Source organism: Flavobacterium sp. W21_SRS_FM3, from assembly GCF_052113625.1.
GTDB lineage: Bacteria > Bacteroidota > Bacteroidia > Flavobacteriales > Flavobacteriaceae > Flavobacterium.
Genome location: NZ_JBGQOD010000008.1, coordinates 57,672 through 115,342, shown reverse-complemented (window position 1 = coordinate 115,342; position 57,671 = coordinate 57,672). Strand labels below are relative to the sequence as shown.

Here is a 57,671-nt window from a genome sequence, read left to right as displayed (position 1 = left end):
CAGTCTATACCTACTTCAAGAAGTTCCTTAGCAGCTTGTTCTACTAATCTTAGCGTAGAACCATAAGAAACTAAAGTAATATCTGAACCTTCTTTTATTGTTTCTATTACTCCAATTGGTGTTTTAAATTCACCATAATTTGTAGGAGCTTTTTCTTTCAAACGGTAACCATTTAAACATTCTATTACTAATGCTGGCTCATCACATTCTAACAATGTATTGTAAAATCCTGCTGCTTTAGTCATGTTTCTAGGAACTAAAACGTGAATTCCTCTAATTGCATTAATGATCATTCCCATAGGAGATCCTGAATGCCAGATTCCTTCTAAACGATGTCCACGGGTACGAATAATTAAAGGCGCTTTTTGTTTTCCTACAGTTCTATATTGTAAAGTGGCCAAATCATCACTCATGATCTGGATAGCATATAATAAGTAGTCTAAATACTGAATTTCGGCAATTGGTCGTAATCCTCTTAGAGCCATTCCAATACCTTGACCAATAATTGTTGCTTCACGTATTCCAACATCAGCCACACGAAGTTCGCCATATTTCTCCTGCATTCCTTCTAAACCTTGATTGACATCACCAATGTTTCCAGAATCTTCACCAAAAATGAGTGCTTCAGGATATTTTGTAAAAATAGCATCAAAATTGTCACGCAAGATCATTCTACCATCAGTATCTTCAATAACATCGTCAGGATATGTTGGTAAAACTTCCGCAACAGAATAGACATTCAACTTAGAATCTGAATGTAAATTACTGCTAAAGCGGGGTTGCGTTTTATTGATATACTCCGTAATCCAAGTTGACAATTCCGTTTGTCCACTTTGATTAAGTAGCAGTCGCAACGATTTACGTGCCGCTATAAGTAATTCTTTTTTTAATGGATCTTTAGTACCTTTTAGTTGAGAAGAAAGTTTTAAAATCCCTTCTTGATTAGAACTATTAGCAGCTAGTTGTTCTAATAATGCGATCAATTCTTTTTGTTCTTCTACTATTGGATTGATAAAAGCAGACCAAGCCGCTTTTTTACCTTCTAATACTTCTTTTTTAGCATTAGCATCAATCTCTGCTAATTCTTCTGGAGAAGCTATATTGATAGCAATCATCCAAAGACGCATTTGTCTAATACAGTCAAAATCTCTTTCCCAAGATAAACGATCAGCATCTTTATACCTTTCATGAGAACCTGAAGTAGAGTGACCTTGCGGCTGTGTTAATTCATTAACATGAACTAAAACAGGAACGTGTTTCTCACGAGCTATAGTTGCTGCTTTTTCATAAGTAGCAATTAGATCCGTATAATCCCAACCCTTCACTCTCAATATTTCATATCCTTTGGCATTTTCATCCCTTTGGTATCCTTTTAATATTTCTGAAATATTTTCTTTGGTTGTTTGGTGTTTTGCATGTACAGAAATTCCGTATTCATCATCCCACACACTTATAACTAACGGTACTTGTAATACACCAGCAGCATTAACTGTTTCAAAAAACAAACCTTCTGATGTACTTGCATTTCCAATAGTTCCCCATGCAATTTCGTTTCCATCAACAGAGAAGTTAGCTTTGTTTTTAATTCCACTTACTTTTCTATATATTTTAGATGCTTGTGCCAGTCCTAGCAATCTTGGCATTTGCCCAGCAGTAGGAGAAATATCTGCACTTGAATTTTTTTGTTTAGTTAAGTCTTTCCATGAACCATCTTCATTTAAACTATGAGTAGCAAAGTGCCCACCCATTTGTCTTCCTGCTGACATAGGATCCTTTTCAATATTAGTATTACCATATAGTCCAGCAAAAAACTGTTCTATAGTCAATTGGCCTATAGCCATCATAAAAGTTTGATCACGATAGTATCCTGAACGGAAGTCTCCATTTTTAAAAAATTTAGCCATTGCCAACTGAGGCACTTCTTTACCATCGCCAAAAATTCCAAATTTTGCTTTTCCAGTCAAGACTTCTCTTCGTCCTAATAAACTACATTCTCTACTAATCATAGCAGTCTTGTAATCGTTCATGACTTCAGTTTTGAAATCTTCGAATGTCAAGGTAGTATTCGTTTTTTCTTTTATCATAATTAAAAAGTATAACTTTGAGCTGCAAATTTACTTAAAAAGTCGGTATTTTCATAATTGATTAAAAGAAATATAATTTAATTATTAACAGAATATTTCCAGTATAAATATTAATTTTTTAATTATATGTAATTAAAAGCACAATTCACTGAGTATAATTTAATTTAACTCAACATAAAACAGCTATTTAAAACCATTTTCGGTTAAATAAATTGATTAATATTTTAGGAGATAATGTGATTATAAATCTAATTTTCTCATTGTATTTATTTTGTCCTATTTCCCAACCATTAGATGAGTAAACAGGAAGGTACATTTCAAAATAATCAGGAACTAAATTTAAACGAATACCACTATCAAATAGAAACTGCTCCTTGAGGCGTTTATTTTTAACAAAACCAGCATCACCATAGATCTCAATCCAGTTAAAAACGTTGTAACTACCATTGATAGTTGTGATCCATTGATTAGCATAAGGAGTACTAAGTTTAGATTTAAATCCGCCTTCTGAGATAATCAATTGTTGGCTAAAGAAACCACTGCTTTCTGATCGTCCATAATAATTGTAATCAAATAAATAATCAGTGGGACGGTCTAAGGCAAAACTGAAAAAGTCCGAATCTGAATTATTGTACAAAAAGCTACCGGCATATAGGCGCAAACTTATTTGATGATTGTTTTCAAATAACTTTCTGAATTCCACTTCTGCAGCTATTTTTCCAAATTTTCCTGCCAGTTGTACATCAGACATAAAACTCAGGTGATTGGTCACCTCTGTCTTAGTATTGAAATATTTGGCATTAAAAACTGAATAATTTTCGGTCGAATTGTCCATAACAAGCGCACTCTTTTCTCTATTCACAAGTACTTGCCTTAATAGAATAAGTTGCTTGCGATTATCTCTAAAATCATTTTCACGTATACGTAATTGAACCGTAGGATTCAATCGTAAGTAAGCGGCATCAGGAGCATAATGAAAATAGGAACTACTAAATGAGTATCTAGCGTTGTATAAATTACTATTTCTATAATTTTGATTCACTACAAAAGATGCCGAGCCCGAAAATGTTTTCGCATTTGTTGAGTAGGCCGGATTAATGTCAAAGATAAACGGCTTTTCTAAAATGGTTTTATTATGTAACCTCAATCCAGGAGATAAGCCATCGTATAAGTTGTAAGTGAGTGTAGGAACATACAATACTTGATTGTAATAGGGATCTTCAAGATCCTTCATAAAAACAAACTTTATGGGACGGTTGTTAGGGAAAAAACTTTTAAGTGATTTCCAGTTGTTTCTTAAATTGTATTCTGGGACTTCATTTTTATAGTTTAGTACCAACTTATCAGCTTCTTTTCTTTCGACAGAAAAAATAGTGTCCGTTGTTTTAGGTTCTAGCCATTTTTTAAAAACAATTTGTCCTTTAGTGATGCCATATACAGGGACTGGTACGATTGCTCCTGTCTTATTTTTTATGGTAAAACTAACACTGTCTTTTGTTTTAGTAACAGCACCAAATTTATAGTCTACTAAATCTCTCGAATTAATGATGGTATTGAAAAACCAATCGATGTCTTTATCTGTTTTTGATTGTAAAATTTTCTTAAAATCTTCTCGACTGACTTGTTTTTTCTTATTTTCTACGTAAAAATCCTGAATACTATTAGTAACAATTTGTTCTCCCAAGAAATTATCTAAAAATCGCAAACTCAAACCCGCTCTGTATTTACTGGCGATTTGCTCATTGAACTTAATCAATGAATTTTTAGGATTGCCTAAGGATTGATCTAAATTTTTACGCGCCATCAACATATAAAAGTAGCTGTACTGCTCATTAAAATCTAAATTTGTCAAATTATAGCTTTTCAATAGTTTAAAACTAGAGGTGGTTCCCAGCATCTTACTGTTGGGATGGTTTTGCTCTATATATTTCATCATAGCAAACACTTGTATACCGTCATAAATCCAACTGTCTTTCCTATTATCTAATTGCAAACTTGTTTTTAAGTACGCATTCAAATAAGTTTTAAGAAATTTGATTTCATAAGTGAATTCGTCCGTAAATGGACTTATGAAAGAAGGAAGCTGGTTCAGTCCATAAAATGGATTACGTTCATAATCATTTTGAGAAACAATGATTTTACTGTTAGGAAATTGTCCTACAAGCTCGTTTACAAATTGCACTATGCATTCAATAGCTAAAGCTTGCTGCATGACACTAACTTTATCTTCTTTCAAATTGGTCAATACTTCTAAAGAGCCATTTTTAAAGCGAAAGAAGCTCGATTTAGGTTCAATATAGAGGCTAAAATTTGTTCTGTTTTTGCCGGATAGTGAATAGGTAGTGAAGGTGTCATTTACTGATGCAATCGTACTTTCTAAATCAGTTGTCAGTTCATTCCCTTTGGGTAATTTTAATTCGATATCATAACTAGAGGCTCCATTAACAATATCATCTAAATTTTCATTATTATAGGTTACAAAATCATGGTTTTCATATCGTGCAGGGCTAAGAAAGCAGTTTTTTAAACTCATGCCTCCTGCAGCATCGTAGCCGTATTTTGTAAATTTTTCACTTGGTATTTTTACCGTGTAATTAATATGTAAAACAGTGCTTTGTTGCGGCGCTAGTTTTTCTCTTAATCTGATAAAAACCAAGTCAGGGTTATTTTCTTTTCGCTCCCAGGTTAGGAAAAATTTGCTGTCATTAATGATACTTAAAACGTTCGTTTTTCCTCTTTCTTCTTCTTTAGCTAAGTGAAAACCTCGGTAAAATTCATCCGAAAATCTTTTGGCTAAAGGACTGGTGACGTCAGAGAAAGCGTTATTCCAATCGTTCAGTACAATCACAGCTAAGGAGTCGTTGGAATCATTAAAGAAGCGCAGTTCTTGTTGAATGTTCAGTGTTTTTTCCTCAGTATTGACCTCAACAAACATTTTAGAATGATGTTGTGCATACTGTTTTATTGGGGCGAATAAAACAACAATACAAATCGTGATTTTAAAAATTTGGTTCAATTAGCGCTCTTGTTATAATAGTAGCCTAATATACATTTATTTAGACAAATAATTTAAAAAAAAGGCCAAAAAAAAAGCTGTTTTTACAAACAGCTTTATTATTAAAAATTGGGTTTCAAATTGTATTTCTTGTAGAAATTATCTAATACATCGACAACCTCATCTTCAGTGTCTACAATCTTGATTAACTTTAGATCATCAGGACTTACTGTTTCAAAACGCTCAATTAATACTGATTTTACCCAATCCATCAAACCACTCCAGAAACTTGTACCTACTAATATGATTGGGAATTTAGCAATCTTTTTTGTTTGAATCAAAGTCATCGCTTCAAAAAGTTCATCCATAGTTCCAAAACCTCCTGGCATAACTACGAAACCTTGTGAATATTTTACAAACATTACTTTCCTTACAAAGAAGTAATCAAAATTCAAGTTTTTATCACCATCGATATAAGGGTTAAAATGTTGCTCAAAAGGCAATACAATATTTAATCCTACAGATGTTCCACCGCCTAGGTGAGCTCCTTTATTTCCGGCTTCCATAATTCCGGGACCACCACCAGTGATCACACCATAACCAGCTTTACTAATTTTATAAGCAATTTTTTCAGCTAGTTTGTACGACTCATGATCTGGTTTAGTTCTCGCAGATCCAAAAATTGATACACATGGACCAATACGTCCCATAGCTTCATATCCATTTACAAATTCAGCCATAATTTTGAAAATAGCCCAACTATCATTGGTTCTAATTTCATTCCAAGTCTTTTGTTTTAATCGATCTTGGATTATTTTATCCTCATCATTGTCAAAATCTTCTAATCTCATTTTTGTTTCTTTTTAACTATTATTTTTGGAGCTTTTTCCTGCTGTTCGCTCTATCTTTTACTTGTAGAAAAGGACAAGTAAAAGGATGCCGCTACCATCAGGGCTATTCATCCAGAATACTAAAGTAATTCTTTTTTCAAAAAGGCTACGGTGTTCTAATTCTTATTTTGAATCTTTTTATAAAAGAGGAGTAGTGTTGTGGTTCTTGGTGTTGATTAACAGTGTTTTATTGGTTTGTGATGAAATTTGTTTGGTTATGTACTTTATTAGTAAACCTATTAACTGGCTTTGGCTTACGATCTGCCTATTTTACCAGTGAAAAGCAATATCAATCCACTTCCAAAAAACAGACCTGAAATAAAATCAATAGCATCATGGTCAAACATAAACTGAATTATTATACCAATTAAAAATAGTGCTAACCCTGTAATTCTTACTTTGTTCATTTCCTATAATTTTAAATTGTTCTTAAGTAATGACCGTTATAATTAGCCATATATTTTTTTCAGATTTTAAGTTCTTAATAAAACCGACTAGCTATTGAATAAATCAGTAAAGGTTATAAGATGAAATTTTATTTGTTGAGCTAAAAACAATTTCAAAGTACCTCACTATTAACTTTTATAAATATGTAAATAAATGATTTAGTAAAAGCCAAGTATATAAGACGTAGACTACGCTAACTCCTTTTTTAAAAATTTAGCAGTGTAACTCTTTTTACTTTTGATAATTTCTTCTGGAGTTCCTTTAGCTACTAATTGTCCACCACCTTTACCACCTTCAGGTCCTATGTCGATAATATAATCGGCTAGTTTGATAACATCCATATTGTGTTCGATAATCAATACCGTATTTCCTTTGTCAACTAACTTATTAATTACATTCATTAATACTCTGATATCTTCAAAATGCAGTCCAGTAGTGGGTTCATCCAAGATATAAAAAGTATTTCCAGTGTCTTTTTTTGATAATTCTCCTGCTAGTTTGATACGTTGTGCTTCACCTCCAGAAAGCGTAGTGCTTTGCTGACCAAGTGTAATATAACCTAAACCTACATCCTGAATCGTCTTTACTTTGCGGTAAATTTTCGGAATCATTTCAAAAAAGGGAACCGCTTCATCTACCGTCATATTCAATACATCTGAAATGGATTTTCCTTTAAAACGAATCTCTAGTGTTTCTCTATTAAAACGTTTCCCCTGACAGGTTTCACATTCTACATAAACATCGGGTAAAAAATTCATTTCAATTGTGCGTACTCCTGAACCTTGGCAGGTTTCGCAGCGTCCTCCTTTTACGTTAAAACTAAAACGACCCGCTTTGTAACCGCGAATCATACTTTCGGACGTTTTGGTAAACAAAGCTCTTATTTCTGTAAAAACCTCTGTATAAGTTGCTGGATTAGAACGTGGTGTTCTTCCTATCGGACTCTGGTCGATGTCAATAACTTTATCGATATGTTCCAGTCCTTCAATTTTTTTATAAGGTTGTGGTTTTTTAATACCGTTGAAATAATACGCATTCAAAATAGGGTAGAGGGTCTCGTTAATCAATGTAGATTTTCCACTTCCTGAAACTCCAGTGACGCAAATCATCTTTCCTAGAGGCAGTTCAATAGAAACGTTTTTCAAGTTGTTTCCGGTTGCGCCTGTTAGTTTTAAGAATTTTCCATTTCCTTCACGACGCTTTTTCGGAATATCAAATTTCATTTTTCCGTTTAAATATTGCGCGGTAATGGTATTCGACTTTAGCGTTTCTGCTGGGGTTCCTATGCTAATGATTTCGCCACCAAATTTCCCTGCTTTCGGACCGATATCAATTACATAATCAGCTTGCTCAATCATGTCTTTGTCGTGTTCAACCACAATAACTGAGTTCCCTATATCACGCAATTGTTCCAAGGAATGGATTAGTTTTTCATTGTCTCTCTGGTGTAATCCAATACTTGGTTCATCTAGAATATACAGTACACCAACCAGTTGGGAGCCAATCTGAGTAGCCAGACGAATACGCTGTGCCTCACCTCCAGAAAGTGATTTTGAACTTCGGCTTAAAGCCAAATAATCGAGACCAACGTTCATTAAAAAGTGCAATCTATCTTTGATTTCTTTGACCACTTCGGTGGCGATACGCTTCTGCTTGTCTGATAAATGGTTATGTAAGTCGTTAAACCAAGCCGTCAAATCAGAAATATCCATATCACATAACTCAGCAATATTTTTATCATTTACTTTAAAAAATAAAGCTTCTTTTTTCAGTCTAGAGCCTTCACAAACTGGACATTTGATTTCGTCCATGAATTCTTTTGCCCAACGTTTGATTGTGGTAGAACCACTTTCATCGTGTTGGTTTTTTATAAATTGAGAGATTCCCTCAAAGTCTATTTTATAATCTCTAGCAACGCCTAGGTTGGCTGAATTTATAGTGAATTTTTCCTTTCCGCCATTTAAAATCATTTCCATTGCTTCCGCTGGAATTTTCTCAATAGGATCAGTAATTTTAAAATCAAATTTCTCTCCGATGATTTCTAATTGCTTAAAAATCCATGAAGACTTGTATTCGCCTAAAGGCGCAAAACCACCTGCTTTTATAGACAATTTAGGATTCGGAATAATCTTTTTGACATTGATTTCGTTTACTGTCCCTAAACCGTTACAGTGGTCACAAGCTCCTTTTGGAGAGTTAAACGAAAATAAATTAGGTTCCGGATTCTGATATGAAATTCCAGAGGTAGGACACATCAAGTTTCTACTAAAATAACGCACTTCATTAGAATCTTGGTCCAGCACCATCAACACATTCTCACCATGATGCATGGCGGTATTGATGCTTTCAGACAAGCGTTTTTGATTATCAGCAGTGTCTTCAACAAGCATTCTATCGATAACAATCTCGATGTCGTGAGTTTTGTAACGATCCAGTTTCATACCCGATGTGATTTCGCGTACTTCACCATTAATGCGAACTTTCAAGAAACCTTGCTTTGCAATTTGTTGAAACAACTCTCCATAATGCCCTTTTCTAGCTCTAATAACTGGAGCAAGAATATTGATGCGTTTATTGCTAAAATCTTGGGTTATCAGGTCCTTAATTTGCTCATCAGAGTAGCTCACCATTTTCTCACCAGTGTTGTAACTGTATGCGTCGGCGCCACGAGCATAAAGCAAACGCAAGAAATCATAAATCTCAGTAATTGTTCCCACAGTGGAGCGCGGACTCTTACTAGTCGTTTTTTGTTCAATGGCAATCACTGGCGAAAGTCCATCAATTTTATCCACATCTGGACGCTCCAAGCCCCCAAGAAATTGCCTCGCATAAGCCGAAAAAGTTTCAACATAACGGCGTTGTCCCTCGGCATAAATAGTGTCGAATGCTAATGATGATTTCCCAGAGCCCGAAAGCCCTGTAATCACAACTAATTTTTCTCTAGGAATGGATATATCTATATTTTTAAGGTTGTGTACACGTGCACCTTGAACCTCTATTGTATTGTCTTTGTCTAACATAATTTTGCAAAAAAGCAAAGTTAATCTTTTGATTTATTCTTTCCATAGAACACTTTAGAACTTTATGTTAAAATCAATAGTTTATAAATTACTTTAATATGCTTTTAAAGCAGAAACCGAACTATTTAGAATAAAGTTTCCTCCCGCTTTTCGTTTCAATCATATAAGGCAAAACACTTGCCTTATATGGATTTTTACTGCAATCGGGGCTATTTATAACACTTTGATCTTTTAATTACGACTGAGGTTTGCGCAAAAAAAAACGCTAACAAAGTAGGTAGCGTTTAGTTTATTGTATCAGAATATGAAAATCTATTCTATGGTCATGGATTTCAATTTAGTTCTATACGCTTCAAGAGCAACCGATTTAGAAATAAATCCAAAATACTTTTCGTCTTTTATAACCGGTAGAAAAGCAACTTTAGATCGTTCAAACTTATTCATAACTGTCTCCATACTATTAAACGGATAAATTACCTCAGTGGGTTCAGCCATAATATCTTTCACCATGGTGTATTTTACACGATAGGTGTTAAAAATTATTTCTCTAATGTTATTAAAATGGACGATTCCTAATAGATGTTTGTCTTTATCCACAACTGCAAAGATTACTTGGTTAGAATGTGAAATTAAATCCACTAGTTTTTCTAGGTTTTCGTCTGGTGATAAGGTTAGATAATCTGTTTGAATAATAGAGTTGGTGTCTAATGTAGAAAGTACATTTGTATCTTTATTACTGGTAAAGGCATGTCCTTTTTGAGCCAAATCTTTTACATCCATAGAATGTTTTTCAAAACGTTTTGAAATGGCAAAACTAATTGAGGCCACAATCATCAATGGTAACATTAAGCTGTAACCACCTGTAATCTCAGCTATCAAGAAAATAGCTGTTAATGGAGCGTGGAATAAACCACTTAAAATCCCAGCCATTCCCACCATCGTAAAATTACTAACCGGTAAATGAGTCAATCCTGTAAGATTAATTAATTTCGAAAAAACAAAACCTACATACGAACCTACAAATAGGGAAGGGGCAAAATTTCCTCCATTTCCTCCAGCTCCAAGTGTAATTCCTGTTGCAAAAACTTTAAGCATCATCGTTAATCCTACAAAAGCGATTAATACCCAGTTATTGTCACTAAAACTACTAAATAAAGTATTCTCTAAAATTTTTCCAGGGTCATTGTCAGACAGTACTTTAATACTTTCATAACCTTCCCCAAAAAGCGTAGGAAAAATAAAAATAAGCACTGCCAGTAAAGAAGCTCCTAATAACGCTTTTTTATAAGGGTTTAGTTTTAAGTGGTGGAAGAAATGCTCAGTTCGTTGAAAATTTCGAGTATAGTAAATAGATAGAAACCCCGTTATAACTCCTAATAAAATGTAAAACGGAATCTTGTGGTAGTCAAAAACTTGTTGTTGTTTGAAATTTAATAATATCGTTTCATCTAACGTAATTACAGAAACTAACGCTCCAGTTGCGGCAGCAATCATAATCGGTGTAAATGCAGATATACTCACATCGACTAAAAGAAACTCAATAGCAAACAATACTCCGGCTATTGGCGCATTAAAGGCGGCAGCGATTCCTGCAGCAACTCCACACCCTATTAAGAGAGTTCTGTCCTTGTAACTTAATTTATATTTTTGAGCATAATTAGAACCAAACGCTGCTCCAGTAACCACAATAGGGCTCTCTAAACCAGCTGAACCTCCTAAACCTACGGTAAGGGAACTGGTGAAAATTTGGGCATACATTTGTTTTTTGGGGATAATACTGGCTTTTTTTGCAACAGCATATAAAATCTGAGAAGTTCCCTTTTCTATCGACCCTCCTAGAAACCGTTTAACGACAATAACCGTTAGGATTAGACCTGCAATAGGTAAAATACTGTTTATAAAACTTAATTTTAAAATTCCGTTGATGTAAGTAGCAAAAGAGAAAACCCAGTGCGCAAAAGTTTTTAAAACGATTACTGCAAACGCTGAAGTGATACCGACTAAAATACTGGATAAGAAAATAAATTGCTTTTCTGTAAGTATGGATTGAGACCACGCAATTATACTTTCTAGTTTAGAAATATATTTTTTAAACATTTATTTTTTTTTGAAAGTGCTAAATTACTATTATTTTATGCACTACATAAATTTTTAAGGGCTTCTTTTCGGCTTATAAGCTTTAAGTTATTAACCACCGTGCATTGTTCGACTACTTTTGGTTTGGTTGTTGTTAGCTAGTAGCTTTATTCACTTAAATTGTGACTATAAATTGACAACACTTAGTATCATTTTATTTTTTCTTCGAAAACAAAAATGTATTGACAGCAATCGCACTATATATTAAAATCCTACCGCTTTATCATCTCCTCTAAAATCAGCACCGCCCTCTAATTTTTTATTTGGTAGTACTAATATCGCATCTACTTTACCAATTACTGGTGTGGTTTTTTCATTGATGAGGTAACCTTTTGCTTTTAAATCGTCAAAAGTAGTAGGGCTAAAAGCTTTAGGTTCAAAAGTAATCAAGTCAGGCAACCACTGATGGTGAAAACGTGGTGCATTTACTGCTTCTTGCATGTTTAAATTGTATTCGTAAACATTTAAAATAGTTTGTAATACTGAGGTAATTATGGTTGAACCACCTGGGGATCCTACTACCATAAATAATTTTCCTTTTTTCTCTACAATTGTAGGTGTCATCGAACTAAGCATTCTTTTACCAGGAGCGATACTATTAGCTTCATTGCCTACTAAACCAAACATATTAGGAACACCAGGTTTTGCACTAAAATCGTCCATTTCATTGTTCAAAAAGAATCCCAGTTCATCACAATAGAATTTTGAACCGTAACCTGCATTTAACGTAGTTGTAGCTGAAACTGCGTTTCCAAATGGATCAACTATCGAATAATGAGTAGTTTCCATACTTTCATTGTAACTAATATTACCTTGTTTAACGTCTGATGATAATGTGGCTTTATCCCAATTAAAGTTGGCCATTCGGTCTTTTAAGTAAATAGGATTCAGTAAACTTTTTAAAGGAATTTTTACAAAATCTGGATCGCCTAGAAAATAACTTCTGTCAGCGTAGGCTCTTCGTTCGGCTTCAACAATTAATTGAATCGCTTTTGAGGAATTGTGTCCCATTGCAGCCAGATTAAAAGGTTCAATCATATTGAATATTTGTGCTAAACATATGCCACCACTACTTGGTGGAGCCATCGAAATAATATTCAAATCTTTGTATTGGAAAGTTAAAGGCGTACGCCATTTAGCTTCATAGCCTGCTAAATCTTCCATGCTTATAATAGCACCTTTACTTTGAAGGTATTGAACTAAAATTCTTGCTGATTCTCCTTTATAAAATTCGTCACGACCATTCTTTGCAATTCGCTTCAATGTAGCTGCCAGTGCTGGGTATTTGATCGTATCTTTTTCTTTATATACAGCAGATAACACACTGTTTTCTCCATTGATCTTGATGAGCTCAGCACGATAATCATTTAATCTTTCTTGCTGTTTATGAGTAACTACCACACCTTTTTCTGCTAGTTCTATCACTGGTTTAAGGATTTCCGCTATAGGTAATGAACCTAATTTTTTATGGACTGCAAAAACACCTGCGACAGTTCCAGGCACTCCTATCGCCAATGCAGTTTTAGTACTTTTCCCCGGAATCACATCGCCTTGTTCATCTAGGTACATATCCTTTGTTGCTGCTAATGGAGCTTTTTCTCGGTAGTCTAAAGTTCCTATTTCCCCATTTGATTTTCTGTAAACCATGAAACCGCCACCTCCTAAGTTACCTGCATAAGGATAGGCTACAGCCAATGCTAATTCTGTTGCGACCATGGCATCAAAGGCATTTCCCCCTTTTTTCATGATATCAACACCTATTTTAGAAGCTTCTCCACGGGCAGAAACTACCATTGCTTGGTTTACAGTCAGTCCTTTAGCTTGAACACTGCTGTTATGCGTTTTGCATCCAAGTACAATTGCACATGCCAGAATAATTATTTTTTTCATTACCGAGAGTATTTACTATTTTATTAAAATTAAAAGCGTGCTGTATCTAGTAGCCTACAGCCGTATTATCTCCTCTTTTGTCAGCCCCACCTTCTAATTGTCCGTTGGGAAGTTTTAGTATGGCATCTACTTGGCCTATTATTTCTTTGTTTTTTTCATTAATGATATAACCTTTATTTTTCAGATTATTTAATAGTTCTTTATTAAATGCATGGGGTTCGATAGTGATTTCGTCAGGCAACCATTGATGATGAAATCTAGGGGCATCAACGGCCTCTTGCATAGGCATCCTAAATTCATACACATTTAAAATCGTTTGTAAGACAGAGGTGATAATCGTGGAACCACCCGGAGTTCCCACTACCATAAATAGTTTTCCGTTTCTTTCGACTATCGTAGGAGTCATAGAACTTAACATTCTTTTTTCCGGAGCAATGCTGTTTGCTTCGGTTCCAGTAAGACCGTAGAGATTAGGAATTCCAGGTTTAGCACTAAAGTCATCCATTTGATTGTTTAAAAAGAAACCCAACTCATCACAATAAATTTTAGAACCATAATTATCGTTTAAGGTTGTAGTAACAGAAACTGCATTGCCTTCGGCGTCCACAATAGAGTAGTGGGTAGTTTGCTTGCTTTCATGACCTGAAATTTCACCTTCCGCAATAGCAGATGATTTTGTGGCTTTATCAAAAGAAAAATTGCTCATTCTGTTTTTTAGATAGACAGAGTCAACCAATTCTTTTACAGGGAGTATTACAAAGTCAGGATCACCTAAAAAGAAATTCCGATCTGCATAGGCTCTTCTTTCAGCTTCAGTAATAAGCTGAATTGCTTTTTCACTATTGTGCCCCATTGTTGACAGATCAAAAGGCTCTATCATTTTCATAATTTGGTTCAAACAAATACCACCACTACTAGGAGGAGACATTGATGTTATCTTTAAGTCTTTGTATTTAAAAGTAATGGGGTTCCGCCATTTTGCATGGTATTTATTCAAATCTTCCATTGTCATATTCCCGCCTTTTTTAGTAAGAAATGCAACCAGCTTTTTAGCCGTTTCTCCTTTATAAAATTCGTCACTCCCATTAACAGCAATTCTTTTTAGCGTTTCCGCCAAAGCTGGGTATTTAATTGTATCTCCAGTTGTATATTTTTTAGAAAATAAACTGTTCTGACCATTTGTTTTTAAAAAGGCGCTTCGATAATCAGCTAAGCTTTTTGACTGATGTTCAGTTACTACGACTCCTCTCTCTGCCAAAGCGATTACCGGAGCAAGTATGTCAGCTATAGCTAAGGAACCATATTTTTTATGTACTTCAAATATTCCTGCAATAGTACCGGGAATTCCAATTGCAAATGCCGTCGCAGTACTTTTACCAGGTATAACATTTCCTTCGTTATCCAAATACATATTTTTGGTAGCGGCCAAAGGCGCTTTTTCGCGATAATCAATTGCACCTGTTTCCCCGTTTGCTTTTCTAAAAACCATAAACCCACCACCACCTATATTTCCCGCTTGTGGATAGGCTACAGCTAGTGCTAACTCAGTTGCAACCATTGCGTCAAAGGCATTCCCGCCTTTTTTTAAAATGGCCACACCTATTGAAGATGCTTCTTCCCTTGCAGAAACTACCATAGCCTTATCAGTAACTAATCCTGTTGGAGTTATTATCTTTTCATTTGATTTACAACCAAGCATGGCAATAAATAGTAAGGGAATGATTTTCTTCATGGTTTGGTTTTTTGTTACAAATAGTAGTTTAGATAGTTAGACTGTAATCAATTGTATTTTTTCTTGAGCATGCTCTCTAAGTTCCTCAAAGAATAAAGTAAATTCCTTTTCAAACTCTATATAAAATTCTTCAAGTTCCTCAGTAGCAAAACGCATGTTGGATTTGTTTTTTGTCCTACTATCCATTTGAGTTAAAATCTGTTTGATTCCTTCTATACGTTGGTAACTTAAAAGCCAATTTTGCTTTATCATATAAGGCATGAGCCCCACTGTTCTCTCCGTTAGTAATGTGGTATGTGTATGTAGTGACTGGTAAAATCGTTCAATGTATTCTCCCAAGTCCTCAGAAGAATAAGTACTCCAATTTTTAGCTAAATAATGATCATAAAAAACATCGACAATCACTCCAGCATAATGATGGTACCGTGCATGTAGTTTTTTTGTGCTTTGTCTAAATATAGGATGGGCATCTGTAAACGTATCGATTGCGCGATGCAGTACTATCCCTTTTTGGATATCGGTGGGAAAGGATTCAAAATGTTTCCCCCGAATGCCATCGGCCATAAAATTGCCTATTTTTATTAAGTCATTATCTCCAGATAGATATATGTGTGCTAAAAAGTTCATTCGCCTAAATTATGAATTCTAAATGACTTTTTTAAAATGGCAATTATTATATTTGTCGAAATTATACAAGATAAATCAAAACTTAAATAAAGAAGAATGACTTTAATAAAATCAATATCTGGAATTCGTGGAACTATAGGTGGTAAGGTAGGAGATAATCTTACTCCGGTAGATGCTGTAAAATTTGCTTCGGCTTATGGAACTTGGTTGAAAAATAGTGTGAAGTCTGGTACAATTGATCAAAAATTAAAAGTTGTTGTGGGTCGCGATGCACGTATATCAGGACCTATGATTCATAACTTAGTAGTGAATACACTTGTAGGTTTAGGTATCGACGTGATTAACTTAGGCTTGTCTACGACTCCTACAGTAGAAATTGCTGTACCCTTAGAAAAAGCAGATGGCGGAATTATTCTTACTGCTTCTCACAACCCAAAACAGTGGAATGCACTTAAATTGTTAAATGATAAAGGGGAATTCTTAAACGGTATTGAAGGAGAAAAAATACTGGTCATTGCAGAAGATGAAGCCTTTGACTTCTCTGACGTTGATAGTTTAGGCGAAATTACAGAGAATGACGCTTATATGGATATACACATTGACGAGGTGCTGAATCTGCCATTAGTGGATATTGAAGCAGTAAAAGCGGCAAAATTTAAAGTAGTAGTAGACGGAGTGAATTCTTCGGGTGGAATTATTATTCCGAAGTTATTAGAATTGATGGGCGTAGAAGTCGTGAAATTATACTGTGAACCAAACGGTCATTTTCCACACAATCCAGAACCATTAAAAGAACACCTTACTGATATTTCTGAACTAGTAGTGAAGGAAGGCGCTGATTTAGGAGTAGTTGTTGACCCTGATGTTGACCGCTTGGCGTTTATTTGTGAAGATGGAGAAATGTTTGGTGAAGAGTACACGCTGGTGGCTTGTGCTGATTATGTTCTAAGTAAAACTCCGGGAAACACGGTATCTAATATGTCATCGTCTCGAGCATTGCGCGATGTGACCAACAAGCATAAGGGAAGCTATGAAGCTTCTGCAGTAGGAGAAGTGAATGTAGTTGATTTAATGAAGAAAAATAAGGCGATCATTGGTGGAGAAGGAAATGGCGGAATCATTTATCCTGAGTCGCATTATGGTCGTGACAGTTTAGTGGGTGTAGCTTTGTTTTTAACGCATTTGGCTAACAAAAAAATGACAGTTTCAGCATTGCGCGCTTCGTATCCTGAATATTACATGAGTAAAAACAAAATTGAATTAACTCCTCAAATCGATGTTGATGCAATTCTTGTAGCCATGACTGATAAATATAAAAATGAAGATATCACTACAATTGATGGTGTGAAAATTGATTTTGCTACCGAATGGGTACACCTTAGAAAATCAAATACAGAACCGATTATTCGTATTTATACTGAGGCACCTTCGCAACAGCAAGCAGATACCTTAGCGTTGAGAATTATTGATGAAATTAAAGCAGTAGCTGGAATTTAATTCTCTATTTCCTACATAAAACAGTAACCCCTTTCTACAAGATTATAGAAAGGGGTTTGTTTTTTTAAAAATCTCCGTGATTTATTTTAAAAACGAACTCTAAAACTGATGTTAGGAGTCATCCCTAGTGATTTATTATCTACTTTAATCGTTTTATTTGTGTCATTAGGGTCCACTTTATAATAACGATTAATCACATTATCTTCGTTAGTAGTGTTAATTACGCCCGCCCGTAATGTTGCTTTAAAAGTACTATCAAATTTAAAATCATAGCTTAAGGAAGCATCTAATCGCATAAAATCCTCCAAGTTTTTACTGTTTGGGGCATCATAATTAACTAAAGTACTATTGCCGTTTTGGACAGTTTCATTGCCTTCAACTGGAATGGTGTAAGGCTGGCCACTGCGCCAAATACCCCCAATGGATACTTTTACATTGTCAATAATATCGTAATTAAATCCAACAGAAGCAGAGTGTCTAATGTCAACATTATTAGGAAATATGGAAGGCGTAAAACTGTCAAACTCGTAGTTATTAATACTAAAAGTATAACTTATCCATGTACTGTATTTTCCAGATGTTTTATTAGCCAAGAATTCAATTCCTTTAGCTGTATAATTTCCATGAGCATTGGTGAATTGAAAGTTATTATAAAAGCCTTGATTTGACGCTGTAATACCCTCGACAATTTTGTAAAAAGTTGTTGCATCAACAGAGAGTTTGTCTTTTTTGTATTCGATTCCAAATGAAGCTTGTTGACTCTTAGCAATAGGAATGTCATCATTGTTTACTAAAACCCAGCGTCTTTTTTCAACTCCTAAAAAATCATCTTCAAAATCGATTATTTGGGTAGTCGTTTGATTTTTAAATTCTCCTTCGAGCTTTAAAGCAATAACGTTTGAAATTTGCTGGCGAATATTTATGCGGGGTTCCAACAGTACTTTATCGAATTTCTGAAAATAGTTCACACGCATCCCAAGTCTAAAATAGGTTTTATGATGATTGTATTCTCCTTCTGCAAAAATAGCATGATTGCGTAGCACATCTTTCTTTGTACTAGAATATCTTGGATTACTTACTGTGGTCTGGTTGAGCATACCGGTTTCCGTAAATTGGTATCCGCCTAAAAGATCAAAAGTGGAGCTAACTTTATAATGAGAATTGAATTTTAATCCCGTTTCTAAAACTTCATTGGCTTCGGTTAATCGTTGATCTGTCTCAAAACGATAATCAGAAGCGTCAATATTGTATTTAGATAAGTAGCTGTTGACATCAGTTTCAAATCGATTGCTCCATTTTGCTTTCCAACTTCCTCCATATCCGTTATTCTTTTGCGAAAGCGAACTCACTTTTGATTCTGAATTGCTTCCACTAGAACTGTATTCAGCATAATCTAAAGCATTATTGATACCAATCATGGTGGCTCTAAATTGATGTTTATCATTTAAATCAAAAAGCAATTTGGCAGTGTAATCATAAAAGTAAAAATCAGAACTAGTATTTATAGCTTGACGATTACTGTTAATCTCTGTGTCTTGGAAACTGCGACTAAAATAGTTACTAAAAGTAGGTGTGTCAATCAAGTCTGTAATAGAGCGACGTCCAGAAATATCTAATTCTAAATTCTTAGCCAGTGGAATTTCTAGATTAACATCGGCACTAATTAAATTAATGCCTGCACCGCCAGTGAGCGCATTACTAACATCATTATTTGTACTCATATTTATAGTGCTGGAAACTCCATCGCTGTAAGCAGCACTCGTTCCGTTTTTACTAACTATTACTTTAGTGGTTAAATTAGGATTGTATGCCGAAATTAATCCAAAGAAATGTCCTGAATGGTACATCTTTATATTATCCCAAAGCATTAAATTTTGATCATTTGTTCCCCCACGAACATTAATGTTGGCAATACTTTCATTAGTGCTTTCTATGCCAGGTAAAGCTTGAATGGATTGTAAAACATCAGGGTCAATTAAACCAGGCAGAATACCAAATTTCTTTGTGTTTAAAACGGTACTACCATCCAAATATTTTTGTAAACCTGTCGTTAAATAAGTAGTGATTAAAACCTGATTTAGTTCTTCATTACTAGCATTTAAAATAATCTTTTTACAATTATTATCTGCTGAAAAAAGCTCATTTGCTGTGAATTGTTTATCCTCAAAACCTAAATAAGAAATATTGATAGTCGCATTTAGGGGAACATTTTCGATTCTAAAAGTACCGTTGCTAGAAGTAATGGTCCCAATGGAATTGCTTAAAATGCGAACACTTGCTCCAGTGAGTTTTTGCATCGAATTTTCACTTACTACGGTTCCACAAACTGTAAAAGTTTTATTCAGTACTGAAACAGTTACGTACCGATTGTCTAATGTTTTAAAATTCAGTAGTACTTTTGAATTCAAATAATCAAGTGTTTGTGATAGACTTAATGTTTTCTTAGGTGGTTCAATTTTTAGCGTAGAGACATCTTCTACCGCATAAGAAAACTTTACATTAAACTCTTTTTCAATGGTAGTTATGATTTGGGTTAGGGGCAATTTAGTTGTTTGGCTGTAGCCAAAGTAACTCCAACATAAAAAAAAGGAAATCAAATATCTATTTATCACCATAGTTGTAGAATGTTATGTTTTTTCCATCAATTCTATAACTTAATTGTAGTGGAATAGTTACTGATTCTAAAGCTATTGATTGATTCTTATGGGTAAAACTTCCGGTAAATAATTTAGTAGTATCTACATTTTCTGTCTTGATTTTTATATCATAATAGAGTTGCAGTTCCGCAATTACCTGCTTTAAAGGAACACGATCAAAATAGGATTCATGCTGTAACCAAGAGGGTCCGTCTGTATTAAATTCCTCTATTTTTTCCACTTTATTATTGACAACTCTAAATGTATTTCCTGGAGGTAACTTTACCGTTTTATTATTATAGCTTACACTTACTAAGCCTTCATAACAACTTACTTCATAATAGTTGTCACGTTGTTTAACATTAAAATGAGTACCTAAAACTTGTACTAATCCATCAGTAGTTTTTACAGCAAATGTCTGTCCCTTTTTAACTTGAAAGTAGGCTTCACCTTCTAGTTTTACATCCCTGTTTTTACTCCATTTTTTCTTGTTAAAAGTTATCTTTGAACCTGCATTTAATAAAACTTCTGACTGATCAGGAAGATTAAAGTTTTTGGTTTGTGCTATTTGAGTCTCAAAAGTGGTGATGCTATTGTAAAATAAAAAATATGCTGAGGTGAGAACGACAGCAATTGCAGCAGCCACTTTAAAAAAGCTTTTAAAATTTAAAGGAATAACTTTGGTTTCCTTCTTTGTTAAATTTCGTCTTTTAAAAGCGTTTAGCGCCTCTTGCGCATTCACTTCTGGAGCTTGCATGTGTGAGGCATAATGTGCAATTTTTTCTATTGTTTCAAAACCTTCAGATTTTTTTAAATCCTCAATCTCTTGAATAGAAAGCTCGCCATTGAGCCATTTTATTATTTCTCTTTCGTCTTTCATCTTTTATGCATTATAGTAGTAAGACAACTGCATCCTAAATTACCCTACTCGCTATCAATTATTTATAAGTTTTCTATTTGCGCTTTTAAAACTTTTAAGGCCGCAGACATTCTTTTTTCTACTGCTTTTTGTGAAATATCAAGCAATTCTGCTATTTCACGGTATTTTTTACCATCGATGCGATTCAATAAAAACACCTCACGCTGTGCCTCACTTAGAGATGCTATGGCATTTTGAAGTTTATTTTTAAATTCCTCTTCTTCTAACAAGTACTCCGGACTTTGGTTTGTCGTATCGTGATTAGGAGTTTCTTTGGCATAAGCCATCACTACCTTTTTATGCTTGATTGTATTTAGAAATAAATTATTTACTGTAGTAAGCAAGTAGGTTTTTACTTTAGTAAATTCAATTTGGGAGCAATGTTCCCAAATTTTAGCAAATGCATCCTGAACCAGATCTAAAGCAGCATCACGATCTCCACATTTGTAGTAAGCAAAGTTTGTTGCTGTCTGTACGTTTTTTAAATAAACATCATTAAAGTAAAGCTCTTCACAAAGACTTTTATTTTCATCGCTCATAATTGTACACATTCTTTTAGGGATGGTAAAAGTAAATTATTTTTTGTAATTAAATCATACCAATGAAATGCAGTGAGCATATTAAGAGCTTGCCTGATTCATTTTCTAAAAAAATAAATAATTGTGAAATATAATAACGCTACTGGGTATGTTGGGAGTTAATAAATTGATTATAAGTCCTTTTACTGCGATGCTGCAGTTGCGTTGATGAACTACAGTTAAAAATTCTACAAAATCTAGTGATAATCCTATAAGGATAGGCCTTTGTCTTTACTCTAATTTTGCCTGCAGCTAAGGCAATCAAAGTCATCTAAAATATATTTTATTATTTTTTCAAAAAAAGGGTAGGGTAAAATTAGGATGGATTGTCTTACTAACAGAAAGGCGTTTAAATCGCCATTAATCGGAAAACATTAAAAACATAAAAATTTAAAAAGATGAACAGATTTAAATCAATTACAGGACTTGCGATGATCGCATTATTAGGATTCACATCATGCCAAAGCGAAGTGGATGAAGTAGATGGGCAAAACCCAAATACCAACGCAGCAAACTCTACAACTACTACCAATTTTAAGCGTACTGCTATGTACGATGGTTCTTTTGATGATTTTATAGATGGTGCTTCTTGTTCATCAATCATGTTACCAGCAAAAGCAACTGTTAATGGTATTCAGGTTAATTTATTAACTCAATTAGACTACCAACAAGTAATTACTATTTTAGGTAAGTATAATAATGATCAAGATTCAGTTACGCTTCAATTTCCTTTAAAAGTAAAAACGAGCAACTATACCGAAGTAACAGTTAATAACCAAGCAGAATATAATGCAATTGTTAACGCTTGTACTACAGCACAATCATCAGGACAAAATGCAATTTCTGCTGTAAAAATTAACTTCCCGATGACTGTTTTAACATACAATACTAGTTTACAACAAACAGGTAGTGTTGCAATTACATCTCAACAACAATTATATGCGTATATGTCTAACATAAGCAGTTCAGAATTGTATTCCGTTAAATATCCAATTTCTGTGACTCTTATTGACGGTACAAAAACAACTGTATCTAGTGATGCAGAGTTTCAGTCAACTATCAACGCTTCCCTTAAAACTGAGGCAACGATGGCAGAAGCAGCTCAAAATGCTAAAAAAGTAGAAGCAGCTTTAGTAAATGGGGCATTTAAAGTACAAACTTATTTGAACGCAGGTGTAGATACAGCAAATAATTACAAAGATTTTACAATAGATTTTGCTAACGATATGTCTATTAAAGTTTTAACTGCTTTAACTACTGCTGCTACAGGAACTTATGCAGTAACTTCTCAAACAGATGTATTTGTGAATTTGAACTTTACAGGGAACTCTTCATTTTCATTGTTAAACAATAAATGGAAAGTAACTAGCTTCAGTGCGACTTCTATTACTTTACAAAGTACTACAAACGCAGCTGTTACTGTAGTGTTGAAACAAATATAATGTAAACCCTAAGGTTTGCTATACTAACAGCTTTCATTTAGAGAAAGCTGTTAGTTAAATTAAAAAAATAAAGATGAAAAAAATAATTGCTTTACTCACTGTAGTATTACTTACAATAACTTCTTGTTCAAAAGAAGATGATAACAGTAATTTAAGTTCAAATGGTTTTGTAGTCACAAATAATCAAAAAGCAACAGGAAGTTCATCGAGAGATATACTTTCAGACCAGAAATTTAAAAGTATGGTCATTGAGTTAGTATACGTTCAAGGCTATGAGCCTACTACAGCTGCAGTAAATAATTTTGTTTCATTTTTAGAATCTAGAATTAATAAGTCAGCAGGAATTACGGTAGTTAAAAGAGGAATTGCTTCACCGGCCAAAGATACTTTTACAAATCAAGAAATTGCTGCAATTGAAGATGCTAATAGGACTAAATACAATACTGCAAACCAAATTGCGGTATGGGCTTTCTTCGCAGATGGTGCTTCGGCAAGTAATGCAGGAAATAGTGTTGTTTTAGGAACGGCTTATAGAAACACCTCTTTTGTGATTTACGAGAAGACGATTCAAGGATTGAGCAGCAGCCCTTTTCAACCAAGTAGAAGCTTGCTTGAAACTACAGTTATGTCTCATGAATTTGGTCACATCCTCGGCTTGACTAATTTAGGTGCGCCTTTACAAAGTAATCATGAAGATGCAGAGCATGCTAAGCATTGTAATGTAGATACATGTTTGATGTATTGGTCAGCTGAAACAAGTGGCGGTATCGCAAATATGGTTTCTGGAGGTGCAGTGCCTAAACTCGATGCGCAATGTATTGCTGATCTTAGAGCAAATGGTGGAAAATAAATTAAAAAATTAAAATTGAAAAAGATGAAAACGAAATTTTTAACATTAGCTTTATTTTTTGGTATCGTATCAACAATAAATGCACAAAGTACAACTCGCGAATCTAACGTGGGTATTAAAGGAGGATATAACTTAGCAGCTGTTAGTTTTGATGGCGACGGAGAAACAGGTCAGCGTCATGGATTTCATGTTGGTGTATATGGTGAATCCTTTTTAAGTGATAGTTTTTCTATCCAGCCAGAATTAATGTACAGTCAACAAGGTTATGAGATTACTAATGGCAATGGGACATTTACGCAGAAACTGAATTATATTAATTTACCAGTAATGCTTAAAGCATATCCAGCTAAGAACTTCTTTTTAGAGGCTGGTCCACAAATCGGTTTAGCTATTTCTCATAAAGAAGAATATGATGGCTTATTTAGCAGCACTGCAGAATATGATCCTAACAGTTTTGATTGGGGTGTAAATTTTGGAGGAGGAATTAAAACCGACTCAGGTGTTAGTTTTGGAATACGTTACCACTTAGGTTTAGGAGACTTATACGAAGATGACAAAGCTCAAAACAGAGTATGGCAATTCTCAGTAGGATTTGATTTTTAAGAAGCCTACAGCTTATATATGGAAACCCTTTCAAATTTATATTTGAAAGGGTTTTGCTTTTATGTATATGAGATGAATGTAAATATTAAATTTACCTTTATTTGTTGTAATTCTGGGTAAAGCTTCCCAGCAATCTATTTTCTTTTCCACGAATTTCCATTAAGACACTGTTGTTTTCGAAGTCAAATTTCAGAATTCCGAAATTAAGTTCTCTTACCACATTGCCTTCCAAATAAGGATTGGGTTCACCCGAAAAGCCAGTATAAGTGTGCGTAAGTCCACTTGAGGTAAAGTCGACTAGCGGATACGATAATCCAGGGATTGTTTTGGTAGAAAATAGAGCGATATGGCGATCACCAGATAATAGGAAAGTACCTTTAGCTTTACTTGAAATAATTAAATTTTCTAATCTTTCAACTTCATGGGGAAAATTGCCCCAACATTCAAAACCATGCTGATTAGATAAAAACTGAACACTACTAACGATTACGTTAAATTGTGCTTTTGAAGAGTTTAATTCATTTTCTAACCATTTCCATTGCGTCTCACCTAAAAGGGTTCCTTCTCCGTACTTATTGGGTTGAAACCTTTTTTCTGGATCAGTAGACTTGGTCAATGAAGTTCTAAAATAACGACTATCTAAAACGATAACTTTAATTTGATTACTACCTACTAAGAAATTTCTAGAATTATACACTCCATCACGTTTTCTCTCAGGAGCATTTTTGGGAGTATTCAAGAAATTAAATAGATATTTTTGGCTTTCTTTTTTGAATTTATAATCGGTACCGCCATCATTTTGGCCGTAATCATGATCATCCCATGTGCCTAATACGGTTTTGTTTTGTATAAAGTTTAAATAGGAAGTATCCTGTTTTTGTTTCTCAAAATTAGCTTTCAAAACAGTCATGTCTTCTGTGTCCGAATATACATTGTCACCTCCCCATATCCATACCGAAGGGGAGTTAGCGTCAATCGCTTCCCAGAGTTCATTTTTTATTTCTTGATTATCACAGGACCCAAAAGCAATAGTAAAATAATCCGATTTATTATTAATAGTGTAAACAGTGTTTGAACTTGTAGATTTGGTTTTGCAACCAATGAAAAGGAAAACGATAACTAAAATCAGAATTTTTTTCATGTGAATTATAGTATTGAAGTGTAAATTAATTTTGGGTGCCAAATTAACAAATGTTTTTATTTGAGAAATCAACAATAGGTCAAATTTAGATTAAGTTATTTCATTATTCTTTTAATTCCGTCTGGAATTTATGAATAGTTCCATTTTTAAGAGATGAAATTTCAGTATATTTGACCTCAAAATTAGGATTTAAATGGCCATGTCACCCACAAATTTAGAGCAGTATTTTCAACAGTTTCGCGAGAACATTATAGGGATTGATCAGGAATTTGTTTCACCTTATGGAAAACAGAAGATTATTTATACAGATTGGACTGCTAGCGGTCGGTTGTATCGTCCTATCGAAGAAAAATTGATGAATGAATTTGGCCCTTTTGTAGCTAATACTCATACTGAGACTACTGTTTCTGGTACAGCCATGACCAAAGCTTACCATCAAGCAAGACATATTATTAAAAATCATGTCAACGCAAACAGCGATGATGTATTGATTATTGATGGTACCGGAATGACTGGAGTGGTCAATAAATTTCAGCGAATTCTGGGGCTAAAAGTTCCTGAGAATTTAAAAGATTTTATTACAATTCCTGCTGATAAAAAACCAATTGTTTTTATATCTCATATGGAGCATCATTCTAATCAAACTACTTGGCTAGAAACCATTGCAGATGTTGAGGTGATACCATCAGATGATGAAGGATTATTAAGTATTGAAAATTTAGAAATTTTATTAGAGAAATATAAAGATAGAAGTTTTAAAATCGCTTCTATTACTTCTTGTTCTAATGTAACAGGAATCAGAACGCAGTACCACGACGTTGCTAAATTGATGCATCAGCATAACGGTCTTTGTTTTGTAGATTTTGCTTGTTCTGGGCCTTATGTCACTATAGACATGCATCCAGAAGATCCAGAAAGCTACTTAGATGCCATTTTCTTTTCGCCTCACAAATTCCTGGGCGGACCTGGAACTCCAGGCATATTGGTTTTTAATAAAAAATTATATCAAAATCTAGTTCCTGATAATCCAGGAGGAGGAACCGTTTCATGGACCAATCCTTGGGGCGAACATAAATTCATAGATAATATTGAAGATAGAGAAGATGGCGGTACACCAGGGTTTTTACAAGTGATTAAGACTGCTTTGGTCATTCAGTTGAAAGAAAAAATGGGGGTCGAAAATATTATGAACCGTGAACATGAAATTGTTGACTATGTATTTAAAACTTTAGGATCTATTTCGAATATTCATATACTGGCCTCGCAGCATCAAGATAGGTTAGGGGTTATTTCTTTTTACATTGATGATTTGCATTTTAATATGGGAGTAAAGTTGTTAAACGACAAATTTGGAATTCAAACGCGCGGTGGCTGTAGTTGTGCGGGAACGTATGGGCATTTTTTACTGCATGTAGACCAAGAAACCTCTCATAAATTAGTAGACGAAATATCGTTAGGAGATCTAATTAGAAAACCAGGATGGATTAGAATGTCTATACACCAAACTACGACAAGCGAAGAGATAAACTACGTATGTAATAGTATCAAAGAGTTAGCTAAAAATCATGCGATTTGGTCTAAAGACTACGAATACAATAAGCATACAAATGAATTTATTCATGTGGATGCTAGGCCGCTTGAAGATGAATTGGTAAAGAATTGGTTTTCAGTATAGCTAAATGATCGATTATAAAAAAAAATCCCTTTAATTTTTTTAGAGGGATTTTTTATTTATACTATGCTTAGTTGCTTTTAAAACATAAATACTTTAGATCTATTAGTAAGGCTCAAATACTTAGTACAATGGTATTACGAACTACAAGAAAGCATTGAGCTTCCTATTTTCTCTCTTGCCCAGTCAGGTCTTTTGCTAAACCATTGCTCCTTTTCAACTTGTTCCTCGTAAGGTCTTTTAAGCAGTTCGTGTAGTTCGCTAATTAAGGAGTAATCTTCTTTTTCGGCCGCTTCAATCGCTAACTGTGCCATATAATTGCGCAGTACATACTTAGGGTTTACTGTATTCATCAAAATTTTACGTTCACTGTCAGTAAAAGTTTCTTGTTTTAAGCGATTCAGGTATTGAGTGAACCAGTACAACCAAGTATTAGTAACATCTTCAATACAATCATCAGCTTTATAAAATGCATCTTTAATAACTTCTAATGCTTCTTCAACAGAATGCTGTTTACTTACTTGGCTCATTTTTCTAAAGAAAATAGTCATATCGGTTTCAATCAATTGTAAATTTTCGACTAAGAGATGGATGAGTTGCTTGTCATTTTCTTCCCTTAATTGTAAACCAATTTTAGCGCGCATCATTTTTAGATAATCCTCTTCATAGGCTATTTGAAAGTCATTTAAGATCGCTTCTAAGGGAGCTGCTTCTTCAATTAAAGGATATAAGGCATTAGCTAATTGATATAAGTTCCAAAGGGCTATTTGGGGTTGATTCCCAAAACGATACCTGCGGTTTTCACGGTCAGTTGTGTTAGGAGTCCAGTCTGGATTGTAATCCTCTAACCAACCATAAGGACCGTAATCTATGGTTAAGCCTAGAATAGACATGTTATCTGTGTTCATAACTCCGTGAACAAAACCTACTCTTTGCCAGTGCACGATCATTTCACGGGTTTTTACGGCCACTTCGGTGAAAAACTGAATATAACTTTCTTTATTAGTACCTGCAATGGTAGGGAAATGGTATTTAATAGTAAAGTCGGTTAGATCTTTTAGTGTTTTAAAGTCATTTTGGGATGAAAACAATTCAAAATTACCAAACCTAATAAAAGAGGGCGCTACTCTACAAACAACTGCACCTTTTTCATATTCAGGATTTCCATCATACATTACATCTCGTAAAACTTCATCACCAGTGAGAATCAAAGAAAGTGATCTAGTAGTAGGAACTCCAAGATGAAACATAGCCTCACTACAGAGATGTTCACGAATAGAAGAGCGTAAAACGGCTAATCCATCTGCCCGTCTAGAATAGGGCGTTATACCTGCTCCTTTAAGTTGTAGCGTATAATTTTGCTGCTGATGTTCGATCTCTGTTAATATAATTGCTCTACCGTCTCCTAACTGTCCAGCCCAATTACCAAATTGATGACCTGCATAACTCATCGAGTAGGGGCGTGTGTCAGGTAAAATGGTCTTTCCGGAAAAAATATTTGTAAAACCTACAGATTCAGCTTCTTCAGACGTAATACCAATTAGCTTAGCTGTTTCGTTAGAAAAATGAATTAATTTTGGATTGGACGGTGTTCGGGGAGTTACATAGGAAAAGCATGCGTTATGAACTTGGCGTATTGTATTCGTTTCATTTACATCTGCCGGCAATTCGACACTAAACCTATTATTGATTTTTAAGTTCATTTTATTGGGTGTTAGAATCAAAATTAACGAAATAAATTGGGAACACTAGTTAATTAAAACTAAAATTGAGAGAACTAATTACCTTCTGTGCTTCCATCTTTTATGTGTCCAAAAATAATATTCGGGCGCTTCATGAATTTGTTTCTCCACTTCTTGAATGAAAGTATGGGTAATTCCAAAATCAGGAATAGTGTTTGGTTCTGTTGTAATAGGAATTAAAGTGGCTTCATAGTAGCCTCTTTTTAATTTTCTTACTTTGGCAAAAACTACATTTAAATCATATTTTTTAGCCAGCATTTCAGCTCCTGTATGTACTGGAACTTCGACACCCATAAAAGAATCCCAATGAAAAATGCGATCATGTTTAGGAGACTGGTCACTTGCTAAACCATAAATCGATAGGATTCCTTCTTTTTGATTATTTGCAATTAAGGGGATGGTGTCCCGAGTCGCTACTAATTTAGTATTGTATTTTGAACGAATATCCCTAATCAATTTATCAAAATATTTATTAGCTATTTTTTTATAAACTCCAACACCTTGATATGATATTTTCTGGTTCATGGTAATTAACCATTCCCAGCTAGCATAATGAGACGCTAGCAGCATAATGCTTCTGCCTTCTTTTTCATATTCTTTAATCAACTCAATATTTGTGATAACAAACCTTTTATTCATTTCTTTAGATGAAATGGTCATGGTTTTTATCATTTCCATAAACATATCGCAAAGGTGTTGGTACGATTTTTTTTCAATTATTAAACGTTCTTGTTCATTGAGATGAGGAAGGGCTAAAGCTAGGTTAGCTCTAACCACTTTTTTCCTGTAGCCAATAATATAGTAGACTAAAAAATAGATAATATCAGATAAAAAGTAAAAAATGCGAAATGGGAGTATAGACACAAACCAAAGAAATGGATAAGCGATGATGAAAATTAGAAATTGCATGCAGAATTTTTCTTGCAAAGATAAGCCAAAAATGAATATCCGTATAATTTTAATGTTAGACTAATCGGGTCTAGGAGAATCACTATATTTACATTTCACAATAAATAGACTATATGAATACCATTTTGATTGCAATCATTGTTGCAAATGTACTTTTCAGCTACAAAGGCTTTAATGATATTACTTTTTTTAGAAAATATGAATTTCACATGGGTAGTGTGCGTGCAGGAGAGCAAATAAGATTATTTTCATCGGGATTTCTTCATGCGGATATTGCACACTTAGCCTTTAATATGCTAACGCTCTATTTTTTTGCTCCAGTGGTCTTAGGTTATTTGGGTAGTTTTTCTTTCTTAATCATTTATTTTGGGAGTCTATTATTTGGAAGCTTACTTACGATTGTTTTTCATAAAGATGACTACAGTTATAGAGCGGTTGGTGCTTCTGGTGCGGTCACAGGAATCTTATATTCGGCTATATTGTTACAGCCCAACATGATGTTAGGCTTGTTTTTTATTTTACCCATACCCGCATATCTATTCGGAATTTTGTATTTATTATATTCCATTTATGGGATGAAAGCTAAAAATGATAATATTGGACATACAGCACATTTTGGAGGTGCGATAGGGGGGTACATTATTACTTTGGTCTCTAATCCTCATTTATTAGTTGATCATACTTTGATGGTTGTATTATTAACTATTCCAATCGTGTTACTTTTTGTTATGGCTAAGATGGGCAAGTTATAATGGCATGGCTTTTGAAAGAATAGTAATACTAATTTATGAACAATTTAAAAATAAAACGAATATGAAAAAAGCAGTACTATTGCTATCGATGATGTTTATGACTTTATCGTATGCACAAGAAATCAAGCAAGTTCCTCAAATAAATGTTACAGGTGAAGCTAAGATAAAAGTAGTTCCAGATCAGGCGACTATCAGTGCTACGGTGGAAACTAAAGGGAACAATGCTAAGGAGGTTAAAAAACAAAACGATCAGCAAGTAGAAGCAGTTCTAAAACTGATTAAAAAAATGAATTTAGCTCCTGCTGACTATAGAACACAGCGTGTTTCTTTAAATCCTCAGTACGATTATGAAAAAAAGAAAACATCGTACAATGCTACACAAACTATTGAAATAATAGTAAGAGACTTATCTATGTATGATGAATTGATGGATGGTTTAGTTAGTCAGGGTATCAATAGAATTGACAATGTAGTTTTTCAATCCTCAAATCTAGCGAAACACGAGTCTGACGCTAGAAAGTTAGCGATGAAAAACGCTAAGTTAAAAGCAGAAGATTATGTGTCTGTTTTAGGACAAAAAGTAGGACGTGCCATGACTATTAATGACAATACACAAACATACCACCCACAGCCAGTATATGCAAGGATGAAGACAATGGAAATGAGTGATACTGCTATGCCAAGAGAAACTCTTGCAGCTGGAGAAATCGAAATTACCGCAAACGTTACTGTAAGTTTCATTTTAGAGTAGTTTAAAATTCATTCTAAAAAATACTAAATACCCGCATTTTCTAAATTGGAAAATGCGGGTATTTTTTTGTATCATTCTAGAATACTAAATGCCTACGGTTTAAAGTAATTTGCAAGCGTCTTAAAGAGTATTAATATGCGATTTTATGAAAAGAAGCATTAAATGTAAGAAGGTGAGAGTATAGCCATAGAATGCCTCAGTATTAAAGATAATTTTTGCTGAGATCGTTCATCCAAGGAATCATCTAGGACTTTAGTTTTATCTTGAGGAGAAGCATAAAAAAAACGCTTCAATTACTTGAAGCGTTTTGGTGGGGAGAGTAGGATTCGAACCTACGAAGACGTAGTCAGCAGATTTACAGTCTGCCCTCGTTGGCCGCTTGAGTATCTCCCCCAGGCCTTTGATAACAACGTTTGTTGTTGTTGTTAGCGGTGGCAAATATAGGAACACTTTTCGTTTCTACAAACTAATTTTGCACTTAATTTTAGATTATTTTTTAACCTATTGGTATTGAATAAAATAAAAAAATCTCCACTAGGGAGATTTTTTTATTCTTCGTAAATTTTTACATTATTTAGCTAAAAGTTCTAAGATTTTAGCTCTTAATTCTTCTCCTCTTAAATCTCTTGCAACAATTTTACCTGAAGCATCAAGAATAAAAGTAGCAGGAATAGCTTCTACTTTATATTGCGCTGCAATAGGTTCATCCCAAAATTTTAGATTAGAAACTTGGTTCCAAGTTAACTTGTCTTTTGCGATAGCTTCTTTCCACTTAGCAGCATCTTTATCAAGAGAAACACCGATGATGTTTAAACCTTTTGAATGCAATTCTTTGTATAAGGCCACTACATTCGGGTTCTCCTTTCTACAAGGAGCACACCATGATGCCCAGAAATCTACTATTGTAACTTTTCCTAAACTTTCTTTAAGAGAAATAACTTTTCCTTGCGGGTTAGGCGCAGAAAAATCTGCACTTCATTTAGCGTCACCAACAGCTGGAGCAGTAGCACCAGTTGTAGGCGATTTCATTTCGTCTAATTTAGTTTTTATCGCTTTACCTGGTTTAGTACTTTTCAAAGACTCATCAAAACTATTGTAAATAGCTTCGGTCTTTTTAATGTCAGCACTAGGATCGTTTACCATACCTTGAATTATTAAAGCACTGATAAAAGATTTAGGGTGTGTCTCTGCATACGTAATGTATTTAGATTTAGACGCAGTAGCAACTTCTTCTTGAAGCTTTGTAAATTGTTGCATTAAATTGTTAATGACAACAGTATCCTTCGTTTGTTGTGCATTGTTCATTGCCTGCATGTTGTTCGTTTGAAAATCCATTAGTTTCTTTTGAACTACTTTGATCTCTTCATTGAACTTAACATATTCGTCATTGTTGTACGTTCCAGAAACTTTAGATTTTTGGATACTATCTTTATCAATAGTAACTTCAATATCTCCATTTTCTAAAATGAATGGTACTTTTCCTTGAATTCCTTCTACTTGTAAAGTATGGAAAGCTGGTTCTAAAGCTTTACCTGTTATTTCAAATTTCTCGTTTTCAACTTTTACTGTATCAACAGCAATTAATCCCATGCCATTAGCATCTTGTGTTTCAACGATAATTGTTTTTCCGTTTTCGATTCCTTTTGCGGTTCCAGAAATAGTGTACTTGTCTTTGCTACATGATGCTAAAAGAACTGCAGCTGAAAGAAATAAAATTATTTTTTTCATTATAAATTAGTTAATTGAGTTAAGTGTGCAAAAGTATTTAAATTTATCAAAGTATAAATATTTTTGTAACCTAAATTTTTGTTATATTTTTTATATCTGTTTTTTGAATTAGCGTATGTATTTGTATTCTTATTATATTGCATGTGTTTGAAATTGAATACATTATCTTATTGTTCCAAATAGTAAAAAAGTGGATAATGCTATTGGATACAACAGAGCCTCTGTAATTATTTGTTATTGAAGATGATATAATTACTTTTTTTTAAAAATTACAACGCTACTTAAGCGATATGGAGATAAGTTTTATTGCAAGAAATTGCCTAAGCTAAAAAAGGGTAATTTAGCTTAATCTGTAGTTAAATTTAGTCTCAATTGGAACTAAATTTCAGATAAATTTTTTTGAGAATCTGTTTTGCTAATGTCAAACTCGGCTTGTTCGATTTCGTTTAAGGTGATTTTGATATCCATATTAACGGTTCGTAATTCCTTGTGTAAGGTGGCGCAAATAGGATCATTTTCTAAATTTGAATTAATCTCCCGTCGTTGTTTTTCCAGTATTTCCAGCATCTCTTTTGCTTTTTTATACTGTGCTTTGTATTTGTGATAAAATTGAGTCATTTTGGTTGTTTGAGTTTTGGTTTGTTTGGATTGCTAAAGTATTAAAAACAAGTTGATTATGCAATAGTAGTTTTTTGTAATTTAATAATCTATTTTAGTAATCTTTGGTTAGCAGTGAAGGAGGTGAAATACTACGGATTTTTAAGATACTTTAATAAAAGGAGGTAGAGCTAAAGGTGATCGACGTAGTTATGAAAGCGAATTGTAAATAGTGTTATTGTATGCCTTAAAGTACAGTGTATTTGCGTACTTCCTTCTTACATTCAATAATTATTTACCATCGAGAATTTAATATAAAAAACCCCGATTATTGAAAATAATCGGGGTTTAATGCTTTTCTTTAACTTTAAATCAAAAAAAATGAATTTAGAATTTAATCTTGATTCAACGTTTTTCTCCAAGTAAAAGAATTTAAGATATGTCTTTTAGCAAATCTTCCAGGAGAATCTGCATTTACCATTTTTACGTAAGTAGCTTTAGGAACACTGATGTATTCATAAACACTTCCGTTTGAGAAATTGATAATCAATCTTCCTTCTACAAATTTGTAATCTGTAATAGTTGAAGTAGAAATCGTTTCAGTGTATTCCGGTAAATTTAGTTTAATAGTTTCTGGATTGATGCTCACTAAGAAGTGGTATGCTTCAATAATTTTTTTACTGTTTTCCTCAGCAGCTTTTAAACCTTCCTCATCACCTTGAAATTTATCAGGATGAGCTTCTTTCATCGCATTACGATAAATGGTTTTTAAATCTTTTAATTCTGCAGTTTTATCTACATTTAGCAACTTGCGGTATTCAACTATTTTTTTCATAAATAAGGTAACTACTTGTCTTTAAAGAAGAAATTAATATAATTCACTTTCAAAAACAACAATTTTTTGCAAAGGTACACTTTTTTTTAATTTTTTACTTTATCTAAAATAAAAAATAAAAAAAGCTATTCTAAAACGTTCAATTTCTACAAAAAGCTAATCTATTGCTCTGGCTTTTGATTAGCCTTATCAAAGTTTTTTGATTTTTTTGGATATTTGTTATGACTAATGTCGCTGGGATTTTCAATTATAGATTTTATTGTAATTAGATCACCAATTGCATGCTTCGCCTGAACCATTTTGTAATCTAACAGATAGATTCCACAAAAGAAATTGTTATTTTCATCTTTTTCAATTATCCCTGTATATACCCCTTTTTGTAACATTTTTTCTTCTGAACTTTTCGTCATAATCTTTCTTTTTATAAAATTCTAAGCTGCAAAGTTAATCATTTATTTATTGGTTTTTTCTCTTCTAGACTTTCTGATTATATTTGCATATGGAAAAAAATTTTCGACCAAGCCCTAATTCTTTTAAAAATACTTTTTGTGTATTTAATGAGGTAGCAATGAGTAATATTAAAGGGCTTACACTACAGTTTCAAAGTAAAGCAGGTAGTAGTTATTATTATACTAATGAAGGAATGTATAGAATTTCAAATCATTGGGGAAGATTAGCTAATAGTAAATGGCGTTTAATTCCTTTGCAGCCAGAATCAGAATCAAAGTATAAATTAGGTTTTGCTACTTGGGAAAGTTTTTATCCAGATAACCCAACTGATAAATTATATTATTTAGAGGCAGATTATATAAATCATACCGTAAATTATCAACATAAGAACAATCCAAGTTATGATAACAAAGCGGTTTTGCGAACTAGCTTTGATACAACTAAAAAAATCAAACAAATAAGGAATTTATTTAATTTAACTTCATGGGCAAAATATTATGACTATGAGGATTTAGATAAGTTGCGAAAAGAAATTATATATCAATTAATATATACTGATACGTCTTTGGAGGAAATCAAGGCAGCTTTATAACGTGGCAATACACTTTAATCAAATGCAGCAATTAATTTCAAGTCATTTAGGCTAATGGGTTTGGACATATAACCTAGAATATTGGGGTTGTTTTTTGCTTTCATTTTATCTTCCACGGCTATAGAAGAGCTTGATATGTAAATTTTTATTTCAGAATTTATCTCTAAGTTAAATTTTGCAAATTCAGCCATGAAGCCCCAACCATCCATAACTGGCATTTCTATGTCCAAAAGAATGATATCTGGAGGTAGAACTTTATTCTCTATAGCTCCTTTTAAAGCATTGATAGCTTCTTTACCATTTGAAAAAAGTAGCGTAGAATGAAAAATTTCTGACTTTTGAATGATCTTTTTCATGATGGTTTTGTAAATGATATCATCGTCAATTACCCATATTTCTCTTGTTCTCATGAAATATAAATTTTGAAGGTAGTTCCTATTTCTGGAGTGCTCTCTACAGTAATGCTTCCACCCATAGCTTCAATTTGATTTTTAGTAATAAACAAGCCGATGCCTTTAGAATCAGGATTATCGCTAAAAGTCTTATACATTCCAAAAATCTTATTTCCGTATCTTTCTAAGTCAATTCCAATTCCATTATCCGAAATTTCGAGTACCTTCATATCATTTTCTAGGTAATAATTGATCGTAACTTGTGAATCACGATCTTTGTGACTGTATCTTATTGCATTTGAAATAATATTAAAAAGAATACTTTCTAGATAAGCAGGATTGTAATTTACTTCAATATCATTTGCTACTTTATAGTTTATAGTTGCATTCTTTAATTTTATTTGTTCTGTAAGAACATCGAGTGCATTATCTATGTAGTTTTTTAAATTTACATTTTCAGTTACAAGTCCGATGTTGTTTTGAATATTGACTACTTCATTAAGATTATATAGTGTTTCATTAAGAGAATTACTTACTGTTTTTAGTAAGTGTATTAACTCCTCTCTTTCATTATTAGATTCAACTGATTCTAATAATGTCGTCAGGGAAGTAATATTGCTAGTGTGTGATCTCAGATTATGAGAAACAATATAAGAGAAATTGAGTAGCCTTTTATTTTGCTCAGATACTAAATTAAAAGAATTGTTCAAATCTTTTTGCACGTCCTTAGTTTTTGTTATATCAATCATAATTCCTCTAAGACTGACTGCTTTATCCTCTTTAGTTATTACGTTTACAATATCCCGCAACCATACAATATTACCATTTTTAGCAATCATGCGATACTCAAAATCATGATTTAAATTTTTACTTGTCTGCTCTGAACAAAATGCCATTACAGAAGCTTTATCTTCTTTGTAGATGTGGTCAGCCCAAAAGGTAGGACTTGAAAGCCATTCTTCATCAGTATAGCCTAATATGTTTTCCACTTTTTTACTAATAAATGTGAACTCAAATGTTTTTGCGTCACACTCCCATACAATACCATCAATGGTGTTGATTAAGGATTCGATACGAACTTGAGAATTAATAATTATTTGTTCTTGTTTTTTACGTTCGGTAATATCTTCATTAGATACGATAATGCGCTCTAACGATTCTTCATATCCTCTAATAATGTTCCATCTTAAATCAATGTTGCGAAATTCATTTTCAGAATTTTTTATTAAAGTATCCAACGAATATTTAGTCTTATTCTGAGTTATAGCCACGAGGTGTTCTGTAAAGTCAGTTAAGAATTTTGTGTTAAATAATTCCGATTTAGTATTTAACAGTTCCTCTAAATTTTCAACTTTATAAAGATTAAAACAAGCTTTATTTACATTAATCAATTTTATGTAGGAGTGGCATTTATGCACAATTTGTGGATTTTTAGTAAGGTAGTTTCTTACTATTTCTTCATCTTGATTAATCAATTTTAACTCCTTGAGATAATTTTTTACTTCAGAGAAATCCTCTTCTCTTAAAGGAAGGGGAGAATCATCAAATAAGCTTTTGAAATGATTTTCACTTTTCTTAATTAATTCTTCGGCTAATTTCTTTGAAGTAATATCTTCTATAACGGCAATATTACTAGTTATTTTTTCACCTTTTTCCCAAAGAGGGGAAATAGTTAAGCTAACCCAGACTATTTCTCCTTTACTTGTATAATATCTTTTCTGCATGGAATAATCACGCATTTCTCCTTTTTTAATCTTATTGATATTTGTATTATCATTTTGTAAATCATCAGGATGGGTGATGGACTGGTATGTTTTTTCCTTCATCTCATTTTCTGAATATCCTAATAGTTTACAAAATTGATTGTTAACTTCCAGATATTTACCATTAATAGGGTCAACAATAGCGATTCCGATGGCTGCCTGTTCGAAGATAGTTTTGAACCGTAGTTCACTATTTAAAAGTTTTTCGGTTTGCTGACGAACTAATAATTGTAACTCAGCTGGTTTTTTTAAAATTAAGGTGGTCAATAAGCCAAATAATGCTGCTAATATAAAACCTAATATAGTAGGAGCAATAAGTGATGAATAAAAGCTATACGGGTTTTTGGCTATCAAATACAGTTTAAAGTCTCCATCAGGAACGTAACTAAAAACGTGATTGTCATCAGTTAAATTAATTTTCTTTGGTAAAAAGAAATTTTCTTCTAAAGTTGTGGGATTTCTTTTAGAAAACTGAAAATAGTATTCAGAATTATCAAGGGAATTTATACCTGATACTTTAAGTAATGATTCTAATTTTATTACTACTGCCGAAAATCCCCAAAACAAATTTTTATTATAAACGGGTAATCTGCCTACTATACCAACGCCTCCTTGTTTCAGGTTAAAAGGGCCAGCAAAGTACATTTTTTGAGTACTAAGAGACTTTAACGCTTCTTTATTATGTGATTTAGATTCTAAAATATTCAAACCCATTGCTGCTTCGTTTCCTTCCAGCGGATAGATGTATTTTATAATTCCATTTGGAACGAGCTGTACAGCACTTAGACTAGGATTTGATTCTATTAATTTTTTTCCAATATTATCAAAATCTTCTGGAATCCCTTCGTCATTAATGGTCAAGGCTAAGGTTAGTGTAGATGTATAGCAGTTTTTAAGGGACTGTTCAATGTTTTGATGAATAACATAGAGTTTATTGCTCATTTCATCATGCTTGTACTCTTTTGCAATTAAGAATTGTTGTAAAACAATAAAGGACACAGTAAGGGACAAGATAAAACCTACAAGTAAGCCCGTAGTTTTTGGTCTCGCTATAAACCAATTAATAAATTTCGACCAACTATTTTCAGATTCCATTGCTGTATTTTATATAATTTTACGGATTCTAACTAAGACATTATCAAACTATAAATTAATGGCTTAATTTATAACTTTCCAGTAAAAAAAAACTTTGATATTTTCCCAAATGTTGGAAAATCTCCCTTAAAATGCAAATTTTTTATATTTTTTTAAATTAATTAGGTTAGCAGTATTCGTTTTTAGAATTCTGATTAAGAGTATGTTATTGATATTAAGTGTTTTATGATTATTTGTTTAGTTCGATTAGCTTGTCGTATTTCTAGTTTAAATTTCCGAACTTTGCCATTAATGTTATTATTAGGACAAGATTGTTTACTGCTTATAAATTATAGTGTTTTTAAATACTAGCAGTTATCACATTATAAAAAATTGATTATGAGTAGAAATAACGAGAGAAATATTAAAAAGCATAATGATAAACTTCATAAAGCACAAGACAAAGCAAAGTTAGCACAAGCACAAAGGAAAGAGAAACTAAAACAAATCACCAAAAAGTTTAATGAAAGTAAATCTTCTGACGAAAGTTAAATAATAGAAATATGAAACAAAATAATTTTGAGCTGTTAAAGCAAAATGTTCAGGAAATTATAGATTTGATTGCAGAAAAAAATGCTAAAGAGGCAAATAATAAATTGGTTGAAGTAAGCGAACAATTAGATGATTTTTTAGACTTTTCAGACGATGATGCTGATTTAATTGAAATTAGTAAATATCAAGTTTTACTCAATCAACTGCAACAAAGAATCATTGCACTTAATGGTCAAATCTAATTAGGGATAAATGATAAAATGTTATTGTGGCTCTGAGCAACTATTTGAAGAATGTTGTAGTCCTTATATTAAAGCTGTTATCAAGCCACCCACTGCAGAAGCCTTAATGCGTTCTCGCTACTCAGCATTTGCTACGCAAAAAGCGGATTACTTGGTAGCTACAACACATTTTTCTACTAGAAAACATCATAAAAAAGCCGATGTTTTTGCATGGTCAAAATGCAATCAGTGGATTAAATTAGTAGTTTTAAGTACAACAATTAATACAGTTACTTTTAAGGCGTATTATCTGGATCAGGAACTAAAAGGACAAATACATCACGAACATTCTATTTTTAAAATGGAAGATGGTTCCTGGTTTTATGTCGACGGTGACATCTTTTGATGGTTTAATTGACTAATTCAGTTCTCACTTTAATTAATTTAAAAAGTATAAAGACCAGTTTGAATTTCATTGGTGGAATGGTTACTGTTTTAACTAAAAATTAATAAACGTTTGCCACGGGTTTATTTAAAATAGCTGTAATTTTAATGGCTATGGAAAATGATAATAAAAAAGGTTTTTATTTCAAGCAATACGAAGCGCCAAATCAATCTCCGTTTGAAAAACTCTTTGGTATATTCAAAGAATTAATCACCCATACTTCAGGGGATTTTGATGAAGCAATCGACTGGTTGCGGGAATTGGACAAGGAATATAAACTCACTGATGAACACTACACTATTGATGATTTTATAGAGGATTTAAAGAAAAAAGGCTACATAAGAGATGAAGTTAAAGAGGATGGATCTTCTGGACTGGGAATCACAGCTAAGACAGAGCGTGCCATTAGGCAACAAGCTTTAGATCAAATTTTTGGTAATTTAAAGCGATCTGGAAGTGGTAATCATAAAACAAAACATTCTGGAAACGGTGACGAACATACTGGGGAATTTAGAGAATTTCATTTTGGTGATGGTTTAGAGCGAATTTCGTTAACAGAAAGTTTGCGCAACGCCCAAATTAATAATGGTGTCGCTGACTTTATGTTGACTGAGAATGATTTGGTTGTCGAAGAAACGCAATATAAATCCCAAATGAGTACGGTACTGATGATTGATATTAGTCACAGTATGATTTTATATGGTGAAGATCGAATCACACCTGCCAAAAAAGTTGCCATGGCGCTTGCCGAATTAATTACGACACGCTACCCTAAAGATACTTTAGATATTTTAGTTTTTGGTAATGACGCATGGCCCATTGCTATAAAGGACTTACCCTATTTGAAAGTTGGTCCTTTTCATACCAATACTGTGGCAGGATTACAATTAGCAATGGATTTACTGCGAAGAAAAAGAAATACCAATAAGCAAATCTTTATGATTACTGATGGGAAACCTAGCTGTGTTCGTGAACGTGATGGTTCATACTATATGAATAGTAATGGTTTAGATGAATACATTGTTGACAAATGTTACAGTCAAGCACAACAAGCCCGCAAACTCCATATTCCTATTACGACCTTTATGATTGCAAATGATCCGTACTTACAAAAGTTTGTCAATAAATTCACCGAAGCCAACCAAGGAAAAGCGTTTTATACAGGACTGAAAGGTTTAGGCGAAATGATTTTTGAAGATTACGAAACCAATAGGAAAAAAAGAGTGAAGTAGGTTTCAGAGTTGTAAATAAAATAATAAATAAGTTGAATTTTTAAATCTAATTATTCAATTTTTAAATACAAAATATGAAAATAGAGAATATAAATACATTAGGTGCATTAAAAGCTACGGGATATAAAAGCTTACCAATCAAAGAGGAATTACGAAATAACTTACGAGAAAAAATAAAATCAGGCAAGCCCGCTTTTGAAGGGGTGCATGGATTTGAAAATACTGTTATTCCAGAATTAGAGCGAGCTATATTATCGCGTCATAATATCAATCTATTAGGACTTCGTGGTCAAGCCAAAACTAGATTGGCACGTAAAATGGTTGATTTATTAGACGAATACATTCCTTTTGTCACAGGCTCTGAGATCAATGATGATCCATTTAATCCTATTTCTCGTTTTGCCAAAGAAATTATTGAAATTAAAGGAGATGAAACACCCATCTCTTGGTTGCACAGAAGTGATCGCTTTTCTGAAAAACTAGCAACACCGGATGTTACCGTAGCCGATTTGATTGGAGATGTGGATCCTATCAAAGCAGCAAATTTAAAATTATCATATGCTGATGACCGTGTAATTCATTTTGGAATGATTCCGCGTGCAAACCGTTGTATTTTTGTAATTAATGAACTACCTGATTTACAAGCACGTATTCAAGTAGCTTTGTTTAATATTTTGCAAGAAGGGGATATCCAAATTAGAGGGTTTAAACTGCGTATGCCTTTGGATATGCAATTTGTATTTACTGCGAATCCAGAAGATTATACTAATCGTGGGAGTATTGTCACCCCGTTAAAAGATAGAATTGGCTCGCAAATACTTACTCACTACCCCGAAACAATTAAGGTAGCTCGCACGATAACAGAACAAGAAGCTAAGCTAGATGCAGTACAAAGTGATATGGTTTATGTGCCTTCTTTGGCTAAAGATTTACTGGAACAAATAGGTTTTGAGGCTCGTGAAAGTGAGTATATAGATAATAAAAGTGGGGTGAGTGCGAGGATGAGTATTACCGCTTATGAGAATTTACTAAGTACTGCTGAGCGTCGTGCTTTAAAAGCTGGTGTAGCTAGAACAACTTTACGTTTGTCTGATTTTATGGGAATTATTCCAGCTATAACAGGTAAAGTAGAGTTGGTTTATGAAGGGGAGCAGGAGGGAGCAGCAACTGTGGCTCAAAATCTTTTAGGATCTGCTATTCATACTTTTTTTCCAGCCTATTTTCCTCCTATTGAGAAATTAGAAAAACCAAATGAGAAAACTCCCTATACTGATTTGATCGAATGGTTTTTTGCCGAAAGCGGATTTGAACTATTAGATGAAGCTAGTGATGAGGAATATCAAAGAATCTTAGGTGCAATTGTACCACTCGAAATTTTAGTTAAACAATACCAACCTGATTTAGCCAAGGAAGACAAATTCTTTATGAAGGAATTTATTCTTTGGGCCTTGGTCGAACATAATAAATTGAGTAAAGACCGTATATCTAAAGGTTATCAGTTCAAAGATATTTATGGTAGTTACATTAGTAAACTGTAGCATTTATTATTATTACTATTTAAATAGCGTTTAGAAGATTGTTTCTAAGCGCTATTTTTTTATTATCAACATGTTATACGTGAGGCTATATGTACTACCTTACCAAAGTTGACCGCACTTGCGGTTGATGAACAACTAATGGAAAATAGCTTTGAAGCTTTGATTACCTCCTATATTGATAATAAAGTAGGTATATCTGAACATTTTTTAAGTGATGATTTGGCTAACAACTTAAAGAAAAATTTACTTGCCTTAAACCAACAAGATTTATTGATTACTGCAGGCACAGGCAATTCAGAAGTGATTGCTTATGACAGCGCCGTGCGCAGTGATTCTATATATTGGCTTGACAAAAAGAATAACAATGCCTTTGAAAACGCTTTTTTTGAACAAATTGAAGCCTTTATTAGTTATCTGAATGAAAGCTGTTTCACAGGGATCACAGGCTACGAATTTCATTATTCATTGTACGAAAAGGGAGATTTTTATTTGCAGCATTATGATCAATTTCAAAATAATCCCAGTCGTAAATATTCGATGATTAGTTACTTGAACAGTGAGTGGCAAACGGCTGATGGAGGTGAATTATTAATTCACCAACAGAATAAGAATCAAAAAATTGCTCCCACACAGGGTAAAACGGTATTCTTTAAAAGCGATGAACTATTACATGAAGTGTTAGTTACACAAAAAACTCGAATGAGTATTACAGGCTGGTTGAAATGTGATTAAGATTGCTGCTGTACTGAATTGTGTTTTATTATTTCTGAAATTTTAGCCAAATGATGATCATCGTGTTCTGCAACGAATAAAAACAAGTCCATGGTGCGCATAGGTGTTTTTAATGTAGGATGAAGGGCGGACTTAAATACCATTTCTTCGTCAATATTTTCAAGAAGATAGATTGTGTGTTGTCTCAGCTTTCTAAAGGTAGCAACTAAGTCTTCAATTTTGGTGGCATTATGATTGGCTAAGTCGGTCTTGGAATTTGCTAGGTCGGTGGGGCGTAGTTCTACTTCGTTATTTAGGATATCTTCAAATCGGCCTTGCCAAAGTGTTTCGAGATCTATTAAGTGCCCAATGTTTTCCTGAATTGACCATTTATTTTCCTTCTTATCTGTAAGAAGATGGGAATTTATTGTTTTTAATTTATCTTCTAATCGCAATGAGGTCCCTGAAAGGCGTTCTATAATCGATGGGAAAATATTTTGATTATTTTCAAAATTAAACTTTCTTTCAAACCATTTTATCTGCTTCATAATAATGTATCTGCTTTTAGGAATTACAATTAATTTTTAATCTAATGTTAGTTTAATGGATAGTTTCTAATTCTAAATACAGTCTATTGGCTTCATTCTCCAACTTATTAATTTCTTTTCTCCATTCTTCAATGTCATTTTGGATGATCTGAAGCTGTTCATCTCTTGTACTTTCTGATCGTAATAATTTGAATTCTTCGGCTTCAGCCAAGTCTTTTTGTGCTAAGATAAGCTGTCTTTTATTATCGATTAATTCATTTTTGATAACCGTAAGACGATTGTTGATAGAATCTTTTCTCCTTTTATTATTATTCTCTGTTGTGATTCTTTTTTGAATTTCATCTTGAAAACGCTGTTCATTAAATTCTTTACGTTGCAATTTAACTTTTTCATTGCTAAACTCCGTTTCTTTATTTTTTAGCTCTAATTCATTTTTCTTGTTTTCTTGAATAATGTTTAGAGTGATTATAAAAATAAAAATTACTAAAGAGGCTACTGCCAAATAAAAATAGCTTTTCTTCAGTCCTAAGATAGTTTCAACTACTTCGTCATTGCTCTCCTCTTGAATAGGAACAATACGTTTTATAGGAGGAGGCTGTATGGTAAAAAGGGAATTAAGCTCTTCTATATTTTCAGCATGTGTCCATTCGTCCATACCTTGATACCATATTAATGTAGTCTTATATACCGGCTGATTTTTTAATTCTTCAAAAGTAAAAGGACCACCATTTTCATTACCATTATTGATATAATAAGTTCTCATTTTTAGTGTCAGGTTATTGTATTTTAATATAGCGTAATATTACAAAAAATAGTATCTCATTTATTATAAAAATATTCGATAAAGAAGTCTTTATAGCGGTAAAATAGTAGTTTTTAAGGTGTAAGTTGCGAATATTATGATTCTTGTTTAATAGTACAATCTAAAATCAAGTAGTCTGCATAGCGCATAATGTTTTTGATGTAATTCCTCAACAATTTCAATAATATCTTCTTCATCTTGACTAATATTGAAGAAAGCTTTGTCTAATGCAATACTGGGGATTTTATCAATCAGTCTACCGTAGCCTGAAATAGCACGAGCACCCGTAATATCTAGAAAGTACTGTGATTCTTCATCACTTAAATCTAATACCTTAGCGTTGGCAAAATGAATTATTTTGCCCTTCATTTTTCCATCAAAAAGTTCGGCAATTTCTTCTAGACTGTAATAATAATCGTTAAGGCAAATGGAGTTCTCTTCTCCAGGCATTACTAAGTAAATGATTTCGTAATCTTTGAAATCATGATCATCATAGAGTAGGGCACTCAAACTTTCCTCTAATCCTTCTATAGTATCACATGATTTGTAAATACTATTAATTTGATTATCTATAGCTAATTGTTCTAAGCTTTTGACAGTTAAGGTAGCAGTAGGGATGTCAACATCATTAACAGCTTCGAGGCAAAAAATAAATTTATCTTGATCCATTTTAAATTTTTGAGGCGATAGTTTATTAGCTGCAAAGGTATAATATTAGTACTGATAAAGTCTTTCATTAAAGGAGTTCTACTATGTTAAAATTACTTTAGAAGTAGAACATTAACTTGTTTTGAAAGCTGGAAATTAAATTAAAATGGAGTGTTATGTGTTCGCTGCTAAATAAATTGCGAGGAAACTATTATTTTTTTAGCTTAGGCCAATAGTTATAATGAAGTTTGCTATTAATATCTATATTTTACCATAGACTCTTGAAACATAGTTCCCATTAAGAAAGGCATTAGGATCTATCTGGCTTTGTAAGATTATGCCATGCGGATTGGTTTCGAGTAGTAGTTGAGCAGCTTGAACCAAGGGGGCTGCTGTGGTGGTCTGTATTGCTCGTAAATGGTGATGTCCTACTTTTTGCGGAAGCACAACTTTAGCAATTTCGCGACGGCGCAAAACTCCTTCAATATCTTTTCCTTCAATGGCAGCATATAAAACGATTTGGTCGTCTTCGTTATGCGGAATCATAGCTTCCATTTTTTCTTGAAGTGTACTAATGTGGTTTTTCTTATTTTTTATATTGTGAATCTGTTCTTTAATCCAAGCATAATGGCCCGGAAAACGCAGCGTTTTATAATCTAAAGTATGTACTTTTCCTTCCAGAGCATCAGGTAAATCTGCAGCGCCACCTGAGGTCAGGTCTTCTTCATATACCTTTCCATTAATAATAATGGTTGCTCTTTCAGTTAGAGAAGGCAAAGTGGTTTTTTGATAATCACGTAAGACGATGGTATCTTTTAAGTATTCTGTAGCTACACCTACGGGGCTCCACGTAAAACCATAGTAATGGGGCGCTACGGCATGTTTTGTTAAAGCACCCACTTTAAACTGTAGGGTATGTACAGAATTGACTTTATAATCAGTACAAAACTTTTGAAACATTCCGTTTGCTAGTAAATCGATATAACCCGGAGCCAATCCTGTTTGTAGGATAAATCCAGTTTTGGCATTTTTTGCCAATGAAATAATTGTATCAGTTTCAGCAACATACTCGGTTAGATTAGCGTAGTGCAAGCTATAGTCCTTTGCTAATTGAGCCATACGAGGTGCCTGACTACCAGGTAAACAGTCAAGTATAATATCAGCTGTTTCTAAAATGCTAATCATTTGGTCAGTAAGCCCTTTTTCGGGTAGTAAGAAAGCTTTAATTTCTGCTGGCTTTGTACTTCCATTATCTAACCAGTGGGCTACTTTTTTTGCCTTAGATATCGTTCTGTTTCCTATAAAAAGTGTAGGTGTAACCTCACTCCATTCGATTAACAATAAGGCAGCAGCTTCTGCAATTCCTCCAGCTCCAGCAATGATTATGTTATAGTGCTTTCTCATAGCTTAAAGTTAGTTAATTTATTGCATATAAAAGTTAATGAGTTGATAATGTTGCCTATAGGTTGTTGTTTTTAAGTGAATACTGGAGGTTTAATCTAAATGAATGTTCTTGATCTGGGAACTTGTAGTATTACATAAAATTGTTTCAACATTATATTCCATTCTAAATCATCATTGAAATTGGTGTTAACTTTACGTAAATACTAATTAAGAAATAAAAAAAAGAGATATCATGAGTACAAAAAATTTATTTAGCGAAGAAGCAAAGGAAAAAATAAAAGACCTTGCAATGGATATAGATTTTGCAATGTTTACTACAGCGTTAAGCCAGCAACCATTACATATGGTTCCTATGAGTACTAAGAAAGTAGATGAAATGGGGAATATTTGGTTTTTAAGTAATAAAAATAGCCAACACAATCAAAATATTAAGATAGACAGCAGTACGCATCTTATCTATTCTGATCCAAGTAAAATGAAATTTTTAAATGTATACGGTCAAGCATTAATTTCAACGGATATGAATATTATAAAAGAACTGTATAAAAGTTCAGATGACGCTTGGTTTGAGGGTGTAAACGATCCTAATATTACCGCAATTGGTATAAGACCAACACAAGCATTTTATTGGGACCCTAAAAATAATACTTTAGTAACCTTACTAAAAATGGGTGTTGGAGCCATTACTGGTGACGAACCAGATTTGATGGATCAAGGGGAATTAAAAATTTAATTTTAAAAAAGCATTAACTCTAGCGTTAATGCTTTTTTTTATTGTTCAAGAATGTTCTTATTTTATTTATTGACTCATATGGTAGAAATCTTGGAATAAATTCAAGAACAAACTCTACTAATATAGGAGCTGACTCTAGTCATTGATGTAGAGGTTAGACATTACTTTAGTACTAAGAAATATGGAATAGTCTAGGATTCAATGTTTATCCCGTACTCTTCTAAATGTTAAGTTGATACGCGGTAGTACTTCGCGTGCTGTTTTGGGCACTTGATGTTGCCAGAAACTATTAGTAGTCCCTGACATTAGTAAGAAAGAGCCATGGTGTAATGGTATTTCGACCATTGGAATGTCTTTACGGAATTTATGGCGCAGTCTAAATAAGCGTGTTTCTCCAAAGGTAACAGAAGCTATAGTAGGATTTGGACCTGAATTATGTTCTTTGTCGCTGTGCCAAGCTACACCATCTTTACCGTTGCGATAGAGATTTAGTAGTACTGCGTTAAAGTCTAACTCCACTTCATTTTGTACCCTATCCTTTATGGCTAATAATTCAGTCGTCCATTTTAAATGTTGTGAATTGTCCTGATACCATGCGATCATTCTTGGCGCAGTAAGTCTTTTGTTGTAAATGTCCATTTCATACTGTCGCCATTTGGTTTGATGTAATAAGCATTCGTAATATTCATCTGATTCTTCTTTTGAGAAGAAATTGTCAATCAATACTAATTCACAGTCGGGAAGGTCAAAAATTTTTTTTCCCGCTGTTCCTGTAGTAAATAGTTCTGTATCGTTAAATAGAGTCATAATGTTAGATTTTTAAAGCGTATAAATGGTTATTGACCCATTTTATATCTCGGAATGTTAATTTCATGTGCCTGTGGATATGGCTGACGTTGGGTGCTGCTTACATCTTCCCTCATGCTTTTTTGTGTAGTAAATTGATGGTCTTTAGCATCCGAATAACGAGGATCTGGAACGAACGGCATTTTGGCCATTTTTGTAATAGTGATAGTTGGAAAATGATAGTCGACTTCTACAATTCCTAGCAATAAATAGCAACCACCACCTTCAAAAGGATATTGTGCCAGCGTATCAGGAAAATGCGTAGTATCAAAATAAGTTCCTTCTACATCAATCCAAGTTCCAAAATACATGGTACCTCGTTTAGTAGGTACTTGTTTTCTAGAAATAAGATAAGCCAATAGACGCACCTGTTTTTTATGGTAATTAAGTAATTCTTTAGCCATTACATCACCTCTGAATTTGGTTTGTAACAAGGCAAAAGGAGTGTGGGATATAGGGAAGCTTAAGAGTTCAATTTCATCAAAGGCATCTTCTAAGGGCGCACGCTCTAAGCTGGGCAATTGAAATTCTTTAAAAGGTTCTTGAAGCAAGAGTAAATCTGTAGTGGTAGTTGGCGCATTGTACCGCAAGCTTACCAGTATCAACAATTGATTTTTAGTTTTATTGGTAAAGCGAAAGGCACCAATAAAGATTAGAATTTTGATGCTCTCAAGACCAATAGCAATCCTATTGGTAAAATCATCTAATGATTTAAAAGGACCTTTTTGTTCTCTATTAGCTACAATAGCCATAGCAATTTTAATTTCTAGTCCTTGTAAATGTTGAAATCCTAAATAGATCTCTTTTCCGTAGACTGTAGTAGTGTATTCACTTTTATTAACACATGGATTGTGTATAGTGGCACCCGCCATTCGGGCTTCATGTACATACACCTCAGTTCTATAAAACCCTCCTTGATTATTAATTACAGCTACCATAAATTCAATAGGGTAGTATACTTTTAAATACAGACTTTGATAACTTTCTACAGCATACGAGGCCGAGTGTGCTTTGCAAAAAGAATAGCCGGCAAATGATTCTATTTGGCGGTAAATTTCTTCACTAAGATTTACCGGATGTCCCTTCATAGCACAGCAAGCAAAGAAGTTGTTTTTTACTTTTTGAAGCGCATCAAGAGAGCGTCCTTTTCCGCTCATTGCACGTCTAAGGATATCTCCATCAGCGGCAGGAAGACCACCATAATGCAAAGCAATTTTAATAACATCTTCTTGGTACACCATTATACCATAGGTTTCTCCTAATTGTTCCTTAAAAACAGGGTGGAAATAATCAAATTGATCAGGGTGATTGTGACGGAAGATGTACTCCTTCATCATTCCAGATTGTGCTACTCCAGGACGTATTATTGAAGAAGCGGCCACTAAGGTTTTATAATCATTGCATTTTAGTCTTCTCAATAAACCTCGCATGGCAGGGCTTTCAATGTAAAAACAGCCTATTGTATTCCCTTCAGAAAGAAACGTATTTGCTAAAGCTTCATTTTTGGATAAATTAATATTGCGTATATCAACTTGGATACCCTTGTTTTTAGCAATTAACTTTACACTTTCATCAATATGTCCAATCCCTCGTTGGCTTAAAATATCGAATTTTTCAAAACCAATAGCCTCTGCTATGTGCATATCAAAGAGTACGATAGGAAAGCCTTTTGAGGGCATCTCTAAAGGCGTATAATTAGTAATTGGCTCTTCAGATATGATGATGCCGCAGGAATGCATACTGCGTTGATTGGGATATTTTTCCAGTAATTTTCCGTATTGTTGTACCAGCTTAACAATAGAATTACTAGGATGTAATTTTGTGGGATTTTTTGCTAAAGCATCTAATTCTTCTTTGGGTAAACCAAAAACCTTTCCTACTTCTCTGAAGATAGAACGGTATTTAAACTCCACATTAGTACCACAAAAAGCCACATGCTCTTTACCATATCGATTAAAGATATATTCTAGAATAACATCCCGCTCTTTCCAGCTCCAGTCAATATCAAAGTCGGGAGGGCTTTTACGGTTTAGATTTAAAAAACGCTCAAAGTACAAATCGAGTTCAAGCGGACAAATAGCGGTAATTCCAAGGCAATAAGCTACAATGCTATTGGCACCGCTTCCACGTCCTATATGAAGAAATCCTTGACTATTGCTGTACCTAATAATATCCCAATTAATTAAAAAATAGCCGCTAAATTCAAGTTGGTCAATAACCTTCAATTCTTTTGCAATACGTGCTTTGGCTTCAACGTGGTCTTTGCCGTAACGCCAGGCAAGACCTTGCTCTGCTAATGTAGTAAGTAATGCAATATCGTTTTTTTGAGAGTTAGTGTAGTATTTTTTATTCTTTGGTGTCGAAAAGTTAAATTCAAAATTACATTGTTCAATAAGTGTTTCCGTATTGGCTATAATTTGTGGATACTGATGATAAGCTTGCAACAGAGTATCTATTGAAACCATCACTTCGGTGCTTTGAGCATAATCTTCTGGACTCAATTTCGAAACTAAAGTATTGGTGTCAATAGCTCTAAGGATTTTATGTAAATTATATTCGGTTTTAGTTCTAAAAGTAACGGGCTGTAGAATTACCATTTTAGAGATACTAGATTGCCACTGTTCTGCATACAATTTATTTACTTCATCAGGACGAATTCCTATAAATTCATTTTCACGCAATACATTTGGTGCTTTTTCTAAAGGATATATAATAAATACAGACTCGAATGCAGGAGCCACTATAGGCAAAGACTCACCAGTATAATTGTGTGCTGTTAAAAAGCGATTCATTTCGGCTAATCCTGAACTGTTTTTGGCTAAGCCAATGTAACGAAGTTGATTAACAGAACGAAACTCTATTCCTATGAGCGGTTTAATACCTACTGCTGAGCACTCTTTGATAAAATCATAAATTCCGGTTACCGTATTGATATCGGTTAATGCCATGGCAGTCACACCTGCATCTACTCCTTGAGGGATAAGATCAGAAAGCGGAATAGTGCCGTAACGCAAAGAATGATAAGAATGACAGTTGAGGTACATGAATACAGTTTTTAGATAAGATTCTATCGTCAGAAATGATTTTAAGTAATTGATATTTAATGTTTTCGCTTTAAGATTTCATTTTTAGTGTTGGGTTTTAATGCAGCGCCTGCACAACGCATCACGGCATCAAAACCATAACGGCTTTTAAGATGGTCCATAGCGTTATAGAGCGAAAGCATTTCCTGAGTATCTTCAAAAAGATTAATTTGATAAGTCCCCCGAACCAAACCGCTAAAGCGAATACCCACTAGACGGAGTCGCATGCGTCTTTGAAAAAGTTTGTCAAAAAGTTCCATTACCTTAGTATGAAGTTGATGATCTGCTGAGGTATAGGCTATTTTACTTTGTTTTGTCTCGGTATCAAAATTAGCATAGCGTATTTTTACCACTACCGTTGAGGTAAGCCATTGTTCAGATCGCAATTGAAAAGCCAATTTTTCTACCATTCCAGAGAGCACCGCTTTAAGCGCTACCATATCAATGGTATCTTGCGAAAAAGTATGTTCTGTAGTTATGGACTTCCTTTCGGTATAAGGTTCTACAGCTTGATTGTCAACACCATTTGCTTTTTTCCATATTTCTAATCCATTTTTACCAATCATTCGATGCAATACTTCCGATGGCATCTCAGCCAGAGTTTGAATCTTTCTAATCCCAATTCGGGATAACAATTGAAAGGTGACGTCACCCACCATTGGGATTTTTTGTATGGACAACGGATTCAAAAAAGGGCGTACTTGATTTTCAGTAATTTCTAAATTGCCTTTAGGTTTGCCTTCTCCTGTTGCTATTTTTGAAACCGTTTTATTAATTGATAAAGCAAAACTTATGGGTAATCCCGTTTCTTTAATTACATTTTGTGCAAGTTCATTGGTCCATTTATAAGCCCCATGAAAACGATCCATCCCTGTAATGTCCAAGTAAAACTCGTCTATACTTGCTTTTTCAACAATAGGTGCTTTATCTTGAATGACTTGTGTTACCTCATGTGATAATTGAGAATAACGTTCCATGTCCCCTTTAATAATCTTTGCTTGAGGACACAATTTTAGAGCCATAGCAATAGGCATTGCTGACCGTACTCCAAAACGTCTTGCTTCATAGGAGCAGGAGGCAACCACACCGCGATCACCACCACCAATGATTAACGGAATACCATCTAGTTGAGAGTTTCCTAAACGCTCACAGGATACAAAAAAAGTATCCAAATCCATATGTACGATAGCTCTGCTCATTATTTTTGTTTTATAAACAGCAAAATTAGCGCGTATTGTAACAAAATTAATTACATTTGTTGTTACAAATTATAACAAAAACAGTATGTCTATATTTTCTGACAACATAAGAAACCTGAGAATCAAGAAGAAAATCTCACAGGAAAAGCTGGCTGAGTCCCTTGAAATTACTAGAGGACGATACGTGAAATATGAAGATGGTACTTCAGAAGCACCCTATGATATTTTAAAGAAAATGGCACATTATTATCACATAAGTATTGATTTATTGCTGTCAGTGGATGTTCGAAAAATTCCTTTAGATGAATTGTTGCAATTAGAAGACAATCGTATTTTACTTCCTATTACTGTAAATAAAGAAGGGGATAATTTCATCGAAATTATTCCGCATAAAGCAAGGGCAGGTTATCTTTCTGGGTATTCAGATCCCGAGTTTATAGAGAACTTACAGCAAATTTCTTTGCCTTGGTTGCGCAATGGAAAGTTTAGAGCCTTCCCGGTAGAGGGAGATTCGATGCCCCCACATAAAAGTGGTTTTTACATCGTTGGCCGTTATATTGAAACATTAGGCGAAGTTAGGGATGGAAAAACATATATTTTGCTTACTAAAAACGAAGGAATTGTCTATAAACGACTAAACAAGAATGGCAAAAATGCTTTAATGCTTCATTCTGATAATGCTTATTATAAATCGTATGAAGTGAAAGCTTCAGAAATTCTAGAAATTTGGGAATTTGCTTGTAGTTTAGCTACAGAAGAGTTCACTCCTGATGACTTAAATCCCGAAAGTTTAAAAGAAGTATTAATGGATTTACGCAGAGAAGTTAGAGAAGTAAAGGAAAAATTGGCCTAAAAAAAACTTTTATAATGAAGTATTTTAGTTAAATTTTTTATTTAATAAATATTCGATAATATACTGTATATTAGTTTTTAATGTTTTTTTTTATTTGTAATTATAATGATTTAACTTACTAATTTTGGATAAAAAAATCAGGGGTTTTATTTATTACCCGTTTAATGTTTTTAAACATATACTACACTTCAAATACCCTTTCAATAATGCTTCATTTGATAAAAAAATTTTGATTCTTTTATCATATACCTACAACTATTTTCTACTTAATAAAGCCAATTATTCTATTGTGGTAAAAAAAAACTAATGTGCGAAAAGTTGTAATGTTGCCGTTTAATTGTATAAAAATAAAAACCATGTAGTAATCTAATTTTGCATCCGCCAAAAATGTCTAAAGACAATTGGCATCAAACAATTTTAGATTTAATAACATAAACATGTCTTATACAAATACTACTATAGAACGCTTTTTAGATGCTCAAAATAAATTATACCATACAGCCGTTTTAGAACTTAAAAAAGGAAAAAAAGAAACACACTGGATGTGGTTTGTTTTTCCGCAATTAAAAGGGCTAGGTAAAAGCTCATTGTCAAATTACTATGGAATTGCTGATATTGATGAAGCCAACCAGTTTATGCAACATCCCATTCTTTCTAAAAATTTAATAGAAGTGGCAATGCTTTTATTAGATTATAAAAATAAGTCAGCTGAAGGTATATTTGGCGATTTAGAAGCTAGAAAACTACTTTCCTGCATGACTCTCTTTAGTCAAACTGAACAATCACATCCCGTATTTCAAGAAATTTTGGATACCTTCTTCTTTGGTTGTGTGGATACAAGAACGATGGAATTAATCCAAGTAGAAATGGCTGTTTAGTAATTATTAGTTATTAATTGATTTATATATTTTCTTATATAATTACTGTTTTAAAATGGTTCATAAATATTCGACTTCTAACAAATCTTATAACTATCAACACTAATCTTATAAAAGCGCACATCTGTATTTTTCTAATTTTGAAAACAGATTTTAATCGTTAAAAATAATATTATAATCAGAAATTATGGATGTCTTTATTTTTTTACAAATATTTCTTTCTTCTATACTCGCGACATTAGCAATGAAAATTTTTAGTTATTTCATGCCAGAGAACTTTCAAAAATTATACAGACAACCCTTTCTCGTAACCTATTTGTTGCAAAAATTAAATTTTAGAATTTCAGCATTTGGAAAAATATTATTGGGATGGCTCTTGCATTTTATCATCGGTTTTGTTTTTGTATTTGTTTACCACACTATTTGGTACAACTCTATACTAATATTGCGTTGGGAGTCTGGAATCTTGTTAGGTGCGATTTGTGGCATCATTGGCATTGCAAGTTGGATTTGCATCTTTAAATTTATCAATTACCAGGCTAAGTTTGATTATAGCCGTTATTATCTTCAGTTATTTGCAGCTCATATCACATTTGGAATCGTTGCCTTTGCTACTTACAGCTATTTATAAAAATATTTAAACACAAAAAAAAGCCTTTCATATTGTATGAAAGGCTTTATTGTAAAGATCAGAGATAAGTCTTATTTCTTTGCTTCTTCAATAGATAATTTTCTAAACTCTTTTAAAAGTTTTTCAAGTTCAAGAGTTGCCTTACGCGCTCTAGGTCCTGCAGCTTTAATTCCTTTTTCCATTAGAGAAGTAGATTCTGTTTGAAAGTTCTCCATTTCGGCATTAATTTTTGCTAATAAATCTTGCATAGTAGGTTTTTTTTAAATTAGCTTGTAAAATTAAAACTTTGAAAGGAAGAGCGTCCTATAAAGTTGTTAAAATTAGCCTCAATCAGTGTAAATTCGGTGTTTTTGGCTCTTTATAGTGTACTAAAATAGGACTTCAGTATCATCACCTTCTTAGTTTACTGTGATTCTTCCCAAATACATTACATCATTAAGCCGACTTTACTACGCAACAATATTATGATTTTACCTTTTAAAGGTTCTTCGGCACGATGCATTTTAGTTAATGTAATTATTGATAACAAAGTTATCTGCATCGTTAATTCAAAAGTTCTTTAGATACTATTCTAGTGCAGCGCTCAGTTCCTAAATACAAAGGATTCCCATGCTTTTCAGACCAAAATCCGTCAAGAATGTCTTTGTTGATACATCTGTAAACTGCGACACCTTTGTAAATAATATTATCATCACCGCAATAGTTGAAATTGACAACTAAGATATTGTCTTTAAAAAATCCAGTACCCTTTTGCACCTGGCCACTAATTAACCACTGGGCAATTATGCAATTATTTGTATCAAGGGATAAGGTAATGGAGCCCTTGTAACTGATTTCATTACTGCCATCTTGATTACTCCCTTCAATGGAGTAAGTGCCTACTAAATCTTGAATAGTCATTATAGTATTTAAAAATTGAGATATATAAAGGTTGTGAAGCTAAGTAAAACTATTTGAAGAGGCAAAAATAGAAAATGATTTGCTAATATTTATTCATTACCACCTTATAGCTTATAATAGGGTTAATTGATTAAATAACCATTATTGAATGGGTTAGTACTATTGTTTCGAAACAGTTTGAGGGAAGTAGAACAAGATCTTTGGCTAATGTGGAATAGATAAATTTAAACTATTACAGTAATGATTTATAGGCTTTGATGCTTAAGTAGTTAGTGCAATTGGAGAGCTATGAAATATTATAATAAATAGGGAAAATACTATAAACAATAATGTTTGCTTTAGCTATAATTTTGAGTTACATCACAACCTTAATTAAGTATTCTAAAAATATCAAGAGAAGTTGCTGATGTTGATCTTTCAATACAAACCTTACAGCAGCAATCTGCAGATTAAGATAAGGATGAGCATAAAGATGAAAAAGAATTTTCCCAGCACACAACAGTTCAAAAAATAATACCAACTGGGTAGAAAGTATTAATAACAGCAAGTAACATACTGTTTTTTAATTGCTATTGAATTAGTTAAGACTTGGTTTAGCTACAAGAATAATCTATAAAAAATATAAAAACACATAAAGATGAGCACTTTAACAAATAAATCAAAAATAGTATTTCTTTCTACTTATCCACCTACACAATGTGGCATTGCTACATTTACTGAAGATACAGTTAATGCAATTAATAAATCTTACAATAAAAGTATCAGTTGCGAAATTTGCGAAATAACATTCAAAGGTGATGCGGCTCCAGATTCTGCTTACCACATACCGTCAAAGGATAAAGCGGCTTATAAAAGAGTAGCAACTGAAATAAATAAAGATGCGGATGTAAAGTTAGTTCACATTCAGCATGAGTTTGGATTGTTTGGTGGTCATTATGGGGATTATTTATTAGACTTTTTAGATGAGTTAAATAAGCCAATAGCTTACACTTTTCATAGTGTTATCCCTAATCCAAATGACAAATTAAAAGCAATCGTTAAATTATTGTGTAGCTATTCACAAGCACTTTTTGTGATGACTAATAAGTCAAAAAATATTTTAATGGATGATTACGGAATCGATGAAAAATACATCGCTTTTGTACCACACGGAACACATCTAGTTGATTATGAAAGTACAGAAGAAGCTAAAAAGAAATTACAATTAGAAAACCGATTGATCTTATCAACTTTCGGCTTACTAGGAGAGGGGAAAAGCATTGAAACAGGATTAAAAGCATTGCCTAAAATTATTGCTAAATTTCCAAATGTGCTGTATCTAGTTTTAGGTAAAACGCATCCCAATACTATTGTAGATAATCTAGATGTATATAGAAATTCGCTGGAGGCCATTGTTAAAGACCTAAAATTAGAAAATAATGTGCGCTTTGTAAATGAATATTTAGAAGTAGATCAACTATTAGATTATTTAAAAGCGACTGATGTTTACTTATTCACCTCTAAAGATCCTAATCAAGCAGTTAGCGGAACCTTCTCTTATGCAATGAGCTGTTCTTGTCCTATTGTGGCAAGTAAAATTCCTCATACTTTGGAGAGTTTAACATCTGATATTGGGATTTTAGCTGATATTCAAAATGAAGATCAATTTGCTGAAGCTACTTTAAAATTACTAGGTGATGCTGATTTAAGAACTCATATGGCTT

Annotated in this window: 49 protein-coding genes, 1 tRNA gene and 1 pseudogene (2 of these 51 cut by a window edge); 19 read left to right on the top strand and 32 right to left on the bottom strand. The window is 33.4% G+C overall.

What is annotated here, in order from left to right:
* The 9 genes from ACEN2K_RS12510 to ACEN2K_RS12470 all read right to left on the bottom strand — a co-directional run.
* On the bottom strand, positions 1-2,084 hold the 5' portion of the coding sequence (locus tag ACEN2K_RS12510) for an alpha-ketoacid dehydrogenase subunit alpha/beta (RefSeq protein ID WP_441759664.1). The gene continues 325 nt to the left of window position 1, outside the view; the window shows 2,084 of its 2,409 coding nt (coding positions 1-2,084); its start codon is at positions 2,082-2,084; its stop codon lies off the left edge, out of view.
* Between the two features lie 187 nt (positions 2,085-2,271).
* Positions 2,272-5,019: an aminopeptidase gene (locus ACEN2K_RS12505; protein WP_441759714.1), complete on the bottom strand. Its 2,748-nt coding sequence runs from the start codon at positions 5,017-5,019 to the stop codon at positions 2,272-2,274.
* A 182-nt stretch (positions 5,020-5,201) separates the two neighbouring features.
* On the bottom strand, positions 5,202-5,930 hold the full coding sequence (locus tag ACEN2K_RS12500) for a TIGR00730 family Rossman fold protein (RefSeq protein ID WP_441759663.1): 729 nt from the start codon (positions 5,928-5,930) through the stop codon (positions 5,202-5,204).
* 293 nt (positions 5,931-6,223) lie between these two features.
* Positions 6,224-6,376, bottom strand: a complete 153-nt coding sequence (locus tag ACEN2K_RS12495; RefSeq protein WP_441759662.1) for a hypothetical protein — start codon at positions 6,374-6,376, stop codon at positions 6,224-6,226.
* 228 nt (positions 6,377-6,604) lie between these two features.
* Positions 6,605-9,436, bottom strand: coding sequence for an excinuclease ABC subunit UvrA (gene uvrA, locus ACEN2K_RS12490; protein ID WP_441759661.1), 2,832 nt, complete (start codon positions 9,434-9,436; stop codon positions 6,605-6,607).
* A 312-nt stretch (positions 9,437-9,748) separates the two neighbouring features.
* Positions 9,749-11,533, bottom strand: coding sequence for a chloride channel protein (locus ACEN2K_RS12485; RefSeq protein ID WP_441759660.1), 1,785 nt, complete (start codon positions 11,531-11,533; stop codon positions 9,749-9,751).
* A 243-nt stretch (positions 11,534-11,776) separates the two neighbouring features.
* Positions 11,777-13,462, bottom strand: a complete 1,686-nt coding sequence (gene ggt, locus ACEN2K_RS12480) for a gamma-glutamyltransferase (protein ID WP_441759659.1) — start codon at positions 13,460-13,462, stop codon at positions 11,777-11,779.
* Positions 13,463-13,508: 46 nt separating this feature from the next.
* On the bottom strand, positions 13,509-15,194 hold the full coding sequence (gene ggt, locus ACEN2K_RS12475; protein ID WP_441759658.1) for a gamma-glutamyltransferase: 1,686 nt from the start codon (positions 15,192-15,194) through the stop codon (positions 13,509-13,511).
* Between the two features lie 36 nt (positions 15,195-15,230).
* The gene (locus ACEN2K_RS12470; RefSeq protein ID WP_441759657.1) at positions 15,231-15,821 is read right to left on the bottom strand and encodes an ACP phosphodiesterase; all 591 of its coding nucleotides are present in this window, start codon (positions 15,819-15,821) and stop codon (positions 15,231-15,233) included.
* 96 nt (positions 15,822-15,917) lie between these two features.
* Between ACEN2K_RS12470 and glmM the strand changes: the two genes are divergently transcribed.
* A complete protein-coding gene (gene glmM, locus ACEN2K_RS12465) occupies positions 15,918-17,318 on the top strand; it encodes a phosphoglucosamine mutase (protein ID WP_441759656.1) in 1,401 nt (466 codons plus the stop codon).
* Between the two features lie 86 nt (positions 17,319-17,404).
* Here the strand turns inward: glmM and ACEN2K_RS12460 are convergent, their stop codons facing one another.
* The 3 genes from ACEN2K_RS12460 to ACEN2K_RS12450 form a co-directional block, all read right to left on the bottom strand.
* Positions 17,405-19,933, bottom strand: a complete 2,529-nt coding sequence (locus tag ACEN2K_RS12460) for a TonB-dependent receptor (RefSeq protein WP_441759655.1) — start codon at positions 19,931-19,933, stop codon at positions 17,405-17,407.
* The gene (locus ACEN2K_RS12455; RefSeq protein ID WP_441759654.1) at positions 19,920-20,834 is read right to left on the bottom strand and encodes a FecR family protein; all 915 of its coding nucleotides are present in this window, start codon (positions 20,832-20,834) and stop codon (positions 19,920-19,922) included. The genes ACEN2K_RS12460 and ACEN2K_RS12455 overlap by 14 nt, the downstream gene beginning before the upstream one ends.
* Before the next feature lie 62 nt (positions 20,835-20,896).
* Positions 20,897-21,412: an RNA polymerase sigma factor gene (locus tag ACEN2K_RS12450; RefSeq protein WP_441759653.1), complete on the bottom strand. Its 516-nt coding sequence runs from the start codon at positions 21,410-21,412 to the stop codon at positions 20,897-20,899.
* A gap of 437 nt (positions 21,413-21,849) precedes the next feature.
* Between ACEN2K_RS12450 and ACEN2K_RS12445 the strand changes: the two genes are divergently transcribed.
* The 3 genes from ACEN2K_RS12445 (at position 21,850) to ACEN2K_RS12435 (ending at position 24,346) form a co-directional block, all read left to right on the top strand.
* The gene (locus ACEN2K_RS12445) at positions 21,850-22,893 is read left to right on the top strand and encodes a hypothetical protein (protein WP_441759652.1); all 1,044 of its coding nucleotides are present in this window, start codon (positions 21,850-21,852) and stop codon (positions 22,891-22,893) included.
* A 73-nt stretch (positions 22,894-22,966) separates the two neighbouring features.
* Positions 22,967-23,743: a membrane metalloprotease gene (locus ACEN2K_RS12440; RefSeq protein WP_441759651.1), complete on the top strand. Its 777-nt coding sequence runs from the start codon at positions 22,967-22,969 to the stop codon at positions 23,741-23,743.
* Positions 23,744-23,767: 24 nt separating this feature from the next.
* Positions 23,768-24,346, top strand: a complete 579-nt coding sequence (locus ACEN2K_RS12435; protein WP_441759650.1) for a porin family protein — start codon at positions 23,768-23,770, stop codon at positions 24,344-24,346.
* 97 nt (positions 24,347-24,443) lie between these two features.
* Here ACEN2K_RS12435 and ACEN2K_RS12430 read toward each other — a convergent pair whose 3' ends face one another.
* Positions 24,444-25,487: an alkaline phosphatase D family protein gene (locus tag ACEN2K_RS12430; RefSeq protein ID WP_441759649.1), complete on the bottom strand. Its 1,044-nt coding sequence runs from the start codon at positions 25,485-25,487 to the stop codon at positions 24,444-24,446.
* 199 nt (positions 25,488-25,686) lie between these two features.
* On the opposite strand from ACEN2K_RS12430, the gene ACEN2K_RS12425 reads away from it, so the two are divergent.
* Positions 25,687-27,162: an aminotransferase class V-fold PLP-dependent enzyme gene (locus ACEN2K_RS12425; protein ID WP_441759648.1), complete on the top strand. Its 1,476-nt coding sequence runs from the start codon at positions 25,687-25,689 to the stop codon at positions 27,160-27,162.
* A gap of 134 nt (positions 27,163-27,296) precedes the next feature.
* Here ACEN2K_RS12425 and ACEN2K_RS12420 read toward each other — a convergent pair whose 3' ends face one another.
* Entirely contained in the window at positions 27,297-28,862 is a 1,566-nt protein-coding gene (locus ACEN2K_RS12420) for a protein adenylyltransferase SelO (RefSeq protein WP_441759647.1), read from the bottom strand.
* A 78-nt stretch (positions 28,863-28,940) separates the two neighbouring features.
* On the bottom strand, positions 28,941-29,810 hold the full coding sequence (locus tag ACEN2K_RS12415; RefSeq protein WP_441759646.1) for a lysophospholipid acyltransferase family protein: 870 nt from the start codon (positions 29,808-29,810) through the stop codon (positions 28,941-28,943).
* 113 nt (positions 29,811-29,923) lie between these two features.
* Here ACEN2K_RS12415 and ACEN2K_RS12410 point away from each other — a divergent pair, with 113 nt between their 5' ends.
* The gene (locus tag ACEN2K_RS12410) at positions 29,924-30,562 is read left to right on the top strand and encodes a rhomboid family intramembrane serine protease (protein WP_441759645.1); all 639 of its coding nucleotides are present in this window, start codon (positions 29,924-29,926) and stop codon (positions 30,560-30,562) included.
* Between the two features lie 61 nt (positions 30,563-30,623).
* Complete coding sequence (locus tag ACEN2K_RS12405; RefSeq protein WP_441759644.1) at positions 30,624-31,313, top strand: SIMPL domain-containing protein; 690 nt, start codon at positions 30,624-30,626, stop codon at positions 31,311-31,313.
* A 308-nt stretch (positions 31,314-31,621) separates the two neighbouring features.
* Here the strand turns inward: ACEN2K_RS12405 and ACEN2K_RS12400 are convergent.
* From ACEN2K_RS12400 to ACEN2K_RS12375, 6 genes and pseudogenes are all read right to left on the bottom strand, one after another.
* Positions 31,622-31,706, bottom strand: a tRNA-Tyr gene (locus ACEN2K_RS12400).
* A 177-nt stretch (positions 31,707-31,883) separates the two neighbouring features.
* Positions 31,884-32,270 (bottom strand): annotated as a pseudogene (locus ACEN2K_RS12395) (TlpA family protein disulfide reductase); the annotation flags it as partial.
* An 18-nt stretch (positions 32,271-32,288) separates the two neighbouring features.
* Positions 32,289-33,041, bottom strand: a complete 753-nt coding sequence (locus tag ACEN2K_RS12390; RefSeq protein WP_441759643.1) for a DUF4369 domain-containing protein — start codon at positions 33,039-33,041, stop codon at positions 32,289-32,291.
* A gap of 378 nt (positions 33,042-33,419) precedes the next feature.
* Entirely contained in the window at positions 33,420-33,659 is a 240-nt protein-coding gene (locus ACEN2K_RS12385) for a hypothetical protein (RefSeq protein WP_441759642.1), read from the bottom strand.
* Positions 33,660-34,032: 373 nt separating this feature from the next.
* Positions 34,033-34,473: a KTSC domain-containing protein gene (locus ACEN2K_RS12380; protein WP_441759641.1), complete on the bottom strand. Its 441-nt coding sequence runs from the start codon at positions 34,471-34,473 to the stop codon at positions 34,033-34,035.
* Positions 34,474-34,634: 161 nt separating this feature from the next.
* On the bottom strand, positions 34,635-34,883 hold the full coding sequence (locus tag ACEN2K_RS12375) for a hypothetical protein (RefSeq protein ID WP_441759640.1): 249 nt from the start codon (positions 34,881-34,883) through the stop codon (positions 34,635-34,637).
* Between the two features lie 89 nt (positions 34,884-34,972).
* Between ACEN2K_RS12375 and ACEN2K_RS12370 the strand changes: the two genes are divergently transcribed.
* The gene (locus tag ACEN2K_RS12370) at positions 34,973-35,515 is read left to right on the top strand and encodes a hypothetical protein (protein WP_441759639.1); all 543 of its coding nucleotides are present in this window, start codon (positions 34,973-34,975) and stop codon (positions 35,513-35,515) included.
* A gap of 14 nt (positions 35,516-35,529) precedes the next feature.
* Here the strand turns inward: ACEN2K_RS12370 and ACEN2K_RS12365 are convergent, their stop codons facing one another.
* Together ACEN2K_RS12365 and ACEN2K_RS12360 are read right to left on the bottom strand one after the other, a co-directional pair.
* On the bottom strand, positions 35,530-35,925 hold the full coding sequence (locus ACEN2K_RS12365) for a response regulator (protein ID WP_441759638.1): 396 nt from the start codon (positions 35,923-35,925) through the stop codon (positions 35,530-35,532).
* Positions 35,922-38,765 (bottom strand): PAS domain S-box protein, encoded by a 2,844-nt coding sequence (locus ACEN2K_RS12360; RefSeq protein WP_441759637.1) that lies wholly within the window; start codon positions 38,763-38,765, stop codon positions 35,922-35,924. Before ACEN2K_RS12360 ends, ACEN2K_RS12365 begins: the two co-directional genes overlap by 4 nt.
* A gap of 378 nt (positions 38,766-39,143) precedes the next feature.
* Between ACEN2K_RS12360 and ACEN2K_RS12355 the strand changes: the two genes are divergently transcribed.
* The 6 genes from ACEN2K_RS12355 to ACEN2K_RS12330 all read left to right on the top strand — a co-directional run bounded on the left by ACEN2K_RS12355 (position 39,144) and on the right by ACEN2K_RS12330 (position 43,464).
* On the top strand, positions 39,144-39,296 hold the full coding sequence (locus tag ACEN2K_RS12355) for a hypothetical protein (RefSeq protein ID WP_441759636.1): 153 nt from the start codon (positions 39,144-39,146) through the stop codon (positions 39,294-39,296).
* An 11-nt stretch (positions 39,297-39,307) separates the two neighbouring features.
* A complete protein-coding gene (locus ACEN2K_RS12350; RefSeq protein ID WP_441759635.1) occupies positions 39,308-39,538 on the top strand; it encodes a hypothetical protein in 231 nt (76 codons plus the stop codon).
* Between the two features lie 10 nt (positions 39,539-39,548).
* A complete protein-coding gene (locus tag ACEN2K_RS12345) occupies positions 39,549-39,923 on the top strand; it encodes a YchJ family protein (RefSeq protein ID WP_441759634.1) in 375 nt (124 codons plus the stop codon).
* 152 nt (positions 39,924-40,075) lie between these two features.
* Entirely contained in the window at positions 40,076-41,194 is a 1,119-nt protein-coding gene (locus tag ACEN2K_RS12340; protein ID WP_441759713.1) for a vWA domain-containing protein, read from the top strand.
* Positions 41,195-41,268: 74 nt separating this feature from the next.
* Positions 41,269-42,732, top strand: coding sequence for a magnesium chelatase (locus ACEN2K_RS12335; RefSeq protein WP_441759633.1), 1,464 nt, complete (start codon positions 41,269-41,271; stop codon positions 42,730-42,732).
* Positions 42,733-42,840: 108 nt separating this feature from the next.
* A complete protein-coding gene (locus tag ACEN2K_RS12330) occupies positions 42,841-43,464 on the top strand; it encodes a 2OG-Fe(II) oxygenase (RefSeq protein ID WP_441759632.1) in 624 nt (207 codons plus the stop codon).
* Here the strand turns inward: ACEN2K_RS12330 and ACEN2K_RS12325 are convergent.
* The 4 genes from ACEN2K_RS12325 to ACEN2K_RS12310 form a co-directional block, all read right to left on the bottom strand.
* Complete coding sequence (locus tag ACEN2K_RS12325) at positions 43,461-43,991, bottom strand: DinB family protein (RefSeq protein ID WP_441759631.1); 531 nt, start codon at positions 43,989-43,991, stop codon at positions 43,461-43,463. The two genes, ACEN2K_RS12330 and ACEN2K_RS12325, sit on opposite strands and share 4 nt — an antisense overlap.
* Positions 43,992-44,043: 52 nt before the next feature.
* Positions 44,044-44,754 carry a DUF4339 domain-containing protein gene (locus ACEN2K_RS12320; protein ID WP_441759630.1) on the bottom strand — a complete coding sequence of 237 codons (711 nt, stop codon included), beginning with the start codon at positions 44,752-44,754 and terminating at the stop codon, positions 44,044-44,046.
* 147 nt (positions 44,755-44,901) lie between these two features.
* A complete protein-coding gene (locus ACEN2K_RS12315; RefSeq protein ID WP_441759629.1) occupies positions 44,902-45,462 on the bottom strand; it encodes a DUF6642 family protein in 561 nt (186 codons plus the stop codon).
* 240 nt (positions 45,463-45,702) lie between these two features.
* The gene (locus ACEN2K_RS12310) at positions 45,703-46,845 is read right to left on the bottom strand and encodes a saccharopine dehydrogenase family protein (protein WP_441759628.1); all 1,143 of its coding nucleotides are present in this window, start codon (positions 46,843-46,845) and stop codon (positions 45,703-45,705) included.
* A gap of 232 nt (positions 46,846-47,077) precedes the next feature.
* Between ACEN2K_RS12310 and ACEN2K_RS12305 the strand changes: the two genes are divergently transcribed.
* Positions 47,078-47,578, top strand: coding sequence for a pyridoxamine 5'-phosphate oxidase family protein (locus ACEN2K_RS12305; RefSeq protein ID WP_441759627.1), 501 nt, complete (start codon positions 47,078-47,080; stop codon positions 47,576-47,578).
* A gap of 198 nt (positions 47,579-47,776) precedes the next feature.
* Here ACEN2K_RS12305 and ACEN2K_RS12300 read toward each other — a convergent pair whose 3' ends face one another.
* The 3 genes from ACEN2K_RS12300 to dinB are packed head-to-tail and all read right to left on the bottom strand — an operon-like array spanning position 47,777 to position 52,706.
* On the bottom strand, positions 47,777-48,385 hold the full coding sequence (locus tag ACEN2K_RS12300) for an alpha-ketoglutarate-dependent dioxygenase AlkB family protein (protein WP_441759626.1): 609 nt from the start codon (positions 48,383-48,385) through the stop codon (positions 47,777-47,779).
* A 29-nt stretch (positions 48,386-48,414) separates the two neighbouring features.
* On the bottom strand, positions 48,415-51,468 hold the full coding sequence (locus ACEN2K_RS12295; protein ID WP_441759625.1) for a DNA polymerase III subunit alpha: 3,054 nt from the start codon (positions 51,466-51,468) through the stop codon (positions 48,415-48,417).
* Positions 51,469-51,524: 56 nt separating this feature from the next.
* The gene (dinB, locus tag ACEN2K_RS12290) at positions 51,525-52,706 is read right to left on the bottom strand and encodes a DNA polymerase IV (RefSeq protein WP_441759624.1); all 1,182 of its coding nucleotides are present in this window, start codon (positions 52,704-52,706) and stop codon (positions 51,525-51,527) included.
* Positions 52,707-52,791: 85 nt separating this feature from the next.
* Here dinB and ACEN2K_RS12285 point away from each other — a divergent pair, with 85 nt between their 5' ends.
* The 3 genes from ACEN2K_RS12285 to ACEN2K_RS12275 all read left to right on the top strand — a co-directional run bounded on the left by ACEN2K_RS12285 (position 52,792) and on the right by ACEN2K_RS12275 (position 55,068).
* Entirely contained in the window at positions 52,792-53,559 is a 768-nt protein-coding gene (locus tag ACEN2K_RS12285; RefSeq protein WP_441759623.1) for an XRE family transcriptional regulator, read from the top strand.
* A 437-nt stretch (positions 53,560-53,996) separates the two neighbouring features.
* A complete protein-coding gene (locus ACEN2K_RS12280) occupies positions 53,997-54,437 on the top strand; it encodes a DUF1810 domain-containing protein (RefSeq protein WP_441759622.1) in 441 nt (146 codons plus the stop codon).
* 187 nt (positions 54,438-54,624) lie between these two features.
* Entirely contained in the window at positions 54,625-55,068 is a 444-nt protein-coding gene (locus ACEN2K_RS12275; RefSeq protein ID WP_441759621.1) for a hypothetical protein, read from the top strand.
* Between the two features lie 71 nt (positions 55,069-55,139).
* Here the strand turns inward: ACEN2K_RS12275 and ACEN2K_RS12270 are convergent, their stop codons facing one another.
* Both ACEN2K_RS12270 and ACEN2K_RS12265 read right to left on the bottom strand, forming a co-directional pair.
* Complete coding sequence (locus ACEN2K_RS12270; protein WP_441759620.1) at positions 55,140-55,316, bottom strand: histone H1; 177 nt, start codon at positions 55,314-55,316, stop codon at positions 55,140-55,142.
* A gap of 295 nt (positions 55,317-55,611) precedes the next feature.
* Positions 55,612-55,968 (bottom strand): hypothetical protein, encoded by a 357-nt coding sequence (locus tag ACEN2K_RS12265; protein WP_441759619.1) that lies wholly within the window; start codon positions 55,966-55,968, stop codon positions 55,612-55,614.
* Between the two features lie 637 nt (positions 55,969-56,605).
* Here ACEN2K_RS12265 and ACEN2K_RS12260 point away from each other — a divergent pair.
* Positions 56,606-57,671, top strand: the 5' end (the start) of a protein-coding gene (locus ACEN2K_RS12260) for a glycosyltransferase (RefSeq protein WP_441759618.1). Its footprint extends 1,325 nt past the window's final position; the window shows 1,066 of its 2,391 coding nt (coding positions 1-1,066); it begins with the start codon at positions 56,606-56,608; its stop codon lies off the right edge, out of view.

Excerpts from the sequence above, each read along its gene's own strand:
- ACEN2K_RS12505 (WP_441759714.1), bottom strand. The coding sequence starts at position 5,019 with ATGTTTGTTGAGGTCAATACTGAGGAAAAAACACTGAACATTCAACAA.
- ACEN2K_RS12500 (WP_441759663.1), bottom strand. The coding sequence starts at position 5,930 with ATGAGATTAGAAGATTTTGACAATGATGAGGATAAAATAATCCAAGAT.
- ACEN2K_RS12495 (WP_441759662.1), bottom strand. The coding sequence starts at position 6,376 with ATGAACAAAGTAAGAATTACAGGGTTAGCACTATTTTTAATTGGTATA.
- uvrA (WP_441759661.1), bottom strand. The coding sequence starts at position 9,436 with ATGTTAGACAAAGACAATACAATAGAGGTTCAAGGTGCACGTGTACAC.
- ACEN2K_RS12485 (WP_441759660.1), bottom strand. The coding sequence starts at position 11,533 with ATGTTTAAAAAATATATTTCTAAACTAGAAAGTATAATTGCGTGGTCT.
- ggt (WP_441759659.1), bottom strand. The coding sequence starts at position 13,462 with ATGAAAAAAATAATTATTCTGGCATGTGCAATTGTACTTGGATGCAAA.
- ggt (WP_441759658.1), bottom strand. The coding sequence starts at position 15,194 with ATGAAGAAAATCATTCCCTTACTATTTATTGCCATGCTTGGTTGTAAA.
- ACEN2K_RS12470 (WP_441759657.1), bottom strand. The coding sequence starts at position 15,821 with ATGAACTTTTTAGCACACATATATCTATCTGGAGATAATGACTTAATA.
- glmM (WP_441759656.1), top strand. The coding sequence starts at position 15,918 with ATGACTTTAATAAAATCAATATCTGGAATTCGTGGAACTATAGGTGGT.
- ACEN2K_RS12460 (WP_441759655.1), bottom strand. The coding sequence starts at position 19,933 with ATGGTGATAAATAGATATTTGATTTCCTTTTTTTTATGTTGGAGTTAC.
- ACEN2K_RS12455 (WP_441759654.1), bottom strand. The coding sequence starts at position 20,834 with ATGAAAGACGAAAGAGAAATAATAAAATGGCTCAATGGCGAGCTTTCT.
- ACEN2K_RS12450 (WP_441759653.1), bottom strand. The coding sequence starts at position 21,412 with ATGAGCGATGAAAATAAAAGTCTTTGTGAAGAGCTTTACTTTAATGAT.
- ACEN2K_RS12445 (WP_441759652.1), top strand. The coding sequence starts at position 21,850 with ATGAACAGATTTAAATCAATTACAGGACTTGCGATGATCGCATTATTA.
- ACEN2K_RS12440 (WP_441759651.1), top strand. The coding sequence starts at position 22,967 with ATGAAAAAAATAATTGCTTTACTCACTGTAGTATTACTTACAATAACT.
- ACEN2K_RS12435 (WP_441759650.1), top strand. The coding sequence starts at position 23,768 with ATGAAAACGAAATTTTTAACATTAGCTTTATTTTTTGGTATCGTATCA.
- ACEN2K_RS12430 (WP_441759649.1), bottom strand. The coding sequence starts at position 25,487 with ATGAAAAAAATTCTGATTTTAGTTATCGTTTTCCTTTTCATTGGTTGC.
- ACEN2K_RS12425 (WP_441759648.1), top strand. The coding sequence starts at position 25,687 with ATGTCACCCACAAATTTAGAGCAGTATTTTCAACAGTTTCGCGAGAAC.
- ACEN2K_RS12420 (WP_441759647.1), bottom strand. The coding sequence starts at position 28,862 with ATGAACTTAAAAATCAATAATAGGTTTAGTGTCGAATTGCCGGCAGAT.
- ACEN2K_RS12415 (WP_441759646.1), bottom strand. The coding sequence starts at position 29,810 with ATGCAATTTCTAATTTTCATCATCGCTTATCCATTTCTTTGGTTTGTG.
- ACEN2K_RS12410 (WP_441759645.1), top strand. The coding sequence starts at position 29,924 with ATGAATACCATTTTGATTGCAATCATTGTTGCAAATGTACTTTTCAGC.
- ACEN2K_RS12405 (WP_441759644.1), top strand. The coding sequence starts at position 30,624 with ATGAAAAAAGCAGTACTATTGCTATCGATGATGTTTATGACTTTATCG.
- ACEN2K_RS12390 (WP_441759643.1), bottom strand. The coding sequence starts at position 33,041 with ATGAAAAAAATAATTTTATTTCTTTCAGCTGCAGTTCTTTTAGCATCA.
- ACEN2K_RS12385 (WP_441759642.1), bottom strand. The coding sequence starts at position 33,659 with ATGACTCAATTTTATCACAAATACAAAGCACAGTATAAAAAAGCAAAA.
- ACEN2K_RS12380 (WP_441759641.1), bottom strand. The coding sequence starts at position 34,473 with ATGAAAAAAATAGTTGAATACCGCAAGTTGCTAAATGTAGATAAAACT.
- ACEN2K_RS12375 (WP_441759640.1), bottom strand. The coding sequence starts at position 34,883 with ATGACGAAAAGTTCAGAAGAAAAAATGTTACAAAAAGGGGTATATACA.
- ACEN2K_RS12370 (WP_441759639.1), top strand. The coding sequence starts at position 34,973 with ATGGAAAAAAATTTTCGACCAAGCCCTAATTCTTTTAAAAATACTTTT.
- ACEN2K_RS12365 (WP_441759638.1), bottom strand. The coding sequence starts at position 35,925 with ATGAGAACAAGAGAAATATGGGTAATTGACGATGATATCATTTACAAA.
- ACEN2K_RS12360 (WP_441759637.1), bottom strand. The coding sequence starts at position 38,765 with ATGGAATCTGAAAATAGTTGGTCGAAATTTATTAATTGGTTTATAGCG.
- ACEN2K_RS12355 (WP_441759636.1), top strand. The coding sequence starts at position 39,144 with ATGAGTAGAAATAACGAGAGAAATATTAAAAAGCATAATGATAAACTT.
- ACEN2K_RS12350 (WP_441759635.1), top strand. The coding sequence starts at position 39,308 with ATGAAACAAAATAATTTTGAGCTGTTAAAGCAAAATGTTCAGGAAATT.
- ACEN2K_RS12345 (WP_441759634.1), top strand. The coding sequence starts at position 39,549 with ATGATAAAATGTTATTGTGGCTCTGAGCAACTATTTGAAGAATGTTGT.
- ACEN2K_RS12340 (WP_441759713.1), top strand. The coding sequence starts at position 40,076 with ATGGAAAATGATAATAAAAAAGGTTTTTATTTCAAGCAATACGAAGCG.
- ACEN2K_RS12335 (WP_441759633.1), top strand. The coding sequence starts at position 41,269 with ATGAAAATAGAGAATATAAATACATTAGGTGCATTAAAAGCTACGGGA.
- ACEN2K_RS12325 (WP_441759631.1), bottom strand. The coding sequence starts at position 43,991 with ATGAAGCAGATAAAATGGTTTGAAAGAAAGTTTAATTTTGAAAATAAT.
- ACEN2K_RS12320 (WP_441759630.1), bottom strand. The coding sequence starts at position 44,754 with ATGAGAACTTATTATATCAATAATGGTAATGAAAATGGTGGTCCTTTT.
- ACEN2K_RS12315 (WP_441759629.1), bottom strand. The coding sequence starts at position 45,462 with ATGGATCAAGATAAATTTATTTTTTGCCTCGAAGCTGTTAATGATGTT.
- ACEN2K_RS12310 (WP_441759628.1), bottom strand. The coding sequence starts at position 46,845 with ATGAGAAAGCACTATAACATAATCATTGCTGGAGCTGGAGGAATTGCA.
- ACEN2K_RS12305 (WP_441759627.1), top strand. The coding sequence starts at position 47,078 with ATGAGTACAAAAAATTTATTTAGCGAAGAAGCAAAGGAAAAAATAAAA.
- ACEN2K_RS12300 (WP_441759626.1), bottom strand. The coding sequence starts at position 48,385 with ATGACTCTATTTAACGATACAGAACTATTTACTACAGGAACAGCGGGA.
- ACEN2K_RS12295 (WP_441759625.1), bottom strand. The coding sequence starts at position 51,468 with ATGTACCTCAACTGTCATTCTTATCATTCTTTGCGTTACGGCACTATT.
- dinB (WP_441759624.1), bottom strand. The coding sequence starts at position 52,706 with ATGAGCAGAGCTATCGTACATATGGATTTGGATACTTTTTTTGTATCC.
- ACEN2K_RS12285 (WP_441759623.1), top strand. The coding sequence starts at position 52,792 with ATGTCTATATTTTCTGACAACATAAGAAACCTGAGAATCAAGAAGAAA.
- ACEN2K_RS12280 (WP_441759622.1), top strand. The coding sequence starts at position 53,997 with ATGTCTTATACAAATACTACTATAGAACGCTTTTTAGATGCTCAAAAT.
- ACEN2K_RS12275 (WP_441759621.1), top strand. The coding sequence starts at position 54,625 with ATGGATGTCTTTATTTTTTTACAAATATTTCTTTCTTCTATACTCGCG.
- ACEN2K_RS12270 (WP_441759620.1), bottom strand. The coding sequence starts at position 55,316 with ATGCAAGATTTATTAGCAAAAATTAATGCCGAAATGGAGAACTTTCAA.
- ACEN2K_RS12265 (WP_441759619.1), bottom strand. The coding sequence starts at position 55,968 with ATGACTATTCAAGATTTAGTAGGCACTTACTCCATTGAAGGGAGTAAT.